The 55994-nt window shown below is 75.3% G+C and carries 51 protein-coding genes and 2 pseudogenes (1 of these 53 running past the window's edge); 19 read left to right on the top strand and 34 right to left on the bottom strand.

Annotated features, from left to right (window positions below; all coding sequences use genetic code 11):
* Positions 1-36, top strand: partial view of a DUF3093 domain-containing protein gene (locus tag IEY94_RS02285; protein WP_189168783.1) — the end only. Its footprint begins 441 nt before the window's first position; only the last 36 of its 477 coding nucleotides appear in the window; its start codon lies beyond the left edge, outside the window; its stop codon occupies positions 34-36.
* Here IEY94_RS02285 and IEY94_RS02280 read toward each other — a convergent pair.
* Positions 2-772, bottom strand: a complete 771-nt coding sequence (locus IEY94_RS02280; protein WP_189168311.1) for a hypothetical protein — start codon at positions 770-772, stop codon at positions 2-4. The genes IEY94_RS02285 and IEY94_RS02280 overlap by 35 nt on opposite strands.
* Positions 773-782: 10 nt before the next feature.
* Positions 783-1079: a DUF4193 domain-containing protein gene (locus IEY94_RS02275; RefSeq protein WP_189168310.1), complete on the bottom strand. Its 297-nt coding sequence runs from the start codon at positions 1077-1079 to the stop codon at positions 783-785.
* A 398-nt stretch (positions 1080-1477) separates the two neighbouring features.
* Between IEY94_RS02275 and IEY94_RS02270 the strand changes: the two genes are divergently transcribed.
* Positions 1478-2008: a LytR C-terminal domain-containing protein gene (locus IEY94_RS02270; protein WP_189168309.1), complete on the top strand. Its 531-nt coding sequence runs from the start codon at positions 1478-1480 to the stop codon at positions 2006-2008.
* On the opposite strand, the gene IEY94_RS02265 is transcribed toward IEY94_RS02270, so the two are convergent.
* Entirely contained in the window at positions 1992-2903 is a 912-nt protein-coding gene (locus IEY94_RS02265; protein ID WP_189168308.1) for an inositol monophosphatase family protein, read from the bottom strand. The genes IEY94_RS02270 and IEY94_RS02265 overlap by 17 nt on opposite strands.
* A gap of 413 nt (positions 2904-3316) precedes the next feature.
* Here IEY94_RS02265 and IEY94_RS02260 point away from each other — a divergent pair, with 413 nt between their 5' ends.
* Positions 3317-4843, top strand: coding sequence for an RNA polymerase sigma factor (locus IEY94_RS02260; RefSeq protein ID WP_306341580.1), 1527 nt, complete (start codon positions 3317-3319; stop codon positions 4841-4843).
* A 271-nt stretch (positions 4844-5114) separates the two neighbouring features.
* Entirely contained in the window at positions 5115-5345 is a 231-nt protein-coding gene (locus IEY94_RS02255) for a DUF7455 domain-containing protein (RefSeq protein ID WP_189168307.1), read from the top strand.
* A gap of 95 nt (positions 5346-5440) precedes the next feature.
* Here the strand turns inward: IEY94_RS02255 and IEY94_RS02250 are convergent, their stop codons facing one another.
* The 9 genes from IEY94_RS02250 to IEY94_RS02210 all read right to left on the bottom strand — a co-directional run bounded on the left by IEY94_RS02250 (position 5441) and on the right by IEY94_RS02210 (position 13141).
* On the bottom strand, positions 5441-7159 hold the full coding sequence (locus IEY94_RS02250; protein ID WP_189168306.1) for a DEAD/DEAH box helicase: 1719 nt from the start codon (positions 7157-7159) through the stop codon (positions 5441-5443).
* 117 nt (positions 7160-7276) lie between these two features.
* A complete protein-coding gene (locus IEY94_RS02245; protein WP_189168305.1) occupies positions 7277-7540 on the bottom strand; it encodes a DUF3039 domain-containing protein in 264 nt (87 codons plus the stop codon).
* Between the two features lie 83 nt (positions 7541-7623).
* Positions 7624-7959, bottom strand: coding sequence for a DUF3099 domain-containing protein (locus IEY94_RS02240; protein WP_189168304.1), 336 nt, complete (start codon positions 7957-7959; stop codon positions 7624-7626).
* 35 nt (positions 7960-7994) lie between these two features.
* On the bottom strand, positions 7995-8573 hold the full coding sequence (locus IEY94_RS02235) for an HhH-GPD-type base excision DNA repair protein (RefSeq protein WP_189168303.1): 579 nt from the start codon (positions 8571-8573) through the stop codon (positions 7995-7997).
* A 170-nt stretch (positions 8574-8743) separates the two neighbouring features.
* Positions 8744-9586 carry a hypothetical protein gene (locus IEY94_RS24125; RefSeq protein WP_189168302.1) on the bottom strand — a complete coding sequence of 281 codons (843 nt, stop codon included), beginning with the start codon at positions 9584-9586 and terminating at the stop codon, positions 8744-8746.
* Positions 9587-9633: 47 nt separating this feature from the next.
* Positions 9634-10407: a DUF4142 domain-containing protein gene (locus IEY94_RS02225; protein WP_189168301.1), complete on the bottom strand. Its 774-nt coding sequence runs from the start codon at positions 10405-10407 to the stop codon at positions 9634-9636.
* A gap of 346 nt (positions 10408-10753) precedes the next feature.
* Positions 10754-11632 carry a COG4315 family predicted lipoprotein gene (locus IEY94_RS02220; RefSeq protein ID WP_229783243.1) on the bottom strand — a complete coding sequence of 293 codons (879 nt, stop codon included), beginning with the start codon at positions 11630-11632 and terminating at the stop codon, positions 10754-10756.
* 142 nt (positions 11633-11774) lie between these two features.
* The gene (locus tag IEY94_RS02215; RefSeq protein WP_189168300.1) at positions 11775-12527 is read right to left on the bottom strand and encodes a zf-HC2 domain-containing protein; all 753 of its coding nucleotides are present in this window, start codon (positions 12525-12527) and stop codon (positions 11775-11777) included.
* Entirely contained in the window at positions 12524-13141 is a 618-nt protein-coding gene (locus IEY94_RS02210) for a sigma-70 family RNA polymerase sigma factor (protein ID WP_189168780.1), read from the bottom strand. Before IEY94_RS02210 ends, IEY94_RS02215 begins: the two co-directional genes overlap by 4 nt.
* A 254-nt stretch (positions 13142-13395) precedes the next feature.
* On the opposite strand from IEY94_RS02210, the gene dtd reads away from it, so the two are divergent.
* Positions 13396-13815, top strand: coding sequence for a D-aminoacyl-tRNA deacylase (gene dtd, locus IEY94_RS02205; protein WP_189168299.1), 420 nt, complete (start codon positions 13396-13398; stop codon positions 13813-13815).
* Between the two features lie 40 nt (positions 13816-13855).
* Here dtd and IEY94_RS02200 read toward each other — a convergent pair whose 3' ends face one another.
* Entirely contained in the window at positions 13856-14644 is a 789-nt protein-coding gene (locus IEY94_RS02200; protein ID WP_189168298.1) for a sporulation protein, read from the bottom strand.
* A 201-nt stretch (positions 14645-14845) separates the two neighbouring features.
* On the opposite strand from IEY94_RS02200, the gene IEY94_RS02195 reads away from it, so the two are divergent.
* Positions 14846-15796 (top strand): sigma-70 family RNA polymerase sigma factor, encoded by a 951-nt coding sequence (locus IEY94_RS02195; protein WP_189168297.1) that lies wholly within the window; start codon positions 14846-14848, stop codon positions 15794-15796.
* Here the strand turns inward: IEY94_RS02195 and IEY94_RS02190 are convergent.
* Positions 15793-16986: an acetoin utilization protein AcuC gene (locus IEY94_RS02190; RefSeq protein WP_189168296.1), complete on the bottom strand. Its 1194-nt coding sequence runs from the start codon at positions 16984-16986 to the stop codon at positions 15793-15795. The genes IEY94_RS02195 and IEY94_RS02190 overlap by 4 nt on opposite strands.
* Positions 16983-17858 carry a sulfurtransferase gene (locus tag IEY94_RS02185; RefSeq protein ID WP_189168295.1) on the bottom strand — a complete coding sequence of 292 codons (876 nt, stop codon included), beginning with the start codon at positions 17856-17858 and terminating at the stop codon, positions 16983-16985. Before IEY94_RS02185 ends, IEY94_RS02190 begins: the two co-directional genes overlap by 4 nt.
* 211 nt (positions 17859-18069) lie before the next feature.
* Here IEY94_RS02185 and IEY94_RS02180 point away from each other — a divergent pair, with 211 nt between their 5' ends.
* Entirely contained in the window at positions 18070-18747 is a 678-nt protein-coding gene (locus IEY94_RS02180; RefSeq protein WP_189168294.1) for an iron-dependent transcriptional repressor DtxR, read from the top strand.
* A 125-nt stretch (positions 18748-18872) separates the two neighbouring features.
* On the opposite strand, the gene IEY94_RS02175 is transcribed toward IEY94_RS02180, so the two are convergent.
* Together IEY94_RS02175 and IEY94_RS02170 are read right to left on the bottom strand one after the other, a co-directional pair.
* Positions 18873-19127 carry a DUF5522 domain-containing protein gene (locus IEY94_RS02175; protein ID WP_189168293.1) on the bottom strand — a complete coding sequence of 85 codons (255 nt, stop codon included), beginning with the start codon at positions 19125-19127 and terminating at the stop codon, positions 18873-18875.
* 157 nt (positions 19128-19284) lie between these two features.
* Entirely contained in the window at positions 19285-20466 is a 1182-nt protein-coding gene (locus IEY94_RS02170) for a hypothetical protein (protein WP_189168292.1), read from the bottom strand.
* Positions 20467-20644: 178 nt separating this feature from the next.
* Between IEY94_RS02170 and IEY94_RS02165 the strand changes: the two genes are divergently transcribed.
* A complete protein-coding gene (locus IEY94_RS02165) occupies positions 20645-21013 on the top strand; it encodes an FKBP-type peptidyl-prolyl cis-trans isomerase (RefSeq protein ID WP_189168291.1) in 369 nt (122 codons plus the stop codon).
* A 52-nt stretch (positions 21014-21065) separates the two neighbouring features.
* Here IEY94_RS02165 and IEY94_RS02160 read toward each other — a convergent pair whose 3' ends face one another.
* Both IEY94_RS02160 and nrdR read right to left on the bottom strand, forming a co-directional pair.
* On the bottom strand, positions 21066-23861 hold the full coding sequence (locus IEY94_RS02160) for a vitamin B12-dependent ribonucleotide reductase (RefSeq protein ID WP_189168290.1): 2796 nt from the start codon (positions 23859-23861) through the stop codon (positions 21066-21068).
* Positions 23862-23905: 44 nt separating this feature from the next.
* Complete coding sequence (gene nrdR, locus IEY94_RS02155) at positions 23906-24397, bottom strand: transcriptional regulator NrdR (RefSeq protein WP_189168289.1); 492 nt, start codon at positions 24395-24397, stop codon at positions 23906-23908.
* A gap of 514 nt (positions 24398-24911) precedes the next feature.
* Here nrdR and lexA point away from each other — a divergent pair.
* Positions 24912-25685: a transcriptional repressor LexA gene (gene lexA, locus IEY94_RS02150; protein WP_373291162.1), complete on the top strand. Its 774-nt coding sequence runs from the start codon at positions 24912-24914 to the stop codon at positions 25683-25685.
* A gap of 13 nt (positions 25686-25698) precedes the next feature.
* Here the strand turns inward: lexA and IEY94_RS02145 are convergent, their stop codons facing one another.
* Positions 25699-27357 (bottom strand): SMP-30/gluconolactonase/LRE family protein, encoded by a 1659-nt coding sequence (locus IEY94_RS02145; RefSeq protein WP_189168287.1) that lies wholly within the window; start codon positions 27355-27357, stop codon positions 25699-25701.
* Positions 27358-27473: 116 nt separating this feature from the next.
* The gene (gene hflX / locus IEY94_RS02140) at positions 27474-28886 is read right to left on the bottom strand and encodes a GTPase HflX (protein ID WP_189168286.1); all 1413 of its coding nucleotides are present in this window, start codon (positions 28884-28886) and stop codon (positions 27474-27476) included.
* A 202-nt stretch (positions 28887-29088) separates the two neighbouring features.
* On the opposite strand from hflX, the gene IEY94_RS02135 reads away from it, so the two are divergent.
* Positions 29089-30480 (top strand): NAD-dependent malic enzyme, encoded by a 1392-nt coding sequence (locus IEY94_RS02135; RefSeq protein ID WP_189168285.1) that lies wholly within the window; start codon positions 29089-29091, stop codon positions 30478-30480.
* A gap of 15 nt (positions 30481-30495) precedes the next feature.
* Here IEY94_RS02135 and dapF read toward each other — a convergent pair whose 3' ends face one another.
* The 3 genes from dapF to IEY94_RS02120 are packed head-to-tail and all read right to left on the bottom strand — an operon-like array spanning position 30496 to position 33042.
* Positions 30496-31335, bottom strand: coding sequence for a diaminopimelate epimerase (dapF, locus tag IEY94_RS02130; RefSeq protein ID WP_189168779.1), 840 nt, complete (start codon positions 31333-31335; stop codon positions 30496-30498).
* A gap of 22 nt (positions 31336-31357) precedes the next feature.
* Positions 31358-32404: a tRNA (adenosine(37)-N6)-dimethylallyltransferase MiaA gene (miaA, locus tag IEY94_RS02125; protein WP_373291161.1), complete on the bottom strand. Its 1047-nt coding sequence runs from the start codon at positions 32402-32404 to the stop codon at positions 31358-31360.
* A complete protein-coding gene (locus tag IEY94_RS02120; RefSeq protein ID WP_373291160.1) occupies positions 32293-33042 on the bottom strand; it encodes a class III extradiol ring-cleavage dioxygenase family protein in 750 nt (249 codons plus the stop codon). The genes miaA and IEY94_RS02120 overlap by 112 nt, the downstream gene beginning before the upstream one ends.
* Before the next feature lie 231 nt (positions 33043-33273).
* Here IEY94_RS02120 and IEY94_RS02115 point away from each other — a divergent pair, with 231 nt between their 5' ends.
* On the top strand, positions 33274-34482 hold the full coding sequence (locus IEY94_RS02115; protein ID WP_189168282.1) for a DUF349 domain-containing protein: 1209 nt from the start codon (positions 33274-33276) through the stop codon (positions 34480-34482).
* 83 nt (positions 34483-34565) lie between these two features.
* Here IEY94_RS02115 and miaB read toward each other — a convergent pair whose 3' ends face one another.
* Positions 34566-36149, bottom strand: coding sequence for a tRNA (N6-isopentenyl adenosine(37)-C2)-methylthiotransferase MiaB (gene miaB / locus IEY94_RS02110; RefSeq protein WP_268244812.1), 1584 nt, complete (start codon positions 36147-36149; stop codon positions 34566-34568).
* Between the two features lie 49 nt (positions 36150-36198).
* Between miaB and IEY94_RS02105 the strand changes: the two genes are divergently transcribed.
* The 5 genes from IEY94_RS02105 to IEY94_RS02085 all read left to right on the top strand — a co-directional run bounded on the left by IEY94_RS02105 (position 36199) and on the right by IEY94_RS02085 (position 39912).
* Entirely contained in the window at positions 36199-36414 is a 216-nt protein-coding gene (locus IEY94_RS02105) for a DUF2277 domain-containing protein (RefSeq protein ID WP_189168281.1), read from the top strand.
* Between the two features lie 159 nt (positions 36415-36573).
* Complete coding sequence (locus IEY94_RS02100) at positions 36574-37323, top strand: amino acid ABC transporter ATP-binding protein (protein WP_189168280.1); 750 nt, start codon at positions 36574-36576, stop codon at positions 37321-37323.
* Between the two features lie 68 nt (positions 37324-37391).
* Positions 37392-38243, top strand: a complete 852-nt coding sequence (locus tag IEY94_RS02095) for a glutamate ABC transporter substrate-binding protein (protein ID WP_189168279.1) — start codon at positions 37392-37394, stop codon at positions 38241-38243.
* A 63-nt stretch (positions 38244-38306) separates the two neighbouring features.
* Complete coding sequence (locus IEY94_RS02090; RefSeq protein WP_189168278.1) at positions 38307-38981, top strand: amino acid ABC transporter permease; 675 nt, start codon at positions 38307-38309, stop codon at positions 38979-38981.
* Between the two features lie 46 nt (positions 38982-39027).
* On the top strand, positions 39028-39912 hold the full coding sequence (locus IEY94_RS02085) for an amino acid ABC transporter permease (protein WP_189168277.1): 885 nt from the start codon (positions 39028-39030) through the stop codon (positions 39910-39912).
* A gap of 63 nt (positions 39913-39975) precedes the next feature.
* On the opposite strand, the gene rny is transcribed toward IEY94_RS02085, so the two are convergent.
* From rny to IEY94_RS02050, 9 genes and pseudogenes are all read right to left on the bottom strand, one after another.
* Entirely contained in the window at positions 39976-41505 is a 1530-nt protein-coding gene (gene rny, locus IEY94_RS02080) for a ribonuclease Y (RefSeq protein WP_189168276.1), read from the bottom strand.
* A gap of 420 nt (positions 41506-41925) precedes the next feature.
* On the bottom strand, positions 41926-42726 hold the full coding sequence (locus IEY94_RS24120; protein WP_189168777.1) for a regulatory protein RecX: 801 nt from the start codon (positions 42724-42726) through the stop codon (positions 41926-41928).
* 114 nt (positions 42727-42840) lie between these two features.
* Positions 42841-43341 (bottom strand): hypothetical protein, encoded by a 501-nt coding sequence (locus IEY94_RS24115; RefSeq protein ID WP_306341587.1) that lies wholly within the window; start codon positions 43339-43341, stop codon positions 42841-42843.
* 171 nt (positions 43342-43512) lie between these two features.
* Positions 43513-44361: pseudogene (locus IEY94_RS24110) on the bottom strand (LAGLIDADG endonuclease); the annotation flags it as partial.
* A gap of 3 nt (positions 44362-44364) precedes the next feature.
* A pseudogene (gene recA, locus IEY94_RS24105) lies at positions 44365-44979 on the bottom strand (recombinase RecA); the annotation flags it as partial.
* Positions 44980-45151: 172 nt separating this feature from the next.
* Entirely contained in the window at positions 45152-45352 is a 201-nt protein-coding gene (locus IEY94_RS02065; protein WP_189168274.1) for a DUF3046 domain-containing protein, read from the bottom strand.
* A gap of 11 nt (positions 45353-45363) precedes the next feature.
* Positions 45364-46821, bottom strand: a complete 1458-nt coding sequence (locus tag IEY94_RS02060; RefSeq protein WP_229783240.1) for an MFS transporter — start codon at positions 46819-46821, stop codon at positions 45364-45366.
* Positions 46822-47074: 253 nt separating this feature from the next.
* Positions 47075-47731, bottom strand: coding sequence for a UdgX family uracil-DNA binding protein (locus tag IEY94_RS02055; protein ID WP_189168273.1), 657 nt, complete (start codon positions 47729-47731; stop codon positions 47075-47077).
* A 28-nt stretch (positions 47732-47759) separates the two neighbouring features.
* Positions 47760-49085: an aminotransferase class I/II-fold pyridoxal phosphate-dependent enzyme gene (locus IEY94_RS02050; protein WP_189168272.1), complete on the bottom strand. Its 1326-nt coding sequence runs from the start codon at positions 49083-49085 to the stop codon at positions 47760-47762.
* Positions 49086-49142: 57 nt separating this feature from the next.
* Here IEY94_RS02050 and IEY94_RS02045 point away from each other — a divergent pair, with 57 nt between their 5' ends.
* The 3 genes from IEY94_RS02045 to IEY94_RS23250 all read left to right on the top strand — a co-directional run bounded on the left by IEY94_RS02045 (position 49143) and on the right by IEY94_RS23250 (position 55862).
* Positions 49143-49784 carry a pyridoxamine 5'-phosphate oxidase family protein gene (locus IEY94_RS02045; RefSeq protein ID WP_189168271.1) on the top strand — a complete coding sequence of 214 codons (642 nt, stop codon included), beginning with the start codon at positions 49143-49145 and terminating at the stop codon, positions 49782-49784.
* Between the two features lie 239 nt (positions 49785-50023).
* Entirely contained in the window at positions 50024-54745 is a 4722-nt protein-coding gene (locus IEY94_RS02040) for an Lhr family helicase (protein ID WP_189168270.1), read from the top strand.
* 10 nt (positions 54746-54755) lie between these two features.
* Positions 54756-55862 (top strand): zinc finger domain-containing protein, encoded by a 1107-nt coding sequence (locus tag IEY94_RS23250; protein ID WP_229783239.1) that lies wholly within the window; start codon positions 54756-54758, stop codon positions 55860-55862.
* The last annotated feature ends 132 nt before the right edge of the window (positions 55863-55994 follow it).

The following is a 55994-nucleotide window of genomic DNA, read 5'->3' as shown; positions in this document are numbered from 1 at the left end:
GTCATGGCCGGTCGGCCGGCCCCGGCGCCGGGCTGACCGCCCGCCGGCGCAGGTCGTCGCGGACCTGCCGGCCGAGGGCCAGGGTGGCCTTGTGGTTGAGGTACCCGCCGACCGCCGCCCCGGCCAGCAGCGGCGCCAGCGTGCTCAGGCTGCGCCCGAACCGGCGCAGCAACTGCGCCCGGAGCTGGTCGCGGGCCGCCGCGCCGAGCACCGCCCCGGTGCCCAGCCCCGGCGCCAGCGGGTTGAACCCGCGCCGCCCGGCCCACGCCTGCACGAGCGCGACGGTCCGCGGCGCGAGCGCCCGGGGCAGCGGGACCCCGTACACCGCGTGCAGCTCGCCGATCAGCTTGACCTCGACGGCGACGACGGCCACCGTCTCGGCCCCGAGCAGGACCGGCGTGGCGAGCAGGGTGGGCGGGACCGCCCACTCCACCGCCGCGATGCCGCCGCCGGCGACGCCGATGCCGGCGGTGACGTTGGCGGCGTTGCGGACCAGCCGGGCGGCCAGCGCGTCGCCCGACAGCTCCGGGTGGTGCCGGCGCAGCGTGGCCGCGTCCCGGATCGGCAGGTGCGGGACGACGTCGGTGACCGCGTCCGCGAGCCCGGAGAGCAGGGCCCGCGGGCCGCGGCGGAGCCCGCGCGCGAGCTGGCCGGCGAGCCGGCCCAGCAGGTGCGCGCGGCGCGCCGGGCCGGCGGTCTCATCGGTGAGGGCCGCGGCGATCCGCCCGGCCCCCGTCCGGTCGTCCCCGGTACCCGGCTCCGGCGCGGTCACTGCCGGCCGCTCAGACGCACTCGCGGCAGATCAGGTCGCCGTTGCGTTCGGTGGCGAGCTGGCTGCGGTGGTGGACCAGGAAACAGCGGGCACAGCGGAACTCGTCGTTCTGCATCGGCAGAACCTTGACCGTCAGCTCCTCGTCGGCCAGGTCGCCGTCCGGCAGCTCGAAATTCTCACCGGAGTCGGTCTCGTCGACGTCCACCGCACCCGACTGCGCGTCGGTGCGGCGGGCCTTCAGCTCCTCCAGGCTGTCCTCGCCGAGGTCGACTTCGTCGCGACGCGGGGCGTCGTAGTCGGTGGCCATCGGTGTCACTCTCCCGTATCGACATTCTCTCCGCCGGCCGCGGTTCCGGACGACGGTACTCTCCTGTGCCCACCCGGCACATGGCGACCGGAGTGGACAGGTGGTCGCGCGCCGGACAATCCGGTAACGGGCAAACCCCGGCGAGCGCGGTACCTTACCCCTTGCGTGCGGTAGTTGTACGTCCACGCGACCGAACTTGTTCCCGATGTGACTCAGGCGACACCAAAAGTAGGGGCAGCGAAGCGAGGATCATCGTCGGCACGCCGGAGCCGTTCGGCCTTTCAAGGGTGGGGTGTGGACGCGCTAGCCTCCATACGGGGCCGGGAGGCGCTAGCCTCGAAAGGGTTGGTTACGGCGAGTTGCGCCGTATGGAGCGACTTGTACCGAAGGACCGGAATATGAGCTTTGCGCGCGTACGCGCACTGGCCGTCGTCGCCGCGCTGGCCGTGGCGGCGGTGGTGTTCGTCGTCGTGGCGATGGTCCGCGACTCGCAGAGCAATGCCAAGGCCCAGCCGGGCTGCCCCGCGGGCTTCGTCCGCGCGGCGGTCGACCTGCCCAAGCAGCAGGACGTCAAGGTACGCATCTTCAACGGTACCGACGTACCCGGCCTCGGGCAGCAGCTCGCCGGGGAGTTCCGCAATCGGCGGTTCCAGGTGGACCAGCGGGTGACCACGGCCAGCCGCCGGTTCAACGGCGTCGCGCTGCTCCAGTTCGGGCCCATGGGCGTCGGCTCCGCGCACCTGCTGCGCGCGTACTTCCTCGGCGCCCAGCCGCGGTACGAGCCGGGCCGCAAGGGCGCTGTCGTGGATATCACCGTCGGGGCGGGGTACCAGAAGCTGAGCACCACCACCGAGGTCAACCAGGCGATCAGCGCGCTCGGCGAGCCGGAGCTGCCGCCGCGCGCCTGCCCGATCAGCGCCGACCGCTAGCCGGCCCGGCGCCCCGCTGGGCCGCCCCGGCGCCCGGCTCGGCCGGCTCGGCGCCCCGCCGGGCCGGTTCGGCGTCCCGGGCCGCCTCGGCGTCCGCGGCCGCCGTCGCGGACGCCACCAGGTCGTGCAGCGGGCCGTGCAGGGCCGGCGGGGCCGCCAGGACCATCGCCCGGCCGGGCGGGTCGCCGTGCAGCCCGGTCACCAGGAGCCCGGCCTCGGCGGCGACCAGGCCGCCCGCGGCCAGGTCCCACGGCGCCAGCCCCGCCTCGTAGTACCCGTCCAGCGCCCCCTCGGCGGCCAGGCACAGGTCGGTGGCCGCCGAGCCGAGCCGGCGGATGTCGCGCACCCGGGGCAGCACCGCGCGCAGCACGGCGGCCTGCCGGGCGCGGGTCCCCGCCGCGTACGCGAAGCCGGTCCCGATCAGCGCCCGGTCCGGCTCGGTCGCCGGCGAACCGGTGAGCCGGCGGTCGCCGGCGTACGCCCCGCCGCCGCGCACGGCCGTCCACCAGCGCCCGCCGACCGGGTCGTGCACCACGCCCAGCACCGCCTCCCCGCCGCAGCGGGCCGCCAGCGAGACCGCGTAGTTGGGCAGGCCGTACAGGTAGTTCACCGTGCCGTCGATCGGGTCCAGCACCCACTCCACGCCGGCGCCGGCGGCGCCGCTGGCGCCGTACTCCTCGCCCAGCACCCGGTCGTCGGGGCGGGCGGCCCGCAGCGCGGCGACCACCTGCCGCTCCACCGCCCGGTCGGCGGCGGTGACGACGTCGGTCGGAGTGGACTTCGTGGACACCCCGCCGACGCCGGGCTGCATCGCCCGGGCCGTCGCGCCGGCGGCGGCGACCACCTCCAGCGCGAGGTCGAGCAGCCGGTACGGGTCGGGGTCCGCGGTGGTCATGGGCTCCTCCTTCGTCCGCCGCCATCCTGCCGCGGGGCGGTCCCGGGGCGCGCCGCGACCCCTCGCGAACCGGTCCCGGGCCCGGTGGGGTCGCCCCGCGGACCCGGACGGGCGGCCCGGCACCCCCGGTCGGTGGACAGCGCCGCTCCCGTCACCCCACCGGGTGATTGCGGGCCGGGGGCACCCGGTGGGGCGCGTTCGGCGTGCGCGGCGGGCCGTCCGTCGCATGCGGCGCTACAATTCACGCCTGTCCCATGAAGCGGGCCGGGTCGCGGCACACTCACCCCCTCGGGGGTCGGGCCGGTTCGACCGGCCCGCTCGACACGGTCGGGGACCCCCGATCGCGCAACCCGGGGCGCCTCACCGGCGCGGCCGACGGCCGTCGCAGCTCAATCGTCTCCGGAAGGTCTTTCGTGACTGAAGCCCGCCACACCGGCGCCGACGTTCGCTCGATCACCGATGTGTTGATCGCCCACGCCGAGGCCGCCGGGGGCCAGTTGACCTCGGCGCAGGTGGCGCGGACCGTCGAGTCCGCCGACGTCACGCCCGCGCAGGCCAAGAAGATCCTGCGCACGCTGGCCGAGGCCGGCATCACGGTCGTGGTGGACGGCTCGACGAGCATGCGCCGCCGGGTCGCGGCGGCCCGGTCCTCGACGCCGGCGTCCAAGGCGACGACGGCGAAGGCGACCGCCGGGGCGGCCAAGGCGCCGGCGAAGAAGGCCGCCCCCGCGGCGGCCGGCGACGCCGCCGCGGCCCCGGCGAAGAAGGCGGCGAAGGCCGCCCCCGCCAAGGCGGCGAAGAAGGCGGCGCCCGGCAAGGCCGCGCCGAAGAAGGACGGCGAGGAGCCGGAGATCGATCCGGAGGAGCTGGCCGCCGCGATCGAGGACGTCGTGGTCGAGGAGCCCGTGGAGCTGGTCAAGGCGGCCGCCACGGACGCCGCCACGGACAGCAAGGACTTCGAGTGGGACGACGACGAGTCCGAGGCGCTCAAGCAGGCTCGGCGGGACGCCGAGCTGACGGCGTCGGCGGACTCGGTCCGGGCGTACCTCAAGCAGATCGGCAAGGTCCCCCTGCTGAACGCCGAGCAGGAGGTGGAGCTGGCCAAGCGGATCGAGGCGGGCCTGTTCGCCGCCGAGCAGCTCCGCGCCGCCGACGAGGCGGGCGAGACGATCGCCACCCAGCTCGCCCGGGACCTGCGCTGGATCGGCCGGGACGGCGAGCGGGCCAAGAACCACCTGCTGGAGGCCAACCTGCGGTTGGTGGTCTCGCTGGCCAAGCGGTACACCGGGCGCGGGATGGCGTTCCTGGACCTGATCCAGGAGGGCAACCTCGGCCTGATCCGGGCGGTGGAGAAGTTCGACTACACCAAGGGCTACAAGTTCTCCACGTACGCGACCTGGTGGATCCGGCAGGCGATCACCCGGGCGATGGCCGATCAGGCCCGCACCATCCGGATCCCGGTGCACATGGTCGAAGTGATCAACAAGCTCGGCCGCATCCAGCGCGAGCTGCTCCAGGACCTCGGGCGCGAGCCCACCCCGGAGGAGCTGGCCAAGGAGATGGACATCACCCCCGAGAAGGTGCTGGAGATCCAGCAGTACGCGCGGGAGCCGATCTCGCTCGATCAGACCATCGGGGACGAGGGCGACAGCCAGCTCGGCGACTTCATCGAGGACTCCGAGGCCGTGGTGGCCGTGGACGCGGTGTCGTTCTCGCTGCTCCAGGACCAGCTCCAGCAGGTGTTGCAGACGCTGTCCGAGCGGGAGGCCGGCGTGGTCCGGCTGCGCTTCGGGCTCACCGACGGCCAGCCGCGGACGCTGGACGAGATCGGCCAGGTGTACGGGGTCACCCGCGAGCGCATCCGACAGATCGAGTCCAAGACGATGTCCAAGTTGCGGCATCCGTCCCGCTCTCAGGTACTGCGCGACTATCTCGACTGAACATCGGGGTAGGTCCGCGCCACCGCTGGGTAATCCAGACGTTACGCAGAGGTCAACTGGCCATGCGGCCGGGGGGCCTCGGCCGCGCGATCCTTGACGTGGCACCCTTGTCGCACGGCAGACTGTCGACCTCGGTGTGACGAAGGTCCCCCCGGAGCCATACCGGGAACGCCGGCGGCGACGTCGACGTTAACGATGACGATGACGGCTACGACCGGCCCCCAGCCGGCCCGACGATCGCAACATCGGTGACGACCCGAGGAGGATGGCGATGACACCAACCCTCACGCCGCCCGAGGCGGTGGCCCCACCAGCCGCCGATGAACGGTGCGACCGCTGCAACGCCGCCGCCAAGCTCCGCGTGGGCCTGGCCGGTGGGGGCGAACTGGTGTTCTGCGGACACCACGCCAACAAGTACGCCGACCGTCTCGTGAAGACGGCGGTCCAGTACGCCGCGGACCCGGAATTCACCTGGCGCGGCGCCGACAAGATGAACCGCTAGCACCCCCGACATAAGCGACATGCACGTGGGCCGTCACCCCAACGGGTGACGGCCCACGTGCATGTGCCAAAGATCACGTACAGGGGCGAAAGCCGTCAGAGGTCGGCGATCGTCGCGATCCGCTCCTCAAGCTGCTCGATCGTCGCCTGGGCGCTCGGCGGGCCGCCGCAGCGCCGGCGCAGCTCCGCGTGGATCTTGCCGTGCGGGGTGTCGGTCCGGTGGTGGTGCGCGGCGACCAGGGTGTTGAGCTGGCGGCGCAGCGCCACCCGCCGCTGCGCGGCCGACATCGGCGCCGCGGCCCGCTCCCCCGCCGGCACCGGCTCGGCCGGCCGCTGCCGGCGCTGGGCGGCGATCTGGTCGGCCTGGCGCTTGCTCAGCAGCACCGACACCTGGTCCGGCGTCAGCAGCCCCGGCAGCCCCAGGTACTCCTCCTCCTCGGGCGTACCGGCGCCGACCGGCGCGCCGAAGCTCGCGCCGTCGAAGATCACCTGGTCCAGCTCGGCCGTCGCCGACAGCGCCTCGAACCGCTTCTCCAGCTCGCCCGAGGCCGTCTCGGCCTGCTGGGCGCGCTCGAGCAGCTCGTCCTCCCAGCCCTCCCGCTTCGGGCCGCCCAGCACGTGGTCGCGCTGGGCCTCCAGCTCGCTCGCCAGGCCCAGCAGGTGCGGTACCGAGGGCAGGAACACCGAGGCCGTCTCGCCGGTCCGCCGGGCCCGGACGAACCGCCCGATCGCCTGCGCGAAGAACAGCGGCGTGGAGGCGCTGGTGGCGTACACGCCGACGGCCAGCCGCGGGATGTCCACCCCCTCGGACACCATCCGGACGGCCACCAGCCACCGCTCGTCCGACGCCGCGAACGCCGCGATCCGCGCCGACGCGCCCGCGTCGTCGGAGAGCACCACCACGGCGGCGCGGCCGGTGATGTCGCGCAGCAGCTTCGCGTACGCCCGGGCGGTCTGCTGGTCGCTGGCGATCACCAGGCCGCCCGCGTCGGTCATGCCGGCCGCGCGCAGCACCTGGAGCCGGGCGTCGGCGGCGCGCAGCACCTGCGGCATCCACTGGCCGGCCGGGTCCAGCGCGGTGCGCCACGCCTGCGCGATGAGGTCCTGCGTCATCGGCTCGCCCAGCCGGCAGGCCAGCTCGTCGCCGGCGCTGGTCCGCCACCGGGTCTCGCCGGAGTACGCCAGGAAGATCACCGGCCGGACGACGCCGTCGGCGAGCGCGTCGGCGTACCCGTACGTCGAGTCCGCTCTGGACCGGGCCAGCCCGTCGCCGCCCGCCTCGTACGTGACGAACGGGATCTGGTTGTCGTCGGAGCGGAACGGCGTACCGGTGAGCATCAGCCGCCGGACCGCCGGCTCGAACGCGCCGACCACGCCGTCGCCCCAGGTGCGCGAGTCGCCGGCGTGGTGGATCTCGTCCAGGATCACCATCGTCCGCCGGGTCATCGTGCGCCGCCGGTGCACGGCCGGCGCCATGCCGACCTGCGCGTACGTGATCACCGCGCCGTGGAAGTCGGCAGCGGAGTGCACGTCGGCGTTGCGGAACGCCGCGTCGAGCTGGATCCCCACCCGGGCGGCCGCCTCGGCCCACTGCACCTTGAGGTGCTCGGTCGGCGCGACGACGGTCACCTGCTCGACGGTGCCGTCCAGCAGGCACTCGGCGGCGATCCGCAGCGCGAACGTCGTCTTGCCGGCGCCGGGGGTGGCGACGGCGAGGAAGTCGGTGGCGCGGCGGCGCAGGTACTCGACCAGCGCGCGCCGCTGCCAGGCCCGCAGCGGGGGGAATGCCTCGCGGTCCGGGAGCGCGACGGGCACAGCGGCAGATTCCTTCCGCACGAGGGCAGCGGCGTACGGCCGGGCCGGGAACGGTGGTGAGACGCGGCGGCGGGGCGCGCCGCTACGGCGAGGAGGGAAGGGCGCGCGGCAGGGCGCTCACTTCCAGTTGGCGAGGCGCTCCTCGTCCTCGTAGATCTCCTTGCACTCCGGGCAGATGGGGAACTTCTTGGGGTCGCGCGAGGGCACCCAGACCTTGCCGCAGAGCGCCTTGACCGGAGTGCCCAGCACCATCGCCTCGGTGATCTTCTCGGCCTCGGCGTAGTGCGAGAACCGCTCGTGGTCGCCCTGCTCGAGCGGCGCCTCGATCCGCTCGTCCAGCGTGGTGCCGCCGGTGCTGGGGCTCGTCAGTGGTGTGGTCACCCGCCCATTCTGCCAGGCGGGGCCACCCCGGCCCAACAGACCGACGGTGCCGTCGCGACCACCGCCGGTCACCGGCGGCCGGCTCAGCGGTCGGGTTCGATGACCGGTCCGGACCGCTTCGCGTCGAGCACGCGGGGGTCGGCACCGGCGCCCGCGGCGGGGCGCGGCCGGGGCGTCCGCTTGGCCGGGCGGTCGTTGGCGATCAGCACGGCCAGCCACGGCAGCAGCACCATCGCCACCGCGCACATCGACAGCCACAGCCACAGCAGCGGCACGTCGGTACCCGCGAGGAACGCGCCGAGGATGAGGCAGCCGGCGCGGATCCCCATCATGGTCAGGTACCGGCGCTGCCGGGACCGGAGCTGCGCGTCGGGGCTGGGCTGCGCGTCGGTGATCAGCGTCGTCCGGTGCCGATTCACGCTGCCTCCCGCCCCGGCCGGCCGGGGGGCGCCGGCTAGCTGGCCCTGGCCGCTCTGGCCGCGGCCTTCGTCTCCTGCTTGTACGCGCGCACCCGCGACAGGCTGTCGTCGTCGACGATGTCCGCCACTGAACGGTACGCCCCCGCGGCGCCGTAGTCGCCGGCCGCCTCCCGCCAGCCGTCGGGCTGCACGCCGTACCGCTTGCCGAGCAGCGCCAGGAAGATCTGCGCCTTGGCCTTCCCGAAGCCGGGCAGGGCCAGCAGCCGGCGCAGCAGGTCGGGGCCGTCGGCCGCCGCGGCGTACAGGGCGGTCGGGTCGCCGCCGTACCCGTCGACCAGCGCCCGGCACACCTCCTGCACCCGGACGGCCATCGCCCGCGGGAACCGGTGCAGCGCCGGCCGGGCGCTGAACACGGCGATCAGCGCGTCGGTGTCGAAGCCGGCCAGCTCGGCGGCGTCCGGCTCGTGGCCGAGCCGCTGGACCAGCTCGTACGGGGCGGCGAACGCACGCTCCATCGGCACCTGCTGGTCCAGCACCATCCCGATGAGCAGGGCCAGCGGGCTGCGCCGGAGCAGGTCGGACGCGTCGTCGCCGATCGGCAGGGCAAGGCTCATGCCGCCATCTTGCCCGAGATCATCCCGGCGCCACCGACGATCACCGCTCGCGGCGCGGTCGATCGTCGTGGCCCGGTACCGGTGGGCACGCGTCGGCCGCCGGGGGCGGTGTGGGGAGACACCGGGCCCGGCGGCCGACGGGAGGAGATCGCAAGGGGAAGCGACCTCCGTCAAACCACTGCGATCCGCACCGTGTCGAACGCCGGCGTCTGGTTCGCCCGCTCCATCATCGGCAGCCGGTGCGAGCCGTCACCGGCCCAGACCGAGCACTGGGCGACGCCGCGCTGCGGCATCCCGTCGACCCGGATGACGACGTTGTCGGGTCGGGCGCTGCCCCGGTTGTCCTCGGTGGCCTCGAAGAACGCGGGGTCCGGGTCGGGGTTCTGCGCGACCTGCTGGTTCTGCAGCATCCGGCAGGCGGTGTGGATGTGGCCGCGCTGCAGGCCCTGCCCGTTGAGCAGGGACGCCTCCAGGTAGTAGCCGCCGTCCGCCGCGCCGAGGAACCGGTCGCGGACGAGGTTGCGGCTGCTGACCTGCAGGTTGAAGTCCTGGCCCACGCGCACCTGCCGGGGCGTGCCGGTGATGAGCAGCGACGGGTTCTGCGCCGCGGCGCTGACCTCGCCGAACTGCGTGTTCACGCAGCGCAGCCCGGCCTGGAAGCCGTCGTGCGGCTGGAGCCGGCTGCCGTTGCAGCTCCGGGTCAGCACGTTCAGGCCGTTGATCACGACCTTCGTGCGCGGGTTGCCGCCGCTCTGGTTGCCGCCGGCGCGGGTGCCGTCCCGCCAGGCGCGGCGGCCCTGCTGGTTCCGGCCCTGCTGGCCGTCCTGCTGGCCTTCTTGCTGGCCTTCCTGCTGTGCCCGCTGGCCGGCGGCCCGGCGCTCGTTGGCGGACGAGACCTGGGTCACCGCCACCGTAGCGCCGAGCACCGCGAGCACCGCGGCCGCGGCGAACAGCCGTCGGCCCCGACCCGACGTGGCCGCCGCGTACCTGCGTCGCTTCGCTGAGCTGTTCACGTTGGTCACCTTTCGCAGCGGGCGGCCGGAGCCGTCCAAATGGGGGTCTAGCGTCGGCGGTACACCCGGGCGGCGGTGGCCAGCGCAGCGATCACCGCTACGGCCAGCACCACCCAGATGACTGCGGGGTCGAAGGCGGGGTTGGCGGGTAGCCCGGGCAGCCCGGAGGCTTGGGCGGCAGCGGCCAGGGCGGCGGCGCCCGGTGGGGGCGGCGGCGCTTCCGGCAGCGCGTCGTAGTTGACGTACGTGGTGCTCTCCAGCAGTCGCATGTGGGTCATGACGAACCCGTTGCCGACCTCGGCGAACTGCCGCATCACCTCGTTGCGGGTACCGGCGCGGACGCCGGCGATGACCGCGAAGACCTTGCCGTGCGCGTCCCGCAGGAGCTGCGCGTACGCCCGGTCGAAGGCGTCGCCGCGGCGGGACCGCAGCGTGTCCAGGAACCCGTCCTGGTCGTCGTTGGGGGTGCTCGGCAGCGCGACGCCGAGCTTGGCGGCGGTCTGCAGCGTCTGCCGGTCGAGGTCGGCGTGCTGGTCGGCGATGATCCGACCGACCTCCTTGACCCGGGCGCTCTCGGCGCGGTCCTGGGCCAGCTCGCCCGCGGCCATTTCCCAGAGGCCGGCCTGGCGGACCTTGATCAGCAGGTCCCGGTCGGACGGGCCGAGCGGGCCCCACTGGGTCGCGACCCAGCCGCCGGGCATCGAGCCCGGCACGGCCGGGCGGGCGGCCGCCGAGGCAGCCCGGGCGACGCCGACGCCGGAGGCGAGAACCGCGAGGGTCAGCACCGACAGGAGGGCCGACCACTTCCTACGCGATCGCATGTGCACCTCCCGCAATTCGTCGCGACGCGATTCCAGTACTGCTGTGGCAAGGACCGTAGAGCGAGAACAGATTGAGCGTCAAGCAATCGACTAGAAATTGCACCTGATGCTCATGGCACACCGCGAACACATCCGCTCCGCTCATCCCTGTGGTGGATCCGACAGGAGCCACCGGGCCAATCCGTACTCGAACTCTCCGCAGCCGAATGGCGGTTTTTGCCGCGCGTTGGCCGACAGGAGCGATCCATGGAATTCGATGATTTGACTTCTTCGGTGTGACCGAAACGGTGGCCGGTTCCGCCCGGCTGGACGACGCCGGCCACCGCCTTGTTGCCGTAACGGCAGATCAGTAGTTCTTGCCGGAGCCGTTGTTGTCGTACTGGTTGGCTCCGCTCTTGCCGTTGTCGTAATTGTTGTTGTTGTCGTACTCGTTGTTGCCGTTCTTGCCGTACTCGTTGTTGCCGTTCTTGCCGTAGTCGTTGTTGCCGTTCTTGCCGTTGTCGTAGTTGTTGTTGCCGTTGTTGTAGTCGTTGTTCCGGTTGTTGTTGCCCGGCGGGGGGACCGCCGACGGCGTGCCGTTGGGCATGCAGGTCAGGTTCTTCTTGCCGTCCGGCGAGACGACGTACCAGACCCCGCCGACGCCCTGACCGGTCCACTGGCCCGGCTCCTTGTCGCCGATGTACCGGTACAGCGGCCACCCGTTGAGGGTGATCTGCTTGCTGCCGTCGTTCCGCGTCACGGTCCCGACCTTGGACGAGTCGATGCCCGACAGCTTGGGGTTGCCGTCGGTGTACGCCGGGGGCCACACCTTCTCGCAGTCGTCATTGCAGTTGCTCTTGGCGGGGTCGGTGTTGTTGTCCTTGTCGAACCGGTACATCACCCACCCCTTCTCGTCCGTGACGACGTCGCCCATCCGCTTCACGTTCTTCGCGTTGAGCTCTTCGGTGAGATCCTTGCCCTGGTTATTGCCGGAATTGTCGTTGCCCGCGGTGCCGCCGGCCTGTCCGCCCGTGTCGGAGGCGTCGCCGGTACCACCGCCCTCGTCGGTCGCGTCCTCGGGCGTTCCGGTGTTCGCGGCGTCGGATGCGTCGGGTGCCGCCGCCTGATTCGCCACCGGCTGTTGGTTGACGCCGTCGCCGCCCACCGGGGCACACGCCGACATCGCCATGCCGGCGATCACGGCGAGCGCGCTTCCGGCGATCGCGTTTCGGGTCTTGACCTTCACAGATCCTCCTGGTGTTCCCGGCGGGGGAGAGCCGCCGTCGGCCTTCGCGGTGCCCGTTCACCAAGGAGTACGTGGCTTGCGTGGCTACGGATTAATGAATCCGCGGATTCGCCGAAGTTTTCGGGTCCACAATGGAGTGAACTCAGACATCGACGGAGACGATCAGTCCGGGGCGGCCGCCGTCGGCGACCGACTGGACCTCCATGCGGTCGATGTCCGCGCGCTTGATCGCGGTCGAGCCGGCGAGCTGCAGCGCCTTCTGGTTGGCGGCGGTGCCGTAGCCCTCCCGGTCCACCGTCCAGGTGCTGACCACCTCGCCCAGCCCGTCGTTGCCGACGGCCACGAGCTGGCACTTCAGCGGGCCCTTGAGGTTGCGCAGGTCCATGGCGATGGCGGTGCCCCACGGCCGCTCGGCCAGCCGGACGGCGGCGTTGACCTTGGTGGTCGGGTCGACCGCCCGAACGGCCGGTACGCCGTCCAGGAAGCCGCTCTGGCCCTCGCCGAGCGTCTGGTTCGGCGACGGCTGCGCCTGCGGCGCCCCGGCGCCGCCGGTCAGCGTGCCCGCGTACAGGCCGATGCCGGCGGCCGCCGCCAGCGCGACGACGCCGGCGGCCAGCGAGAACACCCGTCGACTGCGCACCCTGGCCCGCTCGTGCGACACCTCGGCGACCATCTCGTCCAGCATCCGGTTCCCCGCCAGCGACGCCTCGGCGGCGAGGAACTCCTCGCCGTCGACGTCGGCCAGCAGCGAGGTCACCGGCAGGAAGCTCTCCAGCTCCGCGGCGCACCGGTCGCACTGGATCAGGTGGTCCTCGAACCGCGCCGCGTCGGGTGCGTCCAGCACCCCGAGGGCGTACGAGGCGACATCGTGGTGCTCAGCGTCCGACCGGGTCATCGGGTCACCCCCCGCTCTTCGAGCGCCGTGCGCAGGGCGCGCAGCGCGTAGTAGACGCGGGATTTGGCGGTGCCCAGCGGTAGGCCCAAAGCCTGCGCTGCCTCCGGCACGCTCCGCCCGCGGAAGTACGTCTCGACGAGGATCTCGCGGTGTGCGTCCGACAGCGCACGCAGTGCGTCCACGACGGTCATCATCCCCAGTACCCGGTCGGTCTCGTCCGTTGTCGGGAACGCCTCCAGGTCCCGATCGTAGGTCTCGGTCACCCGCGCGCTCTCGCTGCGGAACTCGTCGATCGCGATCCGCCGCGCGACCGTGACGAGCCAGGGGCGCAGCGACGTCTCCCCGTTGACGCCGAGCTTGTGCGCGTTGCGCCAGGCGCGCAGCAGGGTCTCCTGCACGATGTCCTCGGCACGCTGCATGTCCCCGCCGGTCAGGCGGGACACGAACATCAGCAGCGGCCCGGCGTGCTGCTCGTACAGCAGGTGCAGCAGCTCGTCCTCATGGCGCTGGGCGCCCGAGCGGGGCTCGCCCCGACGGGTACCTGGTCTCGGCGTCACCGCAACATCATTACCCTTCGGTGACTCGGCGTCGAGCACCTGCCAACGACCGGCCATGATGGCGCCGTGGCGTACCGCGTGGGCGGACGACATCATCGGCAAACCTCCGCTGCTGACGGTGCTGGACGCAGGAAGGTACGGCGACGGACCGCGAACGGATCAGCGTCCGCCGAAAAATGTCGGCCACGCGGGGCGCCCCACTCCCCCGTACGGACGGGAGCGGGCGCCGGATCGAGCGACGCGAGGTTGACTGTTGGGGAAGATGAGACGGGCGGGGCCGGCGGGGCGTTCCCCCGGGATGGGGAGGCGGCATGCGAGCGGTCATCCAGACCGTGACCGGGGCGCGGGTGACGGTCGGCGACGAAACGGTCGGAGAGATCGACGACGGTCTACTCGTTCTGCTCGGCGTGACCCACTCCGACACGCCGGCGACCGCCGCCGCGATGGCCCGGAAGATCCACGAACTGCGGCTGTTCGACGACCGGTCGGCCGCGGAGCTGGGATTGCCGGTACTCGTGGTCAGCCAATTCACCCTGTACGGCGACGCGCGCCGGGGCCGGCGGCCGAGCTGGGCCGCCGCGGCCCCGGCCGGGGTGGCCGAGCCGCTGGTCGACGCCTGCGTGGCGGCGCTGCGCGAGCGCGGCGCGCCGGTGGCGACCGGCCGGTTCGGCGCCGAGATGGCGGTGCACAGCACCAACGCCGGCCCGCGCACGATCCTGCTGGACGTGTGACCCGCCCGGCCCGGGCCGGGCCGGGCGGGGCCGGGCCCGGTCAGCCGAACAGGCCGCGGCGCTGGCAGGACTGGCGCAGCCAGCCGTCCAGGTGGGCCACCCAGTCGATCCGGTCGACGCTGGCGTAGTCCACCGTGAACCGGCCGAACGCGTCGCTGCCCTCGGTGAACAGCCCGCCCCGCTTGTCGATCTCCAGGACGACCTGGAGCTGCTGCGGCGTGGCCACGAAGGTGACCTCGAGCTGGTTGATCGCGGCGGCGTACTGCGGCGCCGGCCGGAACTCGATCTCCTGGTAGAACGGCAGGGTCTGCTGCACGCCGTACAGGTGGCCCTTCTCGTTGTCCGCCCGCTGGAACGCGAAGCCGAGCTTGACCAGCGCCTCCAGCAGCCGCTCCTGGGCCGGCAGCGGGTGCACCGCGACCTGGTCCAGGTCGCCCTTGTCGACCGCCCGGGCCACCGACAGCTCGGTGCGCACGCCCATGGTCATGCCGTGCAGGCGCTGCCCGTACAGGTCGGTGATCGGCGTCTCCCAGGGCACCTCCAGCCGGAACGGCAGGTCCCGCTCGACGCCGGGCTCCAGCGCGAACGGGCCGGCCACCCGGAGCCGCTGGAACTCCTGGGTCGAGGAGAACTCGCTGTCCCCGGACTCGACCTCGACCTCGGTCACCAGGCCCAGCGCGACGTGCTCGATGTCGACCCGGTGGTCCCCGCCGCGGACGTGCACCCGCCCCTCGAGGTAGCCGCCCGGCCGGCAGTTCGGGTCCGCGAGCACGGTGTCGACCGAGGGCCCACCCACGCCGAACGCCTGCATCAACCGCTTGAAGACCACGCCATCTCCCTGTCCGTACGCCGGCCGGCGGGCGCCCGCCCACCGCTCTCGGCCCGAAACTAACCCGCGCCCACCACACTTCACGCCCAGCACACGCCCGACTCACGGACGTTTCACGGAAGGTCCGTAAAGCTGAGCCCCACACCGCGCGGTGGCCCCTCACCCGCGGCGGCCACACCCACGGGGGCGAAGGAGAGGACCATGGGCCTGCACCTGATCACGACGAACCGCCGGACGGCGACGCGGCCCGAGCCGGACCTCGACGCGGTCGACGACCGGGGGGTGTCCGCCGACCTCGTCCGGGTCTACCTCAACGGCATCGGCCGCACCCCGCTGCTGACCGCGGCGCAGGAGGTCGACCTGTCCCGCCGGGTCGAGGCCGGGCTGTACGCCGAACGCAAGCTCGACGCCGGCGCGGGCCCGGCGCTCGCCGCCGACCTGCGGGTCGTGGCCCGGGAGGGCCGGGCGGCGAAGAACCGGCTGCTGGAGGCGAACCTGCGGCTCGTGGTCAGCATCGCCAAGCGGTACTCCGGCCGCGGGATGGCGTTCCTGGACCTGATCCAGGAGGGCAACCTCGGCCTGATCCGGGCGGTGGAGAAGTTCGACTACACCAAGGGCTACAAGTTCTCCACGTACGCGACCTGGTGGATCCGGCAGGCGATCTCCCGGGCGATGGCCGACCAGGCCCGGACGATCCGGCTGCCCGTGCACATGGCCGAGCAGGTGAGCCGGCTGGCCCGGGTCCGCCGGGACCTCACCCTCACCCTCGGCCGCGAGCCGGGGGTGGCCGAGGTCGCCGCGGCGCTCGGCGTGCCCGAGGTGCAGGTGCTGGAGCTGATGTCGTACGACCGGGAGCCGATCAGCCTGGACCAGAGCGTCGGCGAGGACGGCGAGAGCGTGCTCGCCGACTTCGTCACCCCGGTCGTGCACGGCCCGCAGCAGGACCCGGGGCTGCGCTCGGCCGTCGAGGACATGCTGGCGCCGCTGTCCAGCCGGGAGCGGGCGGTGATCCGGCTGCGGTACGGGCTGGACGACGGCCGGCACCGCACGCTGGACGAGGTGGGCCGCGAGTTCGGGCTGTCCCGGGAGCGGGTCCGGCAGATCGAGCGCGGCACGCTGACCAAGCTGCGCGCGCCGCAGCTCGTCGCCTAGCCGGCGGCCGCCGCCGACCCGGGCCCGGCGGGCCCCGGATCGAGGCCGTGCGCCGGGAACACCGCGGCCCGGGTCGCGGCGATCGCCCGGTCCACCGGGTCGGCCGGGTCGGCGGGCCACGGCCGGTACGCCGCCGGGGCGTCGTCGGTCATCCGCAGCGGCGGCGGCACGCCCGGCCGCCGCCGCGCCGCCAGCGCCCGCCAGGCCGGCGGGGTCAGCCGGGCGGGCTCGATCGGCGCGCCGGTGGCCACCGCCAGCAGGTGCGTCCACGCCCGCGGGACGACCGCCACGTGCGCGTACCCGCCGCCGCCGACCGCGAGCCAGCGGCCGGCGGCCAGCTCGTCGGCCCAGCTCCGCATGGCCAGGTACGCGGCCCGCTGGCCGTCCACGGTCAGCCGGAGGTCGGCCAGCGGGTCGAGGCGGTGGGCGTCCGCGCCGCACTGGGTGACCAGGACGTCCGGGGCGAACGCCCGCAGCAGCGGCGGGACCACCGCGAACAGCGCCCGCAGCCAGCCGTCGTCGCCGGTACCCGGCGGCAGGGCCACGTTGACCGCGCTGCCGCGCGCGTGCGGCCCGCCCGTCTCGGTCGGCTCGCCGGTGCCCGGGAACAGCGTGCGCGGGGACTGGTGCAGGCTGATCGTGAGCACGTCCGGCTCGTCGGCGAACGCCGCCTGCACGCCGTCGCCGTGGTGCACGTCCACGTCCAGGTAGGCGACCCGGCGCAGGCCGCCGGCGCGCAGCGCGTGGATGGCGACCGCGACGTCGTTGTACACGCAGAAGCCGGCGGCCCGGTCGGGCATGGCGTGGTGCAGGCCGCCGGCGAGCTGGACCGCGCGGGTCGCCGTACCGTCGACCAGGGCCGCGGCCGCGACCAGGCTCGCGCCCGCCACGTACGCCGCGGCGTCGTGCATGCCGGGGAAGGTCGGGTTGTCCGGGGTGTTCAGGCCGCGGCCGGACCAGTACGGGTCGTCGGGCGCCGCCCGGACCGCCGCCAGGTACGCCGGGTCGTGCACGGTCGTCAGCTCCGCGTCGGTGGCGGCCCGGCCGGGCAGCAGGGTCACGCCCGGCCGGTCCAGCACGCCCAGCTCGCCCGCCAGCGCCAGCGCCAGCTCGACCCGGACCGGGTCGAGGGGGTGGTCGCCGAAGTCGTACGCGAACAGCCCGTCGTCGCGGACGACCGCCGTGCTCACCGCCCGGCGCCGGTGGCCACCGGGCGGGCCGGGTCGGCGACCCACTCACTCCACGAGCCGACGTACAGCGCCGCGTCCGGCCGCCCGGCCAGGTGCAGCGCGAGGATCGCCTGGGCGGCGGTGACGCCGGAGCCGCAGTACGCGGCCACCGGCTCGTCCGGCCGCACCCCGGCGGCGGCGAACGCCGCCCGCAGGTCGTCGACCGCGGCGTACCCGCCCGAGGGCGCGTGCACGCCGGTGATCGGCAGGTTGGCCGCGCCGGGGATGTGCCCGGCGACCGGGTCGACCGGCTCGGACACGCCGCGGTACCGCTCGGCGGCCCGCACGTCGAGCAGCACGCCCGCCGGCGCCGCCGCGAGCGCGGCCGCCGCGTCGGCGTCGAGCACCGGGAGGTTACCGGGTGTGACAGTGACATCGCCGGGAGGTGGGGTCGGTACGGCGTCGGTGATCTCCCCGCCGGCCACCGACCAGGCGGCGAACCCGCCGTCGAGGACCCGCACGTCGGCGTGGCCCGCCCAGCGCAGGGTCCACCAGGCGCGGGCGGACGCCAGCCCGTCCCCCGCGTCGTACACGACCACGGGGTGCCCGGCGCGCACCCCGGCGGCGCGCAGCTCGCGCTCCAGCGCGGCCGGGTCGGGCAGCGGGTGCCGGCCGCCGGCGCCCGGCCGGCCGCACCAGGCGGTATCGAGATCAACGAATACGGCACCGGGGACGTGGCCGGCCCGGTAGTCCTTCTCGCCGGGCGGGCCGGCGAGCCGCCAGCGGACGTCCAGCACGGTCGGCGGCACCGGCGCGGCCAGCGCGCCGGCGAGGGTCTCGGCATCGACGAGGAGCGTCTCGGCAGCGCCGGATACGGTGTGACGGGGGCTCATCACTCCAGTGAACACCATCCCCGCCGGCCCCGCCCGCACCGCCGATCGAGCGTCGTGCGCGCCCCGCCGGGCTGCGGCGGGGCCGCGCCGGGGCGGTAACGGCGGGTAGCATTCACCGCCGGGGTCACCGGGGCGACACCCGTACGTCACCCGTCCCGCCGGACCCCCGCGCAACGACCCGTCACCAGCAACGACACGTCGGGAGGGTGCCGTGAAGCACCTCGTGGACACCACCGAGATGTACCTGCGCACCGTCCTCGAACTGGAGGAGGAGGGCGTCCCCCCGCTGCGCGCCCGGATCGCCGAGCGGCTGCACCAGAGCGGCCCCACGGTCAGCCAGACCGTCGCCCGGATGGAGCGGGACGGCCTGCTCACCGTCGAGGGCGACCGGCACCTGGCGCTCACCGAGGCCGGCCGGGCCCAGGCCATCGCCGTCATGCGCAAGCACCGGCTGGCCGAGCTGCTGCTGGTCAACGTCATCGGCCTGCCGTACGAGGACGCGCACGAGGAGGCGTGCCGCTGGGAGCACGTCATGAGCGACGAGGTGGAGCGGCGGGTGTACGACCTGCTGCACCGGCCGACCCGGTCGCCGTACGGGAATCCCATCCCCGGCCTGGAGGAGTTCGGCGACACCCTCACCCCCGCCATCCCGGACAGCGAGCGCAACCTGGCCTTCCCCGGCCTGAGCGGGCAGGTCGTGGTGGCGCGGATCTGCGAGAGCGTGCAGACCGACGCGGACGTGCTGCACCAGCTCCACTCGGCCGGGGTCGACCCGGGCGCGGTGGTCACGGTGGCGCAGGAGCGGGACGCGGTCCTGGTGGACCGGTCGGGCTCGCGGGTGCGGCTGCCGCGCGAGGTGGCCTCGCGGGTGTTCGTCACGACGAGCTGAGGCCGGCCCGCGGCGCGGCCGGGCGGCTCGCGGCGGGACGGCCGGTGGGGCGGCCCGGCGCGGGTGGGCGTTCGCGGGCCCGTCGCGGCGCGCGGCCGGCGGGCGCTGCTCGACGTTCGGGCCGGTCAGGTGGCGTAGGGGCAGTGGCGGCAGCCGCGGCCGCAGCAGGTGCCGCGGGCGGCGAGGAAGCCGGCGGTGAGCACGAACAGGCCGGTGTCCGGGTCGGGGTAGCCGGCGGCGCCCGCGGCCAGCGCGGCGGCGTGGGCGGCGAGGACGCGGGCGCGGCGCGGGTGGTCCGGCGGCAGCCGGTCGGGGTGCGGCTCGGTCAACGGGCGCGGCGCCAGCGGGAGCGCCCGCGGCGCCGGATCGCGCTCGGCCATCCGCCGACCCTACCCGCGGCCGCCGTGCCGCCCCGGCGGCGGTGGCCGCGCGCCGTCGGCACAGGGCGGCGGTGCGCCGGCCGGCGCGGCAGCGCGGAGTCAGCGGGCCGGGTCGGGGGCCAGTGGGCCGGGTCGGGAGTCGGCGGGCCGGGCGGGTTCAGCGGGCCGAGAGGGCCGCGATGTCGGTCGGCTCCGGTACGGCGTGCCGCGCGCGGCTGCTCATCCGCACCCCGCGGATCGGCCGGCGCCCGGCGGCGTCCGCCAGCGCCCGCGCCGCCCGCCGGTCCAGCAGCCGGCTGAACAGTTGCTGCAACACCCCGCACAGCAGCGCCACCCCGAGGATCTGCCCGGACGTCTGCGGCGCCACCGGCAGCACGTCGGCCCGCAGCAGCAGCACGCCGAGCAGCGCGGTCAGCCCGCCCCACGGCAGCTTGACCAGCAGCAGCGCCGACGACAGCCCGGTACCCGGCACCTCCGCCCGACCCAGCCGCGCCGACGCCGCCGCGCACAGCGCCGCCGCCACCACGCCGAGCAGGACGACCACCGGCACGTCCCCGCTCGCCGCCAGCTCGGCCACCGCGACGCCGGACGGCAGGTCCGCCGCCGACCGGATGCCGGTCGGGCAGGCCACCTGCCCCGGCCCGTACGGGAAGCACAGCGACAGCGCCGCCGGCCGCCACGCGGCGAGCGCGATCAGCGCGCCGAGGACCGCGGTCAGGATCGCCCCGGTGACGTGCACGAGGTTGCGCAGCCGGATCACCCGGGCCCGGGCGGCGCGCTGCGCGGCGTACCCGGCGGACACCGCCGAGGCCAGCGCCTCGCGGAGCTGCCGGTCGAGCCGGGCGTCGCTGTCGGCCATCCCCTCGACCTGGACCCGGCGCAGGTCGTCGTCGGCCAGGTACCGGCGCAGGTGCACCAGCAGGCCCGGCAGGGCGCCGCGGAGCACGTCCGGCGAGGCGATCCGCAGCACCTGGACCTCGGCGGCGTTGACGTTCCCCCAGGTCCGGACGGCGTCGGTACCGGTCAGCGCGGTCCACATCCGCCACCAGGTCCGGCCGCCCTCGCCACTGGCCGTCTCGCGGGCCGCCCGCAGGTGCCCGGTGACCGCCTCGTCGACGGCCTCGGCGACGGCCAACTCCGTCGAATCCGGGGCACTGACGCCGCCGTCGCGGGCGGCCAGCTCGGCCACGCACCGCCGGCGCAGCCCCTCGGTCTCGGCGATGCGGCACAGGGCGTCCTCGCGCCAGGCGGACAGCGCCGGCCCGCCGACGTGCACGGCCAGCACGTCGGCCGCCACGAGACTGGTCCGATGCTCGCCACCCCGCAGGACACTGGACATGGGGTGATCCTCGCGCGTCCGGGGCCGCCGCGCGGCCGGATCGGGGCAAACAGTCCGGTACCCCATCGCGGAGGACGGCCGCGACGGTAGGGTGCGCGGCGGACCGCCCGACAGCGGCCCCGGCGTGTCGCGCCCGCCCCCCGGCGGGTCGCCGCCGCCCACTCCGGCTGGAGGACAGATGAGCAAGCCCACCGTCGACCCGATCGTCGGCGCCGCCCCCACCGACCTCGTCACCACGGACCTGACCGTCGGCGACGGCGCGGAGGTCGCGCCGGGGCAGACGGCGACCGTGCACTACGTCGGCGTGTCGCACAGCACCGGTACCCAGTTCGACGCGAGCTGGGACCGCAACGAGCCGTTCAGCTTCCCGGTCGGCGCCGGCCGGGTCATCGCCGGCTGGGACACCGGGGTGGCCGGGATGCGGGTCGGCGGCCGCCGCCGGCTGGAGATCCCGCCGCACCTGGGGTACGGGGAGCGCGGGGCGCCGGGCGCGATCGCGCCGAACGAGACGCTGATCTTCGTGGTCGACCTGCTCGCGGTCAACTGACCCGGCGGGGTGGGGGCGGCCGCCCCCACCCCGACCACCGTCGGCGACCGGGCTAGCTGCAACCCGAGGTGGCGCCGCAGCCCTCGCAGACGTAGCAGGACCCGGCCGGGCGCATCGGCGTGCCGCAGGTGAAGCACAGCGGCGCGTCCGCCGCCGCCGTCACCCGCGCCGACCGCACCCCCGCGGGCGCCGCTACCGGCGCCCCCGCCGGGTCGGCCGCGGCCGTCGCCGGGGACACGATCGGCGCCGACGCCGCCATGCCCGGCAGGTCGACGTCCTCGCCGGCCTCCGCCCGGGCCTGCGCCGCCCGCTCGGCCGCCGTGAGGATGCCCAGCTCCACGCGGGTGTCGTGCGGCAGGTAGTCGAGCGCCAGCCGGCGGAAGATGTAGTCGACCACCGACGCGGCCATCCGGATGTCCGGGTCGTCGGTCAGGCCCGCCGGCTCGAACCGCATGTTGGTGAACTTGGCGACGTACGTCTCCAGCGGCACCCCGTACTGGAGGCCGATCGAGATGGCCACCGAGAAGGCGTCCATCACGCCGGCCAGCGTCGAGCCCTGCTTGGACATCTTGAGGAACAGCTCGCCGATGCCGTCGTCCGGGTACGACGACGCGGTCAGGTACCCCTCGGCCCCGCCCACGGCGAACGACACCGTCTGCGACGGCCGGCGCTTGGGCAGCCGGCGGCGGGTCGGCCGGGCCTCGGCCGGCGCCGGCGCGGCCGCGGGCGCCGCGGCGGGGGCGCTGGCCGACAGCGGCTGGCCGACCTTGCAGTTGTCCCGGTAGATGGCCAGCGCCTTGAGGCCGAGCTTCCAGCCCTGGAAGTAGATCTCCCGGACGTCGGCGACCGTCGCCGACTCCGGCATGTTCACGGTCTTGCTGACCGCGCCGCTGAGCAGCGGCTGGACGGCCGCCATCATCCGCACGTGCCCCATCGGGGCGATCGACCGCTCGCCCATCGCGCAGTCGAACACCGCGTAGTGCTCCGGCTTGAGCCCCGGCGCGTCCACCACGTGCCCGACCTCGGCGATGTGCGCGACGACCGCCTCCACCTGCTCGTCCGGGTAGCCGAGGGTGCGCAGCGCCCGCGGGACCGTCTGGTTGACGATCTGCATCGAGCCGCCGCCGACCAGCTTCTTGTACTTGACCAGGGCCAGGTCCGGCTCGATGCCGGTGGTGTCGCAGTCGAGCATGAAGCTGATCGTGCCGGTCGGCGCGAGCAGGCTGGCCTGGGCGTTGCGCCAGCCGACCTTGGTGCCGCGGTCGTTGCCGCGCTTCCACTGGGTCGTCGCCTCGCGCAGGATCGCCGCCGCCGTCGGCGTCGCCGCCGCGACGGCCGCGTTCGCCGCGGCGTGCATGCCCATGACCCGCTGGTGGGCAGTGGCGTTGCGGGCGTACCCGTCGTACGGGCCGACCGCCCCCGCCAGCTCGGCCGAGCGGCGGTACGCGACCGCCGTCATCAGCGAGGTGATCGCCGCGGCCAGCGACCGCCCGCCGTCGGAGTCGTACGGCAGCCCGCTCGCCATGAGCAGCGCGCCGAGGTTGGTGTATCCCACCCCGAGCTGCCGGTACGCCCGGGTGATGTCGCGGATCTTCTCGGTCGGGAAGTCGGCGAAGCAGATCGAGACGTCCATCGCGGTGACGACGAACTCGACCGCCCTCACGAACCGCTCGACGTCGAACGAGCCGTCGTCGGCGAGGAACTTGAGCAGGTTCAGCGACGCCAGGTTGCAGGACGAGTTGTCCAGGCTCAGGTACTCCGAGCACGGGTTGGACGCGGTGATCCGGCCCGACTCCGGGTTGGTGTGCCAGGCGTTGATGGTGTCGTCGTACTGCATGCCCGGGTCCGCGCACTCCCAGGCCGCGCCGGCGATCGCGTCGAACAGCTTCCGCGCGTCGACCGTCTCCAGCACCTCGCCGTTGAGCCGCCCGCGCAGCGCGAACGAGCCGCCGTCCTCGACCGCGCGCATGTACTCGTCCGAGACGCGGACCGAGTTGTTGGCGTTCTGGTACTGCACGCTGGCGATGTCCCGGCCGCCCAGGTCCATGTCGAAGCCCGCGTCGCGCAGCGCCCGGATCTTGTGCTCCTCGCGCGCCTTGAGCGCGACGAACTCCTCGATGTCCGGGTGGTCGACGTCGAGGACGACCATCTTCGCCGCCCGCCGGGTGGCGCCGCCGGACTTGATCGTGCCGGCCGAGGCGTCCGCGCCGCGCATGAAGCTGACCGGGCCGGACGCGGTGCCGCCGGAGGACAGCAGCTCCCGCGACGAGCGGATCCGGGACAGGTTCACGCCCGCGCCGGAGCCGCCCTTGAAGATCAGGCCCTCCTCGCGGTACCAGTCGAGGATCGAGTCCATCGAGTCGTCCACGGACAGGATGAAGCAGGCCGAGACGTACTGCGGCGACGCCGTGCCGACGTTGAACCAGACCGGCGAGTTGAAGCTGAACACCTGGTGCAGCAGCATCCAGGTCAGCTCGTCGGCGAACACGGCCGCGTCCGCCGGGGTGGCGAAGTAGCCCTCGCGCTCGCCGGCGGCCCGGTACGCGCCGACGACCCGGTCGATGAGCTGGCGCAGCGACGACTCGCGCTGCGGGGTGCCGACGGCGCCGCGGAAGTACTTGGTGGTCACGATGTTGCCCGCGTTCACCGACCAGAACGCCGGGAACTCCACGCCGGGCTGGGCGAAGTTCACCGAGCCGTCGCGCCAGTTGGTCATGACGACATCCCGGCGTTCCCAGGTCACCTCGTCGTACGGGTGGACGCCCTCGGTCGTCCAGACCCGGTCCAGGCGCAGGCCCCGCTTCGGGGTGGCCGGTCCCTTGGTCGTCTCGTCCCGGGTGGTGGTCACGGTGGTACCTCCTCGACCGGCGCGCGCCGCGCGCCGGGATGTGCTCAGGGTGTGGCGCCCGCGCCCGCCGGGCCGGGCTCGACCCGGGCCGCGGCGTCGTCGCGCAGGGCGGCGATCTCGTTCTCGAAGTCCGTCAACGACTCGAAGGACCGGTACACGCTCGCGAACCGGAGGTACGCGACCTCGTCCAGTTCGCGCAGCGGCCCGAGGATGGCCAGGCCGACCTCGTGGCTGGGGATCTCGGCGGCGCCGCGGGACCGGACCGTCTCCTCGACCCGCTGCGCCAGCAGCGCCAGAGCGTCGTCGTCGACCGGCCGCCCCTGGCACGCCTTGCGCACCCCGCCGATGATCTTGGGACGGCTGAACGGCTCGGTCACGCCGCTGCGCTTGACCACCGCCAGCACCGCCTCCTCGACGGTGGTGAACCGCTTGCCGCAGTCCGGGCAGGAGCGGCGACGACGGATCAACTGGCCGTCGTCCGCCTCGCGGGAGTCGACCACCCGCGAGTCGGGGAAACGGCAGTACGGACAGCGCACCCGCGAACCCTCTCTGTACACGCTCGGGGTCGGCCGGCGGACCCCGCGGGCCACGCCGCCAACGTACCGCCGGACGACGGGCGCCGCGGGCGTCCCGCCCCGGCCCGCGACCGCCCGGGCGGCGCTGACCCACCGCCCCCGGGTGGGCACCGCCGGTACCGGCCACTCGCGCCGGCAACCCCAAGTTATTGGCAAGCTACACACATGTAACTACTACATGTTGGGTGTGACGTTATTCCGCCGCCCGACCGCCGCGCAAGCCGACACCCGCTCCCGCGGGGCGCGGAATCCGGGACTTTGTCGTACAGGTGTTTGAAAAACCGGCCGCGACCCACTACGGTCGAGGCGGCAGGTTTGTCGGTCGGGGACCGATTCCGCAGGCCGGCGCCGGTGCGCACCCTCGATGGTGGACGCCCGGCCGCCCCGCGGACGGCGGTGGACCGGCACGACCCGCCCTGCGGCCCGCGTCGGCGGCCGCCGACGGTTGCGGCGCGCACGGGATGGGACGGGGCCAGTGGCTAGCGGTGAACGCGCGGGGCGGCCGACGGGCGGCACCGGCAGGACGGGGCGGGCGGCGCCGACCGCGGCCCGCGAGCGCAGCCGCCCCCGCACCGGCCCGGCCCTGCGGGCCGTCCCGGCCCCCGAGCTGTCCGGCGACCACGTCGCGGCGGCGCTGACCGAGCGGCAGCGGCGCATCCTGACGGTGATGCGCGAGTGGGTGGCCGAGCGGGGCTACCCGCCGAGCGTCCGGGAGATCGGCGAGGCGGTCGGGCTGGTGTCGCCGTCGAGCGTGGCGTACCAACTCAAGGAGCTGGAGCGCAAGGGCCTGCTGCGCCGCGACCCGAACCGGCCGCGTGCGGTGGACGTGCGCCCGGCGGAGGAGGACGAGGCGGCGGTCCGGGCGGGCCAGCCCACCCCCGCGTACGTACCGATGCTGGGCAGCATCGCCGCCGGCGCGCCGATCCTGGCCGAGCAGTCGGTCGAGGGCGTGTTCCCGCTGCCGCGGGAGTTCGTCGGCGAGGGCGAGCACTTCGTGCTCCAGGTACGCGGCGACTCGATGGTCGAGGCGGCGATCTGCGACGGCGACTGGGTGGTCGTGCGGCGGCAGCAGACCGCCGATCCGGGGCAGATCGTCGCGGCGCTGATCGACAACGAGGCGACCGTGAAGACGTACCGGCCGCGGGACGGGCGGCCGTGGCTGCTGCCGGCGAACCCGGCCTACGACCCGATCCCGGCCGACGACGCGTCGATCCTCGGCCGGGTGGTGGCGGTCCTCCGCCGCGTCTAGCAGCCGCGGTCGGTCAGCGGGGGTTCGGGTCGTCGTTCGGGCGGGGGTCGCGGCTGCCGCGGTAGATGTTTCCCGTCGTCGTGCCCGGCGGCGCCTGCGCCGGCGTGCCGGGGCGGTGCGGCCGGGCGCCGGGCGCCGGGACCGTCGCGCTGCCGGTCGGCTTGCCGGGCACCGGGGCGCCGCCGCGCGGCTTCGCCGACCCGACCGCCGCGGAGCCGACCCCCACGCCGGGGCCGCCCGCTCCCCCGCGTCCCGCGCCGCCGGGAGCGCCCCGGGACGCGCCGCCACCGCGCGCGGCGCCGCCCGGTCCGCCGCGCGGCGCGGCGCCGGGGCCGTCGCCGGGGGTGGCCGGACCGCCGCGCCCGCCGCCGTCGCCCGTGCCCACCCGCGGCCGCCCGCCGCCGGGACCGCCGCGCGGACCGGCACCGGGGCCACCGCGCGGGCCGGCACCGGGAGCACCGGGGCCGCCGACCGCGGCCGCGGCGCCCGCCGGGACCGCCGCCGCACCCGCCGGGACCGGTCGCCGGTCCTGCTGGTCGCGCTCGGCCGGCTGGTCGGCGGCCGGGCCGCTCTCGGCCCGGCGCTTCCGGCGGGCCCGGGTGATGCCGAGGACGCCGACGCCGACGAGGATCAGCCCGAGGACGCCGACGCCGGCGACGATCTTGGTGATGTCAGCGAGGCTGAGCGAGCTGAGGAGGCCGGGCTTCGCCCGGTCGGCCGTGGCCGCGGGCGGGGCCGTCGCGGTGACGGCGGCGGGGGCGTACGACTGGATGGTGGGCTTGAGGTCGACGTCCTGCGCCGTCTCGGAGATCGTCAGGTACCGCTGCCCGTCCGGGGTGTACGCGAGCGACTCGCCCCACGGCTCGTCCGGCAGCGGGGTGACCCGCGGCTTGCCGCCGATGATCGCCTTGACGATGTCGCCGTCGGGGACGTCCCACTCGAACGCGTCGGCGTACGTGCGCAGCGCCACCCGCCCGCCGCCGGGCGCCGCGGCCCCGCCGGTGATCACCAGCCGGCCGAGGACGCCGAGCGCGGTCGCGGTGGTGGTCCGCGGTACGGCGACCTCGCCGACCCGCTTGAGTGCGGTACCGGCGGCGCCCTTCCTCAGCGGCCCGGCCGGCAGGTACACCAGCGCCTTGCTGCCCTTGGTGACCAGCACCGGCAGGCCGTCGCGGCCGACCAGCAGCGCCTCGGCGTCCTTGGCCCCGTCGGGGTAGGTCAGCCGGTACAGCTCGGGGGGCTTCTTGCCGTCGACCGGCATGCGCCAGACGGCGACGGTCTCGCGCTTGCCGTCGTTGTCCCCGGTGTCGGCGATCCACAGGGTCTTGCCGTCCGGGCTCAGGGCCAGGTCCTCGGGGTCGCGGGGGCTGGTCGGGAAGGCGACGGTGTCCTTCACCCTGCACTTGGCGTCGAGGTAGAAGACGCGCTTGCGCTCCTCCAGCTCGGTGCTGTCGTTGATGACGATGTAGCCCTTGGCCGTGGCGACGAGGCCGGAGATCTCGGACAGCCGGTCGTCCGTGGCGGCGCAGACCTTGGTGCCGGCGGCGGCCGCGGCGGGCGCGCCCGGCGCGAGGACCGCGACGGCGACGGCCGCGGCGGCGAGCGCGCGCGCCGGCGGGGTGTCCGAAATTGCGCGGCCCGTCCGGCCGGCGGCCGGTCGATGGCTCCTCAACCACATGGCAAACAGTGTCGCACGCCACTGTCGGTGACCCGGACCACCGCGCCCGGCCGCCGCCGCGGGCCGGGGCGGCGGTGTCCGGGCGGTGGCGGCGGGCGGTCCGGCGGGCGTCAGGCGTGCGTACGCAGGGCCGCGGCGAGCGCCTCGTCGACGCGTACGTGCAGCCAGACGCCCTCCTCGGTCTCCCGGCTGTCGAGCACCTGCCCCTCGCGGCGGACGCGGCTGACGAGCCGGCCGTCGCGGTACGGGACGGTCACGGTGAGTTCCACCGGCGGCAGCGGCAGCCGGTCCTCCAGGGCCGCGCGCAGCGCCCCGACGCCGGTGTTGCGGCGGGCGGAGACGAGGACGGCGTCGGGCCAGAGCCGCTTGAGCCGCAGCAGCGCGTCGTCGTCCGCGGCGTCGGTCTTGTTGATCACCAGCAGTTCGGGCAGCCGGTCGGCGCCGACCTCGGCCAGCACCTCGCGGACGGCCCGGACCTGCTCCTCGGGGTCGGGGTGGGCGCCGTCGACGACGTGCACGACGAGGTCGGACTCGGCCACCTCCTCCAGCGTCGAGCGGAACGCCTCGACGATCTGGTGCGGCAGGTGCCGGACGAAGCCGACGGTGTCGGACACGACGTACTGCCGCCCGTCCGCGGTCTCGGCCCGCCGGGTGGTCGGGTCCAGGGTGGCGAACAGGGCGTTCTCCACCAGGACGCCGGCGCCGGTGAGCCGGTTGAGCAGGCTGGACTTGCCGGCGTTGGTGTACCCGGCGATGGCGACGTGCGGGATGCCGGTGCGGGCCCGGCCGGCCCGCTTGGTGGCCCGGGCGGTCTTCATGTGCTTGATCTCGCGGCGCAGCCGGGCGATCCGGGAGTTGATCCGGCGCCGGTCCGTCTCCAGCTTGGTCTCGCCGGGGCCGCGCAGGCCGACGCCGCCGCCCGCCCCGCCGCCGGCGCCGCCGCCCTGCCGGGACAGCGCCTCGCCCCAGCCGCGCAGCCGCGGCAGCAGGTACTCGAGCTGGGCCAGCTCGACCTGCGCCTTGCCCTCGCGGCTCTTGGCGTGCTGGGCGAAGATGTCGAGGATCAGCGCGGTCCGGTCGATGACCTTGACCTTGGTCTGCTGCTCCAGGTTGCGGAGCTGGGACGGCGACAGCTCGCCGTCGCAGATGACCGTGTCGGCGCCGACCGCGACGACGATGCCGCGCAGCTCGTCGACCTTGCCGCGGCCGACGAAGGTGGCCGGGTCGGGGCGGCCGCGCCGCTGGATGACCCCGTCCAGGACGACCGAGCCGGCGGTCTCGGCGAGCTGCGCCAGCTCGGCGAGGGAGTTGTCGGCGTCGGCGGCGCTGCCCTCGGTCCAGACGCCGACCAGGACGACCCGCTCCAGCCGGAGCTGGCGGTACTCGACCTCGGTGACGTCGGTCAGCTCGGTGGACAAACCGGCCACTCGGCGCAGGGCGTGCCGCTCGGCCAGTTCGAGGTCGCCGCCGGTCAGCTCGGGGTGCTGGTCGAACTCCGGTGCGACGTCGTGTTGGCTACGCAAAATGGGCACTCTCCCCGGTGGTCCGGATCCGGCCGGGGGTCCCGGCCGGGGCGGCGATCCCCCGCCACCGCTCCATGGTGGCACGCCCCGCGCCACCCCGGCACCCGGTTTAGCCCGCGGCCATCGGGATCGGTCGATCTTGCGTTCACCCCGGTGGGGCGGCGCGCGGGGGCCCGGGGGGCGCCGGGTACAAATGAGGGCTATGACCAGCCGCCTGCCCAGTGCCGGGTTCTCGATCACCATCCGGGTCAGCGTGCCGTCCGACAGCTCCGCGATCGGCCGCCTGACCACCTGCGTCGGGGAGGCCGGTGCGGTCGTGACCGCGCTCGACGTGGTCGACTCCGACCACGTCCGGGTGGTCGTCGACATCACCTGCGACACCGCCGACGCCACCCACGCCGACCAGGTGGTCGCGGCGATCGAGGCGCTCGACGACGTCGAGCTGCGCAAGGTCTCCGACCGGACGTTCCTGCTGCACCTCGGCGGCAAGATCGAGGTGCAGTCGAAGATCCCGCTGCGGAACCGGGACGAGCTGTCCCGCGCGTACACCCCCGGCGTGGCCCGGGTCTGCCTGGCCATCGCCGAGAACCCGGCCGACGCCCGCCGCCTGACGATCAAGCGGAACACCGTCGCCGTGGTCACCGACGGCTCGGCCGTGCTCGGCCTGGGCAACATCGGCCCGTACGCGGCCATGCCGGTGATGGAGGGCAAGGCGGCGCTGTTCAAGCGGTTCGGCGGGGTGGACGCCTGGCCGGTCGTGCTGGACACCCAGGACACCGACCAGATCGTCGAGATCGTCCGGGCCATCGCCCCGGCGTACGGCGGGATCAACCTGGAGGACATCGCCGCGCCGCGCTGCTTCGAGATCGAGGAGCGGCTGCGCGACCTGCTGGACATCCCGGTGTTCCACGACGACCAGCACGGCACGGCGATCTGCGTGCTGGCCGCGCTGCGCAACGCGCTGCGGGTCGTCGGCAAGGAGCTGCCGGACGTCCGGGTCGTGGTCTCGGGCGCGGGCGCCGCCGGTACGGCGATCATGAAGCTGCTGCTGCGCCAGGGCGTCGGCGACGTCATCGCGTACGACCGGCCGGGGGCCCTGCACCGCAAGATGGAGGGGCTGTCGCCGTCCTGGCAGTGGCTGGCCGACAACACCAACCGCGACGGCTACGCCGGCGACCTGCCGGGCGCGCTGGTCGGCGCGGACGTGTTCATCGGCGTCAGCGCCCCGAACCTGCTCACCGGCGAGCACATCGCGAAGATGGCCAAGGACGCGATCGTGTTCGCACTGGCCAACCCCGACCCGGAGGTCGACCCGCGGGCGGCCCGGCAGCACGCGGCGGTCGTCGCCACCGGCCGGTCCGACCAGCCGAACCAGATCAACAACGTGCTCGCCTTCCCCGGCGTGTTCCGCGGCATGCTGGACGCCAGCGCCGAGGAGTTCACCGCCGAGATGGCGCTGGCGGCGGCCAACGCGATCGCCGACGTGGTCGACCCGGCCAAGCTGAACCCGTCGGTGATCGTGCCGAGCGTGTTCGACTCGCGGGTCGCACCGGCGGTGGCCAAGGCCGTCCGCGCCGCCGGCACCCGCGGCTAGCGCGCCCCGGCGGGGTCAGGCCGGGAGGGTGAGGTGGCCGTCGGCGACGATGACCGCCGGCCCGGACATCCAGCAGGTGTCCCCGGCGAAGGTGATCGTCAGCCGCCCGCCGGGCAGGTCCACGGCCACCGTGCCGTCGGCCGGCCCGGCGGCGCGCAGCGCCACCGAGGCGACCGCGCACGCGCCCGAGCCGCAGGACAGCGTCTCGCCGACCCCCCGCTCGTACACCCGCATCCGGACCGCGACGTCCGCGCCCGGCACCGCCGGGGCCGGCACCAGGAACTCGACGTTCGCGCCGCGCGGGAACAGGCCGGGGTCGTAGCCGGGCAGCCCGGCCAGGTCCAGTTCGTCCAGGTCGACGCCGGCCGGCAGCGGGCAGACCAGGTGCGGGTTGCCGACGTCCACCGCGGTGCCCGACAGGGTGTGGCCGGGGATCGTCGCCGCCGCCGGCCCCAGGTGCCGGGGGCGGCCCATGTCCACGGCGACGTCCGGGCCGTCCGGGCGCACCGAGACCACCCCGGCCCGGGTGGCGATCGGCAGCGGGCCGGCCGCGGGCCACGGCGCCAGGCCGGCGTCGATCAGGTACCGGACGAACGTGCGCACGCCGTTGCCGCAGGTCTCGCCGTACGAGCCGTCGGCGTTCCAGTAGTCCATGAACCAGTCCGCCCGGTCGGCGTACCCGGCCGAGTCGGGGTGCTTGGCCGTGCGCACCACCCGGAGCAGGCCGTCGCCGCCGAGGCCGAACCGGCGGTCGCAGAGGGCCGCCACGTCGGCGGCGGTCAGCGGCAGCGCGCCGTCGGCGTCCGGCAGGATGACGAAGTCGTTGCCGGTGCCGTGCCCCTTGGCGAACGGGATCCTCAGCGATGTCACCGGACCATCATGACGCACCGTCGCCGGCGCCCGCCCGGGATGCCGCCCCGACGACCGAGATGGCCGCTTCGACCAGGTCCGGGCGGTCGCCGTCCAGCCAGCGGACCGCCGGGTCGCGGCGGAACCAGGACCGCTGCCGGCGGACGAACCGCCGCGTCGCCCGCGCGGTGTCGGCCCGCGCGGTGTCCCCGTCGCACGCGCCGTCGAGCTGGGCGAGCGCCTGCCGGTACCCCAGCGCCCGCCCGGCCGTGCGGCCCTCGCGCAGCCCGCGGGCGGCCAGCGCGGCCACCTCGTCGAGCAGGCCAGCGGCCCACATCCGGTCCACCCGGGCGTCGATCCGGGCGTCCAGGGCCGCGGGGTCGCGGTCGACGCCCACGGACACGTACCGGTAGTGCGGCACCGGGGCCGGCAGCACCGCGGCGAACGGCCCCCCGGTCAGCCCGATGACCTCCAGCGCCCGGACGATCCGCCGCCCGTTGCCCGGCAGGATCGCCGCCGCGGCGGCCGGGTCCAGCGCGGCGAGCCGGGCGTGCAGCGCGGCCGGGCCGACGTCGGCCAGCTCGGCCTCCAGCGCCGCCCGGCGGTCCGGGTCGGTGCCGGGGAAGGCCAGCTCCTCCAGCACCGCGCGCACGTACAGGCCGGAGCCGCCGACCAGCAGCGGCAGCCGGCCGCGGGCGTGCACGCCGGCGACGGCGGCCCGGGCGGCGTCCCGGTACGCGACGACGCTCGCCGGCTCGGTGACGTCCCACAGGTCGAGGGCGTGGTGCGGGACGCCGCGGCGCTCGGCGGGCGGGAGCTTCGCGGTGCCGATGTCCATCCCGCGGTAGAGCTGCATGGCGTCGGCGTTGACCACCTCGCCGCCGAGCGCCGCCGCGAGGTCGAGCGCCAGGTCGGACTTGCCGGTGGCGGTGGGCCCGACGACCGCGACGACGAGCGGGCCGGTCACCGCGGCCGCCAGGCCGCGACGAGGTAGGCCACGCCGTACGGCGCCTCCTCGTGCCGCAGCTCGCCATCCCAGTCGGCGCCCGCCGTGGCGGCGGCGAGCACCCGCCACGCGGCGTGGCCGGCGACCAGCAGCGCCGCGGCCCCGGCCGGGTCGAGCGCGGCGAGGCCGGCGCGGTCGGCGCCGCCGAGCAGGGCGGCGAGCCGGGCGTCGTACCCCGCGGCGCGCGGGTCGGCGTAGCCGGGGGCCTTCTCGCCGCGGCAGGCGCTGCCGTCGCCGAGCACGAGCAGCCCGACCCGGCCGGGCAGCGCGGCGATCCCCCGACCGAGCGCGTCGGCCGCGGCGGCGGCCGGGGCCTCATCGGCGGGGGCGGGTGGGTGGTGCAGGGGGGCCGCGGTGGCGGCGTGCAGCGGGGTGTCCGGGCCGAGGAGCCAGGCGCCGACCGTCAGGCTGAGCGGCAGCGGGCCCGCCGGCAGGACCGGTCCGGCGCCGGGCGGGGGCGCGGCCACTGGCGCGTACGGCAGCGCCGGTTCCAGCCCGTACGGCGCGAGGGTGGGCCGGGAGCCCGCGGGCCACCAGCCGGTCCGGTCGCCGCCGCCGACCGCGACGACCGCGTCGGCGGCGCGCAGCGGCGCGACCGCGGCGGCGCACGCCGCGCGCAGCGCCGCCAGCTCGTGCGCGGCGCCGGCGGCCACCTCCGGGATGAGCATGGGCGGGTGCGGGCACACCGCGACCGAGACGACTGGCACGCCGCCCACCGTAGCGAGACGGCCCTCACGCAGCGCGCCCAGGTGGGAACGGGCCGTTTCGGGGCAAGACACTTATTGGTCACGGTAGGCGAAGGGGGCTTCCGGGACCCCCGGGGGGACCTGTGACAATGCGTACGACAGCCGTGCCATGGCGGCGGACCTCGCCGTGCGGCGGTGGGCACTCCCACGGTGACCCCGCGCGCGATCCGCCGGAGAGACGAGGACAGGCAGATGAACGACTGGACGAGCTTCGGCCGCATCGACGCTGACGGCACCGTCTGGGTCAAGACCGGCGAGGGCGAGCGGGCGGTCGGCTCGTGGCAGGCCGGTACGCCGGAGGAGGGGCTCGCCCACTACGCGCGCCGCTACGCCGACCTCGTGACCGAGGTGGACCTCGTCGCCGCCCGGCTGGGCGCCGGCGCCGCCGACGCCCAGCAGTCGCTGTCCACGGTGAAGCGGCTGCGCGCGTCGCTCGCCGACGCCGCGGTCGTCGGCGACCTCGACGGCCTGGCCGCCCGGCTGGACAAGCTGGCCGCCGACGCCGAGGCGCGGGCCGGCGAGGCCCGGGCCGCCCGCGACGCCGCCCGGGTGGAGGCCGTCGCCCGCAAGACCACGCTGGTCGAGGAGGCCGAGAAGCTGGCCAACGAGTCGACCGGCTGGAAGGCCGCCGGCGACCGGCTCAAGGCCATCCTGGACGAGTGGAAGACGATCCGCGGGATCGACAAGAAGACCGACGGCGAGCTGTGGAAGCGGTTCGCCGCCGCCCGGGACGGCTTCACCCGCCGCCGCGGCGCCCACTTCGCCAGCCTGGACGCCCAGCGCAAGGAGGCCCAGGGCGCCAAGGACACCCTGGTCGCCGAGGCCGAGGCGCTGTCCGCCAGCGACGACTGGGGCCCGACCGCCACCCGGCTCAAGGACCTGATGGCGGAGTGGAAGGCCGCGCCGCGGGCCAGCAAGGACGCCGAGCAGAAGCTGTGGGAGCGGTTCCGCGCGGCGCAGGACGCGTTCTTCAGCCGGCGCAGCGAGGTGTTCTCCGCCCGCGACGCCGAGCAGAAGGGGAACCTGACCGCCAAGCAGGAGCTGCTGACCCGGGCCGAGGCGATCGACGTGGACGCCGACCCGGCCGCGGCGCAGAAGCTGCTCCGCGAGATCCAGGGCCAGTGGCACGAGGTGGGCCGGGTGCCGCGCGAGGCCATGAGTGGGCTGGACCGGCGGCTGCGCGCGGTCGACGACCGGATCCGGCAGGCGATGGACTCGGCCTGGCGACGGGTCGACCCGTCGGACAACCCGCTGCTGCGGCAGATGCGCGAGCAGGTCGCCGAGGCCGAGCAGCGGCTGGAGCGGGCCCGCGCGGCCGGCGACAACCGCCGGGTCAAGGAGGCGGAGAAGGCCCTGGAGGGCAAGCGCCAGTTCCTCGCCCTGGCCGAGAAGGCCGGCTGACCCCACCTCCCGGCCGTCATCCCACCCCGCTGGTGACGTACGCCGGGAGGGTGTCCCGCGCGACCGCCTTCGTCGGGGCGGCGTCAGTGCGGGCCGGTGCCGCAGCCGCCGGCAGGCGGTGGCGGGGTGGCCGGGCGGCCGATCGTCGGCATGCCGAGGGCCACGCCGGGCAGCTTCGGGGCGCGGCCGGCCGCGTACGCGTCGCCGGCCCGGGTGCGCCGGTGGGCCACCGGCTCGCCGTCGCAGTTCAGGTGGTGCGGCGCGGCGTACGTGACCGTGGCGTGCACGACGTCTCCCGGCCGGATCGCGCCCGCGAGCGAGCCGGCGGTGAAGTGGACCAGCCGGCCGTCCCGGGCCCGCCCGGACAGCCGCCCGGTCGCCTCGTCCTTGCGGCCCTCGCCGACGGCCACGAGCACCTCGACGGTCTCGCCGAGCAGCCGCTTGTTCTCGGCCCAGGTGATCTCCTCCAGCGTCGCGAGCAGGCGCTGGTACCGCTCCCCCACGACCTCGCGCGGCACCTGCTCGGCCATGGTCGCGGCCGGGGTGCCGGGGCGCTTGGAGTACTGGAAGGTGAACGCGGTGGCGAACCGGGCCGCCCGGACCACGTCCAGGGTCGCCTCGAAGTCCGCGTCGGTCTCGCCGGGGAAGCCGACGATGATGTCGGTGGTGATCGCCGCGTCCGGCATCGCCGCCCGGACCTTCTCGATGATGCCGAGGTACCGGGCGGACCGGTAGCTGCGCCGCATCGCCCGCAGCACCGCGTCCGAGCCGGACTGCAGGGGCATGTGGAGCTGGTGGCACACGTTCGGCGTACCGGCCATCGCCTCGATCACGTCGTCGGTGAAGTCCTTCGGGTGCGGGCTGGTGAACCGGACCCGCTCCAGCCCGTCGATCCCGCCGCAGGCGCGCAGCAGCTTGCCGAAGGCGTACCGGTCGCCGAACTCCGCCCCGTACGAGTTGACGTTCTGCCCGAGCAGCGTCACCTCCAGCACGCCCTCGGCGACCAGCGCCCGCACCTCGGCCAGCACGTCGCCGGGCCGGCGGTCCCGCTCCTTGCCGCGCAGGCTCGGCACGATGCAGAAGGTGCAGGTGTTGTTGCAGCCGACCGACACCGACACCCAGCCGGCGTACGTCGACTCCCGCCGGGTCGGCAGCGTCGACGGGAACGTCTCCAGTGCCTCCAGGATCTCGACCTCGGCCGCGGCGTTGTGCCGGGACCGCGCCAGCAGCGCCGGCAGCGAGCCGATATTGTGCGTGCCGAAGACCACGTCCACCCAGGGCGCCCGGCGGACGATCTCGCCGCGGTCCTTCTGGGCCAGGCAGCCGCCGACGGCGATCTGCAGGTCGGGGCGCTTGAGCTTGACCGGGCGCAGGTGGCCCAGGTTGCCGTACAGGCGGTTGTCGGCGTTCTCCCGGACCGCGCAGGTGTTGAACACGACCACGTCGGCGTCGTCGCCGGGAGCGCGGACGTAGCCGGCGCCCTCCAACAGCCCGGCGATCCGCTCGGTGTCGTGCATGTTCATCTGGCAGCCGAACGTGCGCACCTGGTACGTGCGAGCGGCGTCGCCGGGCGCGGTGGGGCCGGGCGCGGCGGGGTCGGCGGCCGGGGCGGGGGCCGCCGGAGCGCCCACTGGCGCGGCGGGCGGGATCACGGGCAGGGTAGTCATGACAGCAGACCACGATATCCGTACCGCATCACGAACCGGGAGGCGCACCATGTGCCGCTCCATCAAGACCCTCCGCGAACCGTACGCCGAGGCGGTCACCGAGGCCGACATGCACGCGGCGGCCCTCCAGTACGTACGGAAAATTTCCGGTTTCCGGGCCCCCGCGCCGCACAACCGGGCCGCCTTCGACGAGGCCGTGGCGGCCGTGACCGCCGCGACGCAGCAGCTTCTGGGCTCGCTGGTGGTCCGGGGCGGCGCGAAGTAACTTTTGGGCAACATTCAGTGATGACCATGTTGTGGAAGGGCGTTACCGGCCCGTGACCCGCCGAGCGCCGCGGCGCTGGCCGCGCCCCCTTAAAGTGACCTCCAAGCGACAACCGAGCGCCGCCCGCCCGCCGGCGGGCGGGCGACAGGGAGGCGGCCCATGGCGGCGGAGACCGAACCGTTGATCGTGCTCAACGGCGTGAACAAGTGGTTCGGCGAGCTGCACGTCCTGCGCGACGTCGACCTCTCGATCGCCCGCGGCGAGGTCATCGTGGTCATCGGGCCGTCCGGGTCCGGCAAGTCGACGCTGTGCCGGGCGATCAACCGGCTGGAGACCATCAACACCGGCGAGATCCGGTTCGACGGCGTGCCGCTGCCGGCCGAGGGCAAGGCGCTGGCCCGGCTGCGCAGCGAGGTCGGCATGGTCTTCCAGTCGTTCAACCTGTTCGCGCACAAGACCATCCTGGACAACGTCACACTCGGCCCGATCCGGGTCCGCCGGGAGCCCGCCGAGCAGGCCCGCACGCACGCGCTGGAGCTGCTGGACCGGGTCGGCATCGCCAACCAGGCCGGCAAGTACCCGGCGCAGCTCTCCGGCGGCCAGCAGCAGCGCGCGGCGATCGCCCGGGCGCTGGCCATGCACCCGAAGGCGATGCTGTTCGACGAGCCCACCAGCGCGCTCGACCCGGAGATGGTCGGCGAGGTGCTGGAGGTCATGACCGCGCTGGCCCGCGACGGCATGACGATGGTCGTCGTCACGCACGAGATGGGCTTCGCCCGGCACGCCGCGCACCGCGTCGTGTTCATGGCCGACGGGCAGCTCGTCGAGGAGGCGCCGCCGAACGAGTTCTTCGGCAACCCGCGCAGCGACCGGGCGAAGGACTTCCTGTCCCGGATCCTGACCCACTGAACGCCATCACCCTGGGGAGCGGTGACCCGCGCCGAATCGCGGGCGACCACCACGAAGGAGAAACCACCATGCGCATCACCCGGATCGTCGCCGTCGCGGCGGCGGCCACCCTCGCCCTCACCGGCCTGGCCGCCTGCGGCGACGACAGCGGCGACGCGGCCGGCGGCATCGTCCAGAAGGCCAGCAAGGACAAGAAGCTGGTCATCGGCGTGAAGGCCGACCAGCCGGGCCTCGGCCTGCAGACCGGCTCGACGTACGAGGGCTTCGACATCGAGATCGCCAAGATCATCGCCAAGGGCCTCGGGGTGGAGGAGAGCGGCATCGAGTGGAAGACCACGGTGTCGGCCAACCGTGAGCCGTTCATCCAGCAGGGGCAGGTCGACCTGGTCGTGGCGACGTACACGATCAACGACGAGCGCAAGCAGAAGGTCGGGTTCGGCGGGCCGTACTACATCGCCGGGCAAGACCTGCTCGTCGAGGCCGCCAACACGGCCATCACCGGCCCGGAGTCGCTGACCGGCAAGAAGGTCTGCTCCGTCACCGGCTCGACGCCGGCGAAGCGGATCCAGTCCGAGTACCCGAAGGCGCAGCTCCAGCAGTTCGACTCGTACTCGAAGTGCATTGCCGACCTGGCCGGCAAGAAGACCGAGGCGGTCACCACCGACGACATCATCCTCGCCGGGTACGCCGCCCAGTCGCAGTACGCGGGCAAGTTCAGGGTCGTCGGCAAGACGTTCAGCACCGAGCCGTACGGCATCGGGCTGAAGAAGGACGACAAGGAGGGCTGCAACAAGATCAACGAGATCCTGCGCACCTCCGCCACCGACGGCTCGTACCAGAAGGCCTGGGACACCTCGCTCGGCAAGAGCGGCAAGGGCGCCCCGACCCTCGACACGAGCAAGCTCACCAACTGCGGCTGACCGGCAGTCGGGGCCGGCCCGCGCGGCCGGCCCCGACCCGGCGCGATCCACCCGGGAGCGTCGATGGAGATCTTCAGTGACCCCGCCGTGCAGCGGGTCATCCTCACCGGCTTCGGCTGGATCCTCAAGCTGACCGGCGCGGCCGGCGTGCTGGCGCTCGTCCTCGGGGTGCTCCTCGCCGCGATGCGGGTCTCGCCCGTGCCGATCCTGCGCGGCGTCGGCACCGCCTGGGTGAACATCTTCCGCAACACCCCGCTGACCCTCGTCGTGTACTTCTGCTACTTCGGCCTGTACACGACGCTCAGCCTCCAGTTCTCCGACGACATCCAGCTCAACGTGTTCTGGCTCGGCGTCGTCGGGCTCGCGACCTACACCGCGGCATTCGTCTGCGAGGCGATCCGGTCCGGCATCAACACCGTCCCCGCGGGCCAGGCCGAGGCCGCCCGGGCCATCGGGCTGACCTTCGGCCAGACGCTGCGGCTGATCATCCTGCCGCAGGCGGGGCGCGCGGTCGTCGCCCCGCTCGGCAGCATCCTCATCGCACTGACCAAGAACGCCACCATCGTCGGCACGATCGGCCTCGCCGAGTCGGCCAACGCGATGAAGGAACTGATCAACGAGAACGGCAACGTGGTCGTGCCGATCTTCCTGGTCTTCGCCGGCGTCTTCGTCGCCCTGCTGGTCCCGACCGGGTACCTGTTCAACTGGCTCGGCAACCGCCTGGCGGTCCGCCGATGACCCCCGCCGCCGGCACCGCCGGCCGCCGATCCCCGGAGGCGACCCGATGAGCGCCACCAGTGCCGTCCTCTACGACCACCCGGGGCCGCGCGCCCGCGTCCGCAACCGCGTGCTCACCGTGGTCTTCGCGGTCGGCGCGGCAGCCCTGCTCTGGTACATCTACGTGCAGTTCGACGCCAAGGACCAGTGGGCGGCCGACCTCTGGAAGCCGTTCGTCCAGCCCGCCACCTGGACCGACTTCATCCTGCCCGGCCTGTGGGGCACGCTGACGGCCGCCGGCGTCGGGATGGTGCTCGCGCTGGCGTTCGGGGTGATCTTCTCGGTCGGCCGGCTGTCCGACCACAAGTGGCTGAGCCTGCCCGCCGGCGCCGTCGTCGAGTTCTGCCGGGCGGTGCCGCTGCTGCTGATGATCTTCTTCCTGTCGTACGGCGTGCCGTTTCTCATCGAGGCGCCGTTCCCCGCGTTCTGGGCGGTCGTCGTCGGCCTCACGCTGTACAACGGGTCGGTGCTCGCCGAGGCGTTCCGCGCCGGCGTCCGCGCGGTACCCAGCGGCCAGGCCGAGGCCGGGTACGCGCTCGGGCTGCGCAAGTCGCAGGTGATGGGGCACATCCTCATCCCGCAGGCGGCCCGGTCGATGCTGCCGGTGATCGTCAGCCAGCTCGTCGTGCTGCTCAAGGACACCGCGCTCGGGTACATCATCGCGTACCCCGAGCTGATCCAGCAGGGCGTCAACGTGCTCTCCGCCAACTACGGCAACGTGCTCCAGGCGGCGATCGTCATCGCGATCATCTACATCGCGATCAACAGCGTGCTCACCTGGTTCGCCGGCTGGCTGGACCGGCGGATGATGCGGCAGGGCCGCACGACGGTCCGGATCACGGCCGTCGAGGACGGCGACGAGCACGGCCCGGGCCTGAACCTCGTCCGCTGACACCCCCGCCGACACCGGCGATCCGGACGCCGTTCGGGGTTGCCGTGCGCCGGTAGCGGCGCGCTACCGGGCGATCTCCGTGGCGCGGGACTCGCGGACGACCGTCACCCGGATCTGCCCGGGGTACGTCAGCTCCTCCTCGATCTGCTTCGCCACGTCCCGGGCGAGCAGGTGCGCGGCGACGTCGTCCACGTCGTCCGGGCGGACCATCACCCGCACCTCCCGCCCGGCCTGCATGGCGAACACCTTCTCCACGCCCGGCTTGCCGGCGGCGATCTCCTCGATCCGCTCCAGCCGCTGCACGTACGCCTCCAGGCTCTCCCTGCGGGCGCCCGGCCGGCCGCCGGAGCACGCGTCCGCGGCCTGGGTGAGCACCGCCTCGACCGTGCGCGGCGGCACCTCGTTGTGGTGTGCCTCGATCGCGTGCACGACCTCGTCGGCCTCGCCGTACCGGCGGGCGACGTCCGCGCCGACCCGGGCGTGGCTGCCCTCGGCCTCGTGGGTGAGCGCCTTGCCGATGTCGTGCAGGAACGCGCACCGCTTCGCCAGCGCCGGCGCCAGCCCCAGCTCGGCGGCCATCACCCCGGCCAGGTGCGCGGACTCGACCAGGTGCTTGAGCACGTTCTGCCCGTAGCTCGTCCGGTACCGCAGCCGCCCCAGCAGGGTGACCAGCTCCGGGTGCAGGTCGCTGATCCCGACCTCGACCAGCGCGTCCCGGGCCGCCTGCCGGCAGCGCCGGGCGACCTCCTCGGTCGCCCGGGCGTGGATCTCCTCGATCCGGTGCGGGTGGATCCGCCCGTCGGCGATCAGCCGCTCCAGCGTCACCCGGCCGACCTCGCGGCGGACCGGGTCGAAGCAGGACAGCAGCACCGCCTCGGGCGTGTCGTCGATGATCAGGTTCACCCCGGTGACCGACTCGAACGCCCGGATATTGCGGCCCTCGCGGCCGATGATCCGGCCCTTCATCTCGTCGCCGGGCAGGTGCAGGACGCTGACCACGCTCTCCGCGGTCTGCTCGCTGGCGACCCGCTGGATCGCCTCCACCACGACCGCGCGGGCCCGGCCCTCCGCCGACTCGCGCGCGTCGGTCTCGATCCGGCGGGCCAGCAGCGCGGCGTCCCGCCGGGCCTGCCGGCCGACGGTCTCCAGCAGCTCCGTCCGGGCGTCGGCCGCGGTCAGCCCCGCGACCCGGGCCAGCTCCCGGTGCTGCCGCTGCTCGGCCTCGCCGAGCCGGGCGTCCCGGTCGGCCAGCCCGGCCCGCTGGCCGCGCAGCGCCTCCTCCAGTTCCGCCACCCGCTCCTCCCGCTCGGCGAGCCGCTGGGCGGCCTCGCCGTGCAGCGCCTCCCGCCGGTCGAGCCGCTCGGCCCGCCGGCCCAGCTCCGCCGCCCGCTCCCGGACGGCGGCGCCCTCGCCGCGGGCGGCGTCCAGGATGCGGTGGGCGTCGGCCCTGGCCGCGGACAGCTCCGACTCGGCGGCGGACGCCGCGCGGGTGGTCAGGTTCCGGACGACCCGCAGCGCCACCACGAGGCCGACCAGCCCCAGCGCCACCACCAGGACGAGCGCGCCCAGCAGGGCCCATTCGCGGTCCGGCATCGGCCACCCCCTCCGGCGGGCACACCGCAGGACGGGGTGTGCCATCGAGACCCACGGCCGAGCGCAGCGGTGGTGCCGCACAGACGCCACCGGGCGGGCGGCGCCGCACGGGGCACCACTCGCCGGATCGCGATGATTGTCGACAATGGCTCGGCACCCGGCGCCGGACCGCTTCGGCCGCGCCGGGGCGGTGTCCGACCGGGTCGCCCGCAGCACCGGCGACGGCTATCTGGCTCGCACTGGTGATGAGCTGACGGTCGAGGTACTGGCTTGGATAACGCGAGGGTAGGACGCGAATCGCAGCCCGGTCAAGATACCGACGATCCCGTCGGATCAGGACATCCCGCACCGGGAGAGCGAAGGCATCAACCACGCGCAGTACTCATTGGAGCATACAATCGCCCACAAGGGTCGGAGGTCTCAGGTCCATTCCGGTGTGGACCACTCCGCGTCGGCCGCGTCGAATCCCCCGTCCGGGTCGTCGTCGGCCGCGCCGCGGGCGGCCAGCTCCTCCCGGACGACGGACAGCGCCAGCCCCGCCGGGTAGCCCTTGCGGGCGAGCATCCCACCCAGCCGGCGCAGCGCCACCGCGTACTCGACGCGGGCCATGCCGCGCAGCTTGCGCCGGACCAGCTCGCGGGCGGTCGCCGCCTCGGTCGCCGGATCCAGCTCGGCGAGCGCCTCCTCGGCGTCGCTGCCGGTCACGCCCTTGTGCCGCAGCTCCTGGACGAGCGCCCGGCGGGCCAGCCCGCGCCCGTGGTGCCGGCTGGTGACCCAGGCCCGGGCGAAGGCGGCGTCGTCGATCATCCCGACCTCGGCGTACCGCTCCAGCACCGCGCCGGCGACCTCGTCGGGGACGCCGCGGCGGCGCAGGGCGGCGGCCAGCTCGGTGCGGGTGCGGGGGCGGGTGGCGAGCTGGCGGAGGCAGACGTCGCGGGCGAATTCGAACGGGTCCCGCTCCACCGACGGGCGCTCGTCCCGCCGCCGCCCGCCCGACCGGCCACGGTGCCGGATGCCCTCCCCGGCCGCGGGATCGCCCTGCCCGTCTGCGGGGTTGCTCTGCCGGTCCCCGGGATCGCTCTGCCGGTCCCCTGGATCACCGGGCGCGGCGGTGGGGCCGCCGGGGCGGGGCGGCTGGTCCGCGGATGACGACGGGGCCGGCGGGGGCGGGGCCGCGTCCCAGCCCCGCCCCCGCCGGGCGCCGTACCGCCTACCGGCCATGGCCGGTAGGTCCCGCATGGTCCCCGGGCGCATGGTCCCGGCCCGTGCGGTCCCGGCCCGTACGGGCCGGGGCCGTGCGGTTCGGGATCGCGTGGTGTGGCGTCATGTCGCGGCTCAGAAGTCGACGGGCGGCGTCGCTTCCGGGCCGCCGGCCTCGTCGCTGCCGATACCGACGCCGAGCTTCTCGAAGATCTTCTTCTCGATCTCGGCGGCGATGTCGGGGTTCTCCTTGAGGAAGTTGCGGGAGTTCTCCTTGCCCTGGCCGAGCTGGTCGCCCTCGTACGTGTACCAGGCGCCCGACTTGCGGATGATGCTCTGCTCGACGCCGACGTCGATCAGCGAGCCCTCGCGCGAAATGCCCTTTCCATACAGAATGTCGAATTCTGCCTGCTTGAACGGGGCTGCCACCTTGTTCTTGACGACCTTGACCCGGGTGCGGTTGCCGACGACGTCGGTGCCGTCCTTGAGCGCCTCGATCCGGCGCACGTCGAGCCGGACCGAGGAGTAGAACTTCAGCGCCCGGCCACCGGTCGTCGTCTCGGGCGAGTTGTGCACCATGACGCCGTCGACGAAGTAGTTGTGGTTTCCCTCGACCTCGATGTCGAAGCGGTTCATCGAGCGCGTCCGCGGCTTCACCCGGACGTCGAGGATGCGCGCGGGTACCGGGCGCAGCTCGGGGTCCACGAACAGCGGTGTCACCGCGCATCGGCCCTGCAGGCGCGGGAGGAGCTTGTACGCCATCGCGTCCGGCACGTACGGCGCGACGATCTCCTGGAAGCGGGCCGAGCCGGCCGTGCTGAACCGGAGGACCGCCTGCTGCGCCGCGCCCCGGATCGTCAGCCGCACGTCGCAGCCGTGCACGTCGCGCAGGTACTCCGCGAGCCGCTCCCGGCTGCCCTCGGTCAACGCCTCGACGCAGATCTCGATGCGCTCGCTGCCACCGGCCGTCCGCTGCTGAAGGCCCTTGGAGCGGAGAGTGAGGGAGCCGTCGTCCAGGTACCAGATCGCCAGGGCCAGCGGGGTGAGCGCCTTCAGGTACTCCTCGCCGATGAACTTCCGGCCGTCGCCCAGGTAGACCGCGCGGCGCAGCTCGGCCAGCTCGGGCAGGGGGGTGAAGTCGGCGAACACCGCGCCGCGGCGGTCGGTCCGGCGGGACACCGGGATGTTGCCGAGCAGCCCGACCTTCCAGTCGAGGTAGTCGGCCTGCGCGGCCCCGTGGCCCAGCCGGAATCGCACGCCGGCGCCGCCGTCGCGGTTCGGCGACAGACTGCCGTCGCCCAGCAGCGAACCCAGGATGACCTCCCACTGCTGGTCGCTGAGGCGGCGCTGCTCGGCGAGCATGACCCGGTCGCCGGCGATCAGCTCGCCCGCCTCGCGCCAGCCGCCCGGCGTGCGGACCAGGTGGTTGGCGGTAGCGGCGAACTGCGCACGGCCGTTGCCCGCCGACTTGGCGACGGTGAACTGGAGGAACCGCTCGGCCGGGCCGTTGTTGAACCAGTTGACGATGCGCTTCGGCTCGACCCGGTCGGTCTCGGGGTCGTACGAGAGGACCTCGATGTCGAGCTTCCGGTTGACGATCTTGCCAATCTTCTCCTGCGTACCGTCGGCGAGCGTGACCCGGGTGCCGTACGACATGCAGCCGAACATCACGCCGATCTTCTCGCGGAGCTGGTTGATGAAGATCGCCGTGGTCCCGGTGTTGCTCAGCACGCCGGTGATCTTCCGCAGCGCCTGGCTCATCAGCCGGGCCTGGAGGCCGACGTGGCTGTCGCCCATCTCGCCCTCGATCTCGGCGCGCGGCACGAGCGCGGCCACCGAGTCGATGACGATGATGTCGATGGCGCCGGAGCGGATCAGCATGTCCGCGATCTCCAGCGCCTGCTCGCCGGTGTCCGGCTGGGAGACGAGCATCGCGTCGGTGTCGACGCCGAGCGCCTTGGCGTACTCGGGGTCGAGGGCGTGCTCGGCGTCGATGAAGGCGGCGATGCCGCCGGCGCGCTGTGCGTTGGCCACCGCGTGCAGGGCGACGGTGGTCTTGCCGCTGCTCTCCGGCCCGTACACCTCGACCACGCGGCCGCGCGGGAGGCCGCCGACGCCGAGCGCGACGTCGAGGGCGATGGAGCCGGTGGGGATCACCGAGGTCTGGACGACGGGCCGCTCCCCCAGCCGCATCACCGAACCCTTGCCGAACTGCTTGTCGATCTGGGCGAGCGCGAGGTCGAGCGCCCGTGCCCGGTCCGGGCCTGCCGTCATTGCTGCCACCCCTGTGGTCGCCGATTTCGTCGGTCGTTTCGTCACGCGGGACACGCTAGGCGGTGGGTCCGACGAAATGACAGTCGGCGGGCCGGAGCCTGTGGACACGTCCCCTGCTGTGGACAATAACCGAACAGGTGTTCGATCGTCAGTACATCGGGGTGCCGGCTGCTCAGCGTAGTCGCGGCGGTACCCGCTCGGGGTACGCGGCGCACACGGCCCGCCACACGACGACGGTGGGTACGCCCTGGTCGAGTGCCCGGGTGATGGTGCGGCCGTCGAGGTTCGGCAGGACCAGGTCGGTGGCGACGCTGGCCGCGTAGCCGGGGCCGAAGACCTCGTCGAGCCGCTGCCAGAAGTCGGTGAGCCGCACGGTGCGTCCCCTCAGGTCGGTCGGGCGCCGGGGCGGAGCGTCCACAGCGCGAGCGGCACCGTCACCAGGCCGGCACCCAGGGCGAGGGCGCGGAAGTCGAGGCCCGCGACGACGAAGCCGCTGACCGCGCCGGCCGCCGCGCCGGCCAGCCCTGTGACCAGGTCGGACAGGCCCTGGGCGGCGGGTCGGGCGGCGAGCGGGACGTGCGCGGTGAGCAGCGTCGAGCCGGCCACCATCGTGCCCGACCAGCCGAGGCCCAGCAGCGTCAGGCCGATCGCCAGCCGGGTGGTGTCGGCGCCGGCGGTGCCGGCGACCAGGCAGGCGGCGGCGAGCAGGACGGCGCCGATGCCGATCACGGGGCGGCTGCCCAGCCGGTCGGTGAGCAGGCCGAGCAGCGGGGAGAGGGCGTACATGCCGGCGATGTGCAGGGAGAGGACGATGCCGACGAGCGTGAGGACGCGGTGGGCGGGGTGGTGGTTGCCGAGGTGGACGGGGGTCATCGACATGACGCCGACCATGATCATGTGGCCGAGGGCGACGGCGGCGACGCCGAGGCGGGCGTACGGGTTCGCGGCGACCAGGGGCAGCGCGGACCGGATGGTGAGCCGCTCCCCCGCGCCGGCGGGGGCGGCGGGGGTGGGTGGGCCCGCGGGCTCCGCGCCGACCGCGGCCGCCACAGCGGCGGGCGGACCGACCGGGGCGCCGATGCCGGTCGGGGCGCCGCGGTCGGTGCCGGGGGCAGCCGACGGCGCCGGCCGGACCGCGGCCGGCGGCGCGGAATCGACCGGCGCGACCAGCGGTACGGGATCGACCGGCGCGACCAGCGGTACGGCATCGACCGGCGCGGCGGCCGAGGGGGCGGCGAGGGCGCGGGCGACGAGCAGGGGGTCGGGGCGCAGCAGGAGCCACAGCACGACCCCGCCGAGGGCGAACGCCGCCGCGCTGATCACGAACGGGCCGCTGAGCGGCGCCAGCTCCCAGTCGGCGACGAGGCGGTCGGCCAGCGGGGCGAGCAGCGGGGCGGCGACCGCGCCGAGGGTGGTGGCCCAGACGATCAGGGAGAGGTGGCGGCCGCGGCGGTCGGCGGGGGCGAGGTCGACGGCGGCGTACCGGGCCTGGAGGTTGGCGGTGGTGCCGCCGCCGAACAGGATCAGGCCGCCGAAGAGCAGGGGCAGGCTCGGTACGGTCGCGCCGGTGACGGTGAGCACGGCGCCGAGCGTGCCGACGGCGTAGGCGAGGGCCAGGCCGACGCGGCGGCCGTGGGCGGCGGTGAGCCGGGTGACCGGGATGGTGAGCAGGGCACCGCCGACGACGGCGCCGCTCTGCGCCAGGCCGGACAGGCGGGTGCCGGCGATCCGGGCGGTGAGCAGGGCGCCGACCGACATGCCGATGGCCACGCCGACGGCGCCGAGGGTCTGGGTGGCGAACAGCAGCCGGAGGGTGCGTCGGTGGACGGCCTCGGGGCGCACGCGGGCTCCTTACGGCGGGTGGGGTGGGTCCGCGATCGTATCCGCCGGATCGCCCGCCGGGGCAGGGCTCGGATCACACCTGGCAACCCGCCCGCCGGAGCCCACCGCCGGCCCGGCAATCCGCTCCGCCGGGCCCGCTGCCGACCCCGGCCGATCCGCCCCGCCGTGGCCCGCTGTCGGCCCGGCGACCCGCCATGCCGGCCGCGCCCCGACGTGCCGCTCGACCCCGCCGGAGGGCCCGCCGCCCGCGGCGCTACAGGGCCGCGGCGGCGGTGCGGAGGTCGGCGACCAGGCCGGCGTACGCGGTCTCCCGGTCGTCGGCGCGCAGCACCGCCGACGGGTGGATGGTGGCCAGGGCGCGGGCGCCGGTGTCCGGGAAGTCGGCGGGGTGCTCGGCCGAGCGGGGCCAGGGCAGCAGCGTGCCGCGGTCGCGGGTGACCCGGAAGTCCGGTCCGAACAGCGCCCTGCCGGCGGTCGCGCCGAGCGCCACGACGAGGGTCGGGCGCAGGCGGCCGAACTCCGCGACGAGCCAGGGTCGGCAGGCCGCCACCTCGGTGCGGGTGGGGGTCCGGTGGATGCGCCGCTCGCCGCGCAGGGTGTGGCCGAAGTGCTTGACGGCGTTGGTCCGGTACGTGCGGTCGGCGGGCAGGCCGGCCTCGTCGACGGCGCGGCGCAGGACCCGCCCGGCGGGGCCGACGAAGGGGGCGCCCTGCCGGTCCTCGGCGTCGCCGGGCTGCTCGCCGACGAGGACGACGGTGGCGTCGGCGGGGCCGGCGCCGCCGACGCCCTGCGTGGTGTCGCGGTACAGGGTGCAGCCGCGGCAGCCGTCGACCGCGGCGCGCAGGGCGTCGAGGTCGGCGTGGTCGGGGACGTAGCGGGCGGCGCCGGGTGCGCCGGTGGTCGGGGCCATGGGCGGGCGTACCCGATCGGCCCGCGGGTCACACGCCGGACGGGCCGGGCCGGGCGGCCGCGTCGGCGAGCGCGTCGGCGAGCGCGGGGGTCGCGGCGGCGGTGAGGGTGCTGATCGTGACGCGGACGCCGGGCGGCGCGCCGAGCCGGTACCGGGAGCCGGCCGCGACGTGGTAGCCGCGCTCGCGCAGCACGGTGACGGCGTGTGCCTCGTCGGCGACGGGCAGCCACAGGTTGAGGCCGGTGCGGCCGTGCGCGGTCAGGCCGCGGTCGGCGAGGGCGGCGCGCAGCAGGTCGCGGCGGTCGGCGTACGCGGCCCGGGCGGCGGCGACCCGGGCGGTCGCGGCGGGGTCGGTCCACAGGTGCAGGACGAGGCGCTGGAGCAGGGTGGAGACCCAGCCGGCGCCGAGCCGCATCCGGCCGGCGACCCGGCCGACGGTGGCGGCGTCGCCGGCGACGACGGCCAGTCGCAGGTCGGGGCCGTACGGCTTGGCGGTGGAGCGGACGTACGCCCAGCTCCGGGTGCTGCCGGCGAGCGGGTGCAGGGGTACGCCGGAGAGTTCGGCGGAGTGGTCGTCCTCGATGGCCAGGACGTCGGGGTGGGCGCCCAGCAGCTCGCGCAGGGCGGCGGACCGGGCGGCGGTGAGGGCGGCGCCGGTGGGGTTGTGCGCGCGGCTGGTGACGACGACGGCGCCGGGGCGGGCGCCGAGGGCCTGCCGGAGCCCGGCGACGGTGGGGCCGTCGTCGTCGACGGGCAGCGGTACGGCGGTGAGGCCGAGGGCGGCGATGAGGTCGTGCACGTTGCCCCAGCCGGGGTCCTCGACGGCGACCCGGTCGCCGGGGCGCAGGTGGGCGGAGAGCAGCCGGTCGATGGCGTCGAGGGCGCCGGCGGTGACGGTGAGGTGGTCGGCGGGTACCCCGTCGGCGGCGAGCCGCTCGCGGGCGGCGGCGAGCAGCCCGGGCAGCGGCCCGGCGGTGCCGTACGTGGCGGGCCGGGGGTCGGCGGCGAGGGCCGCGAGGGCGGGGCGCAGGTCGGGCAGGAGGGCCGGGTCGGGCTCGCCGGCGGCGTGGTCGCCCGGGCCGGCCGGGGCGGGCGCGGCGGGGGTGGCGGCGGCGATCGGCGGGCGCGGGCGGACCCGGGTGCCGTGCCGGCCGGCGGTCTCCAGGACGCCGCGGCGGCGCAGGTCGGTGTAGGCGCGGGCGACGGTGCCGGCGGCGACGCCGAGCTGCCCGGCGAGCCCCCGGACGGGCGGCAGGGCGGTACCGGGCGGCAGCGCGCCGGCGCGGATGCCGGCCTCGATCCCGGCGGCGATGGTGGCGGCGTTGTCGCCGGTGAACTGGTATTGTGCTGTCACAGTTTCAAGATTGTACCAGTACATTCTGAGCGTCAGCACACTTTGGCGGAGGCCGCGATGACGTACCCGATCAGCTCCCGGACGACGCCGCGCCGCCTCCGCGACCGGGTGTCGTACGACCGGGCGGCCGTGCACGCGGTGCTCGACGAGGCGTGGTTCTGCCACCTGGCGTTCACCGTCGACGGGGCGCCGGCGGTGCTGCCGACGATGCACGTGCGGATCGACGACGTGGTGTACCTGCACGGGTCGACCGGCAGCGGCCCGCTGCTCGCCGCCCGGAGCCCCGCCGGGCTGCCCGTCTGCCTGGCGGTCACGCTGCTCGACGGCCTGGTGTACGCGCGGTCGCAGTTCCACCACAGCGCCAACTACCGGTCGGTGGTCGCGCACGGTACGGCGCACCGGGTGGCCGACCCGGCGCAGCGGCGGGCGGCGTTCGCCGCGCTGGTCGACAAGCTCGGCCCCGGCCGGGCCGCGGACAGCCGGGCGGCGGACGGGCGGGAGGACGCGCAGACCGGGCTGCTGCGGCTGGACCTGCGCGACGTGTCGTACAAGGCGCGGTCCGGCGGGGTGAGCGACGAGCCGGCCGACGCCGCGCTGCCGCACTGGGCCGGGGTGGTGCCACTGCGGCTGACGCCGGGCACCCCGATCCCGGACCCGGCCACGACCGCCCCGCTCCCGGCCTACCTGCCCACCGCCTGACCCCGCCCCGCCCACCCGACGCACGGAGGCCCGATCGGTACCGCACCGGCGGCGCCACCGACGCTTGCCCGCCCGGCGGCCGGGCTTGTGGGGGGTGTGGTCCGCCGGGTGGCTCGGCGCTGCCCGCCCGGCGCACGGGGGTCGGGCGGGCAGCGTGCCCGACGCACGCAGGTCCGCCGCCGCACGGGGGGTCGGCGGGCAGCGCGGTCGGCGCGTGATTGTCGGGGGTAGGGGGCAGGATGGTCGGCGTGACAGGAGACGCCGGCGCGGGAGGCGCCCCGGCGCCGCGGTTCGGCGCGGCCACCCGGGCGTGGTTCGACAGCGCGTTCGCCGGGCCCACGCCCGCCCAGGCCGGCGCCTGGGCGGCGATCGCCGCCGGCGAGCACGCCCTGGTCGTGGCGCCCACCGGCTCCGGCAAGACCCTGGCCGCGTTCCTCTGGTCGCTGGACCGGCTGGCCGCCACCCCCGCCCCGGCCGACCGGGCGCGGCGCTGCCGGGTGCTGTACGTCAGCCCGCTCAAGGCGCTGGCCGTCGACATCGAGCGCAACCTGCGCGGCCCGCTGGCCGGCATCCGGCAGGCGGCGGCCCGGCTGGGCGAGCCGCTGCCGGGGATCACCGTCGGGATGCGGACCGGGGACACCCCGGCCGAGGAGCGGCGCGGCTTCACCCGGAACCCGCCGGACATCCTCATCACCACGCCCGAGTCGCTGTTCCTGCTGCTCACCTCCGGCGCGCGGGAGGCGCTGGCCGGGGTCGAGACGGTGATCGTGGACGAGGTGCACGCCGTCGCCGCCACCAAGCGCGGGGCGCACCTGGCGGTGTCGCTGGAGCGGCTGGACGCGCTGCTGCCCCGGCCGGCGCAGCGGATCGGGCTGTCGGCGACGGTACGGCCGATCGAGGAGGTGGCCCGGTTCCTCGGCGGGTCGGCGCCGGTGACGGTGGTGCAGCCGCCGGCGGAGAAGACGTTCGAGCTGACGGTCGAGGTACCGGTCGAGGACCTGACCGCGCTGGCCGACGGCCCGCACGACGAGGATTCCGGTACCCGCCGGCCGTCGATCTGGCCGGCGATCGAGGAGCGGGTGCTGGACCTGGTCCTGGCGCACCGGTCCACGATCGTCTTCGCCAACTCCCGCCGGTCGGCCGAGCGGTTGTGCGCCCGGCTGAACGAGATCGCCGCTGAGCGGGCGGAGGCGGCGGCGGGCGACGGTACGGGGGATCCGGCCGGCGCCCCGGCGGACGGCGGCGCGGCGCCGGGCGGCAGCGCGGCGGTGGATGGCAGCGCAGCGGTGAACGGCGGCGGCGCGGCGGCAGCGGGTGGCGGCGCGGCGACCGGCGGCAGCGCGGCCGGACGACCCGGCGCGGCGGGCCGGAGCGGGGCGGGCGGGCGCGGGACCGGGATGCCCGTGGAGATCGTCGCGCAGTCCGGCGTCGCCGCCGGCGCCCCCGGCGTCGTCGCGCGCGCCCACCACGGCAGCGTCTCCCGGGAAGAGCGCAAGCACATCGAGGAGGCGCTCAAGGCCGGCGAGCTGCCCGCCGTCGTCGCCACGTCCAGCCTCGAACTCGGCATCGACATGGGCGCGGTCGACCTGGTGGTACAGATCGAGGCGCCGCCGAGCGTCGCCGCCGGCCTGCAGCGGGTCGGCCGGGCCGGGCACCGGGTCGGGGCGATCTCCCGCGGGGTGGTGTTCCCGAAGCACCGCGGCGACCTGATCTCCTGCGCGGTCGTCACCGGCCGGATGGTGGACGGGGCGATCGAGGCGCTGCGGTACCCGCGCAACGCCCTCGACGTCCTCGCCCAGCAGATCGTCGCCATGGTCGCGCTGGACGAGTGGTCCGTGGACGACCTGGCCGCGGTGGTCCGCCGCGCCGCCCCGTACGCCGAGCTGCCCGACTCGGCGCTGCACGCCGTGCTGGACATGCTCGCCGGCCGGTACCCCTCCACCGCCTTCGCCGAGCTGCGCCCGCGGCTGGTCTGGGACCGCGCCACCGACCGGCTCACCGGGCGGCCGGGCGCGCAGCGCCTCGCCGTCACCTCGGGCGGGACGATCCCGGACCGCGGGCTGTTCGGCGTGTTCCTGGCCGGCGCCGAGCGGGCCGCCCGGGTCGGCGAGCTGGACGAGGAGATGGTGTACGAGTCGCGGGTCGGCGACGTGTTCCTGCTCGGCTCGTCGTCCTGGCGGATCGAGGACATCACCCCCGACCGGGTGCTGGTGTCCCCCGCGCCCGGCCAGGCGGCCCGGATGCCGTTCTGGAAGGGCGACAGCCAGGGCCGCCCGGCCGAGCTGGGCACGGCCATCGGCGCCCGCATCCGCGCCCTGGCCGCGGCCGGCGACGAGGCGGCGGGCGCCGACCTGCGCGCCGGCGGCCTGGACGACCGGGCCGCCGACAACCTGCTGGCGTACCTGCGCGACCAGCGCGACGCCACCCGGCACCTGCCCGACGACCGGACCGTCGTCGTCGAGCGGTTCCGCGACGAGCTGGGCGACTGGCGGCTGGCCGTGCACTGCGTCCTCGGCGCCCGGGTCAACGGCCCGTGGGCGCTGGCGATCGGCGCCCGGCTGCGCGAGCGGTACGGCGTCGACGCGCAGGTGCTCCCGGCCGACGACGGCATCGTCGTCCGGCTGCCGGACACCACCGACGAGCCGCCGGGCGCCGACCTGGTCACGTTCGACCCGGACGAGATCGAGGCGGTCGTGCACGAGACGGTCGGCGGGTCGGCGATGTTCGCCGCCCGGTTCCGCGAGTGCGCCGCCCGCTCCCTGCTGCTGCCCCGCCGCGACCCGCGCCGCCGGCAGCCGCTGTGGCAGCTCCGGCAGCGGTCCGCGCAGCTCCTGGAGGTGGCCCGCGACTTCCCCGAGTTCCCGGTGACCCTGGAGGCCGCGCGGGAGTGCTTGCAGGACTCGTTCGACGTACCGGAGCTGGTCGCGCTCATGCGCCGGCTCGGCGGCCGGCGCACCCGGCTGGTCGAGGTGGAGACGCCGCGGCCGTCGCCGTTCGCCCGGTCGCTGCTGTTCGGGTACCTCGGGGCGTTCGTCTACGAGGGCGACGCGCCGCTGGCCGAGCGCCGCGCCGCCGCGCTCGCGCTGGACTCCACCCTGCTCGGCGAGCTGCTCGGCCGGGTGGAGCTGCGCGAGCTGCTCGACCCGGCCGTCGTCGCCGCCACCACCGCCGAGGCCGGCTGGCACACCGACAGCCGGCGCCCCCGCGGGCCGGAGGACGTGGCCGAGCTGCTGCGCGTCCTCGGCGACCTGTCCGAGGCCGAGCTGGCCGCCCGCGGCGCCGACCCCGACTGGGTGGCCGGGCTGGCCGCGGCCCGGCGGGCGATCGACGTCCGGATCGCCGGGGAGCCGCGCTGGCTCGCCGTGGAGGACGCCGCCCGGGTCCGGGACGCGCTCGGCGCCGCGCTGCCGGTCGGCGTGCCGGCCGCGTACCTGGAGCCGGTGGCCGACCCGCTCGGCGACCTGCTGGCCCGGTACGCCCGCACGCACGGGCCGTTCACCGCCGCGGCGGCCGCGGCCAGGTTCGGGCTGGGCGTGTCCGTGGTCGAGCAGGGGCTGCGCCAGCTCGCCGCCCGCGGCCGGGTGGTCCCCGGCGAGTTCAGCGACCTCGCCGGGGCGCAGTGGTGCGACGCGGAGGTGCTGCGGCTGCTGCGCCGGCGCAGCCTGGCCGCGCTGCGCCGGGAGATCGAACCGGTCCCGCCCGGCGCGCTGGCCACGTTCCTGCCCGGCTGGCAGCAGCTCGACCGCGGGCGCGGGGTCGAGGGCGTCGCCGCCGCGGTGGAGCAGCTCCAGGGGCTGCCGCTGCCGGCGTCCGCGCTGGAGCGGCTGGTCCTGCCCGGCCGGGTCACCGACTACACGCCCGCGCACCTGGACGCGCTGTGCGCCAGCGGCGAGGTCGTCTGGGCCGGCGCCGGCGGCCTGGCCGGGGGCGACGGGCGGGTGGTGCTCGCGTACGCCGACGCCGCCCCGCTGCTGCTGCCCCCGCCCGACGACACCCTGGACCCCACCCCGCTGCACGCGGCGATCCTCGACGCGCTCGACGGCGCGCTGTTCTTCCGCGACCTCGCCGACCGGGTCGCCCGCGCCGGGCAGGCCGCGGAGGACCCGGCGCTCGCCGCCGCCGTCTGGGACCTGGTCTGGGCCGGCGCGCTGACCAACGACACCCTCGCGCCGCTGCGCGCGGCGCTCGGCGGCGGGGGCGCCCACCGGGCCCGCCCGGCCCCCGGCCGCACCCGGTACCGCCGGCCCGGCCGGATCGCGCTGCCCGCCCGCGCCGGCCCGCCGACGATGGCCGGGCGCTGGTACCGCACCCCCGAGCGGGACACCGACCCGACCCGCCGCGCCGCCGCGTACGCCGACGCGCTGCTGGAGCGGTACGGCGTGGTGACCCGCGGCGCCGTCGCCGCCGAGGGCAACCCCGGCGGGTTCGCCGCCGTGTACCCGGTGCTGGCCGCGCTGGAGGAGCGCGGGGCGGCCCGCCGCGGGTACTTCGTGGACGGGCTCGGCGCCGCCCAGTTCGCCCTGCCCGGCGCCGTGGACCGGCTGCGCAGCGCCCGCCCGCCCCGCGGCGCCGCCCGGGTGCTGGCGGCGACGGACCCGGCCAACCCGTACGGGGCCGCGCTGCCCTGGCCCGACCGGGCGGTCGAGTCCGCCGACGACCCGGCCGGCGGGCGCGCCGGGCACCGGGCCGGGCGCAAGGCCGGCGCCCTGGTCGTCACCGTCGACGGCGAGCTGGCCCTGTACGTCGAGCGCGGCGGCCGGACCCTCCTGTCGTACACCGACGACCCCGCGGCGCTCGCCGCCGCCGGTACCGCGCTGGCCGGGGCGGTCCGCTCGGGCGCCCTCGGGGCGCTGTCGGTGGAGCGGGCCGACGGCGCCACCATCCACACCACGCCGCTGGCGACGGCGCTGACCGCGGCCGGGTTCCGGGTCACCCCGCGCGGGCTGCGGCTGCGCGGCTGAGGGGGCGGGCGTGCCGGAGGGGGACAGCGTGTGGCGGGCGGCGCGGCTGCTCGACGGCGCGCTGGCGGGGCGGGCGCTGGACCGGGCGGACTTCCGGGTACCGCGGCTGGCCACGACCCGACTGGTCGGCTGGCGCGTGCTCGGCGCCGTGAGCCGCGGCAAGCACCTCCTGCTCCGCCTCCTCGACCCGGACCCCGACCTCGACCCCGATCCCGGCCTCGACTCGGTCCCCGTGCTCGGCCTCGATCCCGGAGCCGCGGCCGGCAGCGGCAGCGGCAGCGGCAGCGGCAGCGGCAGCGGCAGCGGCAGCGGCAGCGGCAGCGGCAGCGGCAGCGGCAGCGGCAGCGGTGCGCAACCGCAGGCGGCCGTCGGCGGTGTCGGGTCGGAGCCGGGCGGGGTGCGGCCGGGGCGGGCGTACACGCTGCACTCGCACCTGCGGATGGACGGCTCGTGGCGCACCTACCCGACCGGCCGGCGGTGGACCGGCGGGCCCGGCCACCACATCCGCGTCGCCCTGCACACCGCGGACGTCGTCGCCGTCGGGTACCACCTGCACGACCTGGCGCTGGTCCCGACCGCCCGGGAGGCCGACCTCGTCGGCCACCTCGGCCCGGACCTGCTCGCCGCCGACTTCGACGCCGCCGAGGCGGTCCGGCGGCTGGCCGCGCACCCGGACGCCCCGGCCGCCGACGCGCTGCGCGACCAGCGGCTGCTGGCCGGGATCGGCAACGTGTACGCCGCGGAGCTGCTGTTCCGGCACGGGGTGCCGCCGACGGCGCCGGTCCGCGCGGTCCCGGACCTGCCGGCCCTGGTCGCCGACGCCCGCCGCCTGCTCCTGCTCAACCGCGACCGCCCCCGCCGCACCACCGACGCCCCCGCCGGAGCCGCCGGAGCCGCCGGAGCCGCCGGAGCCGCCGGAGCCGCCGGAGCCGCCGGAGCCGCCGGAGCCGCCGCCGCGGGTGCGAACGGGCGCGCCGGGGGGCGGGCGCGGCGGGGCGAGGACCTGTTCGTGTACGGCCGCCGGGGGCGTCCCTGCCTGCGCTGCGGCACGCCGATCCGGATGGGCGAGCAGGGCGGCCGGGTGAGCTACTGGTGCCCGCGCTGCCAGGCGGGCTGACCGACCACGCGGCGCGCGGCGGCCGGGCGGCGCGGCGGGAGGTCGGGCGGCGCGGCGATGCGGAGGAAGGTCTCGCGGCGGCCGGTGCGGCGGCGGCCCATGGCTACGGTGGCGGCGGCCGGTCCATAGCCG

This window comes from Pilimelia anulata (assembly GCF_014647895.1).
Classification (GTDB): domain Bacteria; phylum Actinomycetota; class Actinomycetes; order Mycobacteriales; family Micromonosporaceae; genus Pilimelia; species Pilimelia anulata.
This window is presented reverse-complemented; position numbering and strand designations above follow the sequence as displayed.

Bases quoted from the DNA above. Each gene is read 5' to 3' on its own strand.
- IEY94_RS02275 (WP_189168310.1), bottom strand. From the start codon at position 1,079: ATGGCCACCGACTACGACGCCCCGCGTCGCGACGAAGTCGACCTCGGC.
- IEY94_RS02270 (WP_189168309.1), top strand. From the start codon at position 1,478: ATGAGCTTTGCGCGCGTACGCGCACTGGCCGTCGTCGCCGCGCTGGCC.
- IEY94_RS02265 (WP_189168308.1), bottom strand. From the start codon at position 2,903: ATGACCACCGCGGACCCCGACCCGTACCGGCTGCTCGACCTCGCGCTG.
- IEY94_RS02255 (WP_189168307.1), top strand. From the start codon at position 5,115: ATGACACCAACCCTCACGCCGCCCGAGGCGGTGGCCCCACCAGCCGCC.
- IEY94_RS02235 (WP_189168303.1), bottom strand. From the start codon at position 8,573: ATGAGCCTTGCCCTGCCGATCGGCGACGACGCGTCCGACCTGCTCCGG.
- IEY94_RS02225 (WP_189168301.1), bottom strand. From the start codon at position 10,407: ATGCGATCGCGTAGGAAGTGGTCGGCCCTCCTGTCGGTGCTGACCCTC.
- IEY94_RS02215 (WP_189168300.1), bottom strand. From the start codon at position 12,527: ATGACCCGGTCGGACGCTGAGCACCACGATGTCGCCTCGTACGCCCTC.
- IEY94_RS02210 (WP_189168780.1), bottom strand. From the start codon at position 13,141: ATGGCCGGTCGTTGGCAGGTGCTCGACGCCGAGTCACCGAAGGGTAAT.
- dtd (WP_189168299.1), top strand. From the start codon at position 13,396: ATGCGAGCGGTCATCCAGACCGTGACCGGGGCGCGGGTGACGGTCGGC.
- IEY94_RS02195 (WP_189168297.1), top strand. From the start codon at position 14,846: ATGGGCCTGCACCTGATCACGACGAACCGCCGGACGGCGACGCGGCCC.
- IEY94_RS02185 (WP_189168295.1), bottom strand. From the start codon at position 17,858: ATGAGCCCCCGTCACACCGTATCCGGCGCTGCCGAGACGCTCCTCGTC.
- IEY94_RS02175 (WP_189168293.1), bottom strand. From the start codon at position 19,127: ATGGCCGAGCGCGATCCGGCGCCGCGGGCGCTCCCGCTGGCGCCGCGC.
- IEY94_RS02170 (WP_189168292.1), bottom strand. From the start codon at position 20,466: ATGTCCAGTGTCCTGCGGGGTGGCGAGCATCGGACCAGTCTCGTGGCG.
- IEY94_RS02165 (WP_189168291.1), top strand. From the start codon at position 20,645: ATGAGCAAGCCCACCGTCGACCCGATCGTCGGCGCCGCCCCCACCGAC.
- IEY94_RS02135 (WP_189168285.1), top strand. From the start codon at position 29,089: ATGACCAGCCGCCTGCCCAGTGCCGGGTTCTCGATCACCATCCGGGTC.
- IEY94_RS02115 (WP_189168282.1), top strand. From the start codon at position 33,274: ATGAACGACTGGACGAGCTTCGGCCGCATCGACGCTGACGGCACCGTC.
- miaB (WP_268244812.1), bottom strand. From the start codon at position 36,149: ATGACTACCCTGCCCGTGATCCCGCCCGCCGCGCCAGTGGGCGCTCCG.
- IEY94_RS02105 (WP_189168281.1), top strand. From the start codon at position 36,199: ATGTGCCGCTCCATCAAGACCCTCCGCGAACCGTACGCCGAGGCGGTC.
- IEY94_RS02100 (WP_189168280.1), top strand. From the start codon at position 36,574: ATGGCGGCGGAGACCGAACCGTTGATCGTGCTCAACGGCGTGAACAAG.
- IEY94_RS02095 (WP_189168279.1), top strand. From the start codon at position 37,392: ATGCGCATCACCCGGATCGTCGCCGTCGCGGCGGCGGCCACCCTCGCC.
- IEY94_RS02090 (WP_189168278.1), top strand. From the start codon at position 38,307: ATGGAGATCTTCAGTGACCCCGCCGTGCAGCGGGTCATCCTCACCGGC.
- IEY94_RS02085 (WP_189168277.1), top strand. From the start codon at position 39,028: ATGAGCGCCACCAGTGCCGTCCTCTACGACCACCCGGGGCCGCGCGCC.
- rny (WP_189168276.1), bottom strand. From the start codon at position 41,505: ATGCCGGACCGCGAATGGGCCCTGCTGGGCGCGCTCGTCCTGGTGGTG.
- IEY94_RS24120 (WP_189168777.1), bottom strand. From the start codon at position 42,726: ATGGCCGGTAGGCGGTACGGCGCCCGGCGGGGGCGGGGCTGGGACGCG.
- IEY94_RS24115 (WP_306341587.1), bottom strand. From the start codon at position 43,341: ATGAACCGCTTCGACATCGAGGTCGAGGGAAACCACAACTACTTCGTC.
- IEY94_RS02055 (WP_189168273.1), bottom strand. From the start codon at position 47,731: ATGGCCCCGACCACCGGCGCACCCGGCGCCGCCCGCTACGTCCCCGAC.
- IEY94_RS02045 (WP_189168271.1), top strand. From the start codon at position 49,143: ATGACGTACCCGATCAGCTCCCGGACGACGCCGCGCCGCCTCCGCGAC.
- IEY94_RS02040 (WP_189168270.1), top strand. From the start codon at position 50,024: ATGGTCGGCGTGACAGGAGACGCCGGCGCGGGAGGCGCCCCGGCGCCG.